General features: G+C 68.2%; 49 protein-coding genes, 1 tRNA gene and 1 riboswitch (1 of these 51 running past the window's edge). Of the genes, 17 read left to right on the plus strand and 33 right to left on the minus strand.

The genetic code is table 11. From position 1 onward, the window contains the following. Positions 1–76: transfer RNA gene (locus AC07OC_RS00955), tRNA-Asn, on the minus strand. Between the two features lie 125 nt (positions 77–201). Next, entirely contained in the window at positions 202–624 is a 423-nt protein-coding gene (locus tag AC07OC_RS00960; RefSeq protein ID WP_218340967.1) for a YbaN family protein, read from the minus strand. A 101-nt stretch (positions 625–725) separates the two neighbouring features. On the opposite strand from AC07OC_RS00960, the gene def reads away from it, so the two are divergent. After that, positions 726–1,265, plus strand: coding sequence for a peptide deformylase (gene def / locus AC07OC_RS00965; protein ID WP_218294564.1), 540 nt, complete (start codon positions 726–728; stop codon positions 1,263–1,265). 27 nt (positions 1,266–1,292) lie between these two features. Here the strand turns inward: def and AC07OC_RS00970 are convergent, their stop codons facing one another. The 3 genes from AC07OC_RS00970 to map form a co-directional block, all read right to left on the minus strand. Continuing rightward, the gene (locus tag AC07OC_RS00970; protein ID WP_218294565.1) at positions 1,293–1,730 is read right to left on the minus strand and encodes a universal stress protein; all 438 of its coding nucleotides are present in this window, start codon (positions 1,728–1,730) and stop codon (positions 1,293–1,295) included. 320 nt (positions 1,731–2,050) lie between these two features. Further along, positions 2,051–4,642, minus strand: coding sequence for a [protein-PII] uridylyltransferase (locus AC07OC_RS00975; RefSeq protein ID WP_218294566.1), 2,592 nt, complete (start codon positions 4,640–4,642; stop codon positions 2,051–2,053). Positions 4,643–4,741: 99 nt separating this feature from the next. Beyond that, positions 4,742–5,557, minus strand: a complete 816-nt coding sequence (gene map / locus AC07OC_RS00980) for a type I methionyl aminopeptidase (RefSeq protein ID WP_218294567.1) — start codon at positions 5,555–5,557, stop codon at positions 4,742–4,744. Between the two features lie 159 nt (positions 5,558–5,716). Between map and purL the strand changes: the two genes are divergently transcribed. Then, positions 5,717–9,724 carry a phosphoribosylformylglycinamidine synthase gene (gene purL, locus AC07OC_RS00985; protein ID WP_218340968.1) on the plus strand — a complete coding sequence of 1,336 codons (4,008 nt, stop codon included), beginning with the start codon at positions 5,717–5,719 and terminating at the stop codon, positions 9,722–9,724. A 203-nt stretch (positions 9,725–9,927) separates the two neighbouring features. Here purL and AC07OC_RS00990 read toward each other — a convergent pair whose 3' ends face one another. Continuing rightward, entirely contained in the window at positions 9,928–10,617 is a 690-nt protein-coding gene (locus AC07OC_RS00990) for a class I SAM-dependent methyltransferase (RefSeq protein WP_218294569.1), read from the minus strand. Positions 10,618–10,865: 248 nt separating this feature from the next. Here AC07OC_RS00990 and AC07OC_RS00995 point away from each other — a divergent pair, with 248 nt between their 5' ends. Beyond that, positions 10,866–11,855: a DUF808 domain-containing protein gene (locus tag AC07OC_RS00995; protein WP_218340969.1), complete on the plus strand. Its 990-nt coding sequence runs from the start codon at positions 10,866–10,868 to the stop codon at positions 11,853–11,855. Between the two features lie 136 nt (positions 11,856–11,991). Next, on the plus strand, positions 11,992–12,582 hold the full coding sequence (locus AC07OC_RS01000; protein ID WP_218294571.1) for an OmpW/AlkL family protein: 591 nt from the start codon (positions 11,992–11,994) through the stop codon (positions 12,580–12,582). Between the two features lie 102 nt (positions 12,583–12,684). Here AC07OC_RS01000 and AC07OC_RS01005 read toward each other — a convergent pair whose 3' ends face one another. Both AC07OC_RS01005 and AC07OC_RS01010 read right to left on the minus strand, forming a co-directional pair. Then, entirely contained in the window at positions 12,685–13,317 is a 633-nt protein-coding gene (locus AC07OC_RS01005; protein ID WP_218340970.1) for a LysE family translocator, read from the minus strand. Further along, complete coding sequence (locus tag AC07OC_RS01010) at positions 13,314–13,562, minus strand: DUF1272 domain-containing protein (protein ID WP_218340971.1); 249 nt, start codon at positions 13,560–13,562, stop codon at positions 13,314–13,316. The genes AC07OC_RS01005 and AC07OC_RS01010 overlap by 4 nt, the downstream gene beginning before the upstream one ends. 327 nt (positions 13,563–13,889) lie before the next feature. Between AC07OC_RS01010 and egtD the strand changes: the two genes are divergently transcribed. Together egtD and egtB are read left to right on the plus strand one after the other, a co-directional pair. Next, positions 13,890–14,810 carry an L-histidine N(alpha)-methyltransferase gene (gene egtD / locus AC07OC_RS01015; RefSeq protein ID WP_218340972.1) on the plus strand — a complete coding sequence of 307 codons (921 nt, stop codon included), beginning with the start codon at positions 13,890–13,892 and terminating at the stop codon, positions 14,808–14,810. 8 nt (positions 14,811–14,818) lie between these two features. Next, entirely contained in the window at positions 14,819–16,054 is a 1,236-nt protein-coding gene (gene egtB / locus AC07OC_RS01020; RefSeq protein ID WP_218340973.1) for an ergothioneine biosynthesis protein EgtB, read from the plus strand. Between the two features lie 27 nt (positions 16,055–16,081). Here the strand turns inward: egtB and AC07OC_RS01025 are convergent, their stop codons facing one another. From AC07OC_RS01025 to AC07OC_RS01040, 4 genes are all read right to left on the minus strand, one after another. Further along, the gene (locus AC07OC_RS01025) at positions 16,082–16,531 is read right to left on the minus strand and encodes an energy transducer TonB (RefSeq protein ID WP_218294576.1); all 450 of its coding nucleotides are present in this window, start codon (positions 16,529–16,531) and stop codon (positions 16,082–16,084) included. Between the two features lie 85 nt (positions 16,532–16,616). After that, the gene (locus AC07OC_RS01030) at positions 16,617–17,900 is read right to left on the minus strand and encodes an O-acetylhomoserine aminocarboxypropyltransferase/cysteine synthase family protein (RefSeq protein ID WP_218340974.1); all 1,284 of its coding nucleotides are present in this window, start codon (positions 17,898–17,900) and stop codon (positions 16,617–16,619) included. A 168-nt stretch (positions 17,901–18,068) separates the two neighbouring features. Next, entirely contained in the window at positions 18,069–20,762 is a 2,694-nt protein-coding gene (locus AC07OC_RS01035) for a cation-translocating P-type ATPase (RefSeq protein WP_218340975.1), read from the minus strand. A 55-nt stretch (positions 20,763–20,817) separates the two neighbouring features. Then, the gene (locus AC07OC_RS01040) at positions 20,818–22,821 is read right to left on the minus strand and encodes a peptidase U32 family protein (protein ID WP_218340976.1); all 2,004 of its coding nucleotides are present in this window, start codon (positions 22,819–22,821) and stop codon (positions 20,818–20,820) included. Between the two features lie 206 nt (positions 22,822–23,027). Here AC07OC_RS01040 and AC07OC_RS01045 point away from each other — a divergent pair, with 206 nt between their 5' ends. The 5 genes from AC07OC_RS01045 (at position 23,028) to AC07OC_RS01065 (ending at position 28,030) form a co-directional block, all read left to right on the plus strand. Continuing rightward, positions 23,028–23,702, plus strand: coding sequence for a hypothetical protein (locus tag AC07OC_RS01045; protein ID WP_218294580.1), 675 nt, complete (start codon positions 23,028–23,030; stop codon positions 23,700–23,702). Between the two features lie 207 nt (positions 23,703–23,909). Then, positions 23,910–25,082 (plus strand): branched-chain amino acid ABC transporter substrate-binding protein, encoded by a 1,173-nt coding sequence (locus tag AC07OC_RS01050; RefSeq protein ID WP_370627839.1) that lies wholly within the window; start codon positions 23,910–23,912, stop codon positions 25,080–25,082. 161 nt (positions 25,083–25,243) lie between these two features. After that, positions 25,244–25,498, plus strand: a complete 255-nt coding sequence (locus tag AC07OC_RS01055; protein ID WP_218340977.1) for a hypothetical protein — start codon at positions 25,244–25,246, stop codon at positions 25,496–25,498. A 59-nt stretch (positions 25,499–25,557) separates the two neighbouring features. Further along, positions 25,558–26,973: a tRNA adenosine(34) deaminase TadA gene (tadA, locus tag AC07OC_RS01060; RefSeq protein ID WP_255591445.1), complete on the plus strand. Its 1,416-nt coding sequence runs from the start codon at positions 25,558–25,560 to the stop codon at positions 26,971–26,973. 58 nt (positions 26,974–27,031) lie between these two features. Beyond that, positions 27,032–28,030 (plus strand): LD-carboxypeptidase, encoded by a 999-nt coding sequence (locus tag AC07OC_RS01065; RefSeq protein WP_218340978.1) that lies wholly within the window; start codon positions 27,032–27,034, stop codon positions 28,028–28,030. A gap of 112 nt (positions 28,031–28,142) precedes the next feature. On the opposite strand, the gene AC07OC_RS01070 is transcribed toward AC07OC_RS01065, so the two are convergent. After that, positions 28,143–28,511, minus strand: a complete 369-nt coding sequence (locus AC07OC_RS01070) for a hypothetical protein (RefSeq protein WP_255591446.1) — start codon at positions 28,509–28,511, stop codon at positions 28,143–28,145. Positions 28,512–28,858: 347 nt separating this feature from the next. Here AC07OC_RS01070 and AC07OC_RS01075 point away from each other — a divergent pair, with 347 nt between their 5' ends. The 3 genes from AC07OC_RS01075 to AC07OC_RS01085 all read left to right on the plus strand — a co-directional run bounded on the left by AC07OC_RS01075 (position 28,859) and on the right by AC07OC_RS01085 (position 33,526). Beyond that, positions 28,859–29,788 carry an adenylate/guanylate cyclase domain-containing protein gene (locus AC07OC_RS01075; RefSeq protein ID WP_218294584.1) on the plus strand — a complete coding sequence of 310 codons (930 nt, stop codon included), beginning with the start codon at positions 28,859–28,861 and terminating at the stop codon, positions 29,786–29,788. Between the two features lie 118 nt (positions 29,789–29,906). Next, positions 29,907–32,489 (plus strand): penicillin acylase family protein, encoded by a 2,583-nt coding sequence (locus AC07OC_RS01080; protein ID WP_218340979.1) that lies wholly within the window; start codon positions 29,907–29,909, stop codon positions 32,487–32,489. 23 nt (positions 32,490–32,512) lie between these two features. Continuing rightward, positions 32,513–33,526: an asparaginase gene (locus AC07OC_RS01085; protein WP_494600322.1), complete on the plus strand. Its 1,014-nt coding sequence runs from the start codon at positions 32,513–32,515 to the stop codon at positions 33,524–33,526. A 77-nt stretch (positions 33,527–33,603) separates the two neighbouring features. On the opposite strand, the gene AC07OC_RS01090 is transcribed toward AC07OC_RS01085, so the two are convergent. After that, positions 33,604–34,245, minus strand: a complete 642-nt coding sequence (locus AC07OC_RS01090) for a hypothetical protein (protein ID WP_218340981.1) — start codon at positions 34,243–34,245, stop codon at positions 33,604–33,606. Between the two features lie 228 nt (positions 34,246–34,473). On the opposite strand from AC07OC_RS01090, the gene AC07OC_RS01095 reads away from it, so the two are divergent. Continuing rightward, positions 34,474–35,205: a hypothetical protein gene (locus AC07OC_RS01095; protein ID WP_218340982.1), complete on the plus strand. Its 732-nt coding sequence runs from the start codon at positions 34,474–34,476 to the stop codon at positions 35,203–35,205. A gap of 239 nt (positions 35,206–35,444) precedes the next feature. Here AC07OC_RS01095 and AC07OC_RS01100 read toward each other — a convergent pair whose 3' ends face one another. From AC07OC_RS01100 to AC07OC_RS01120, 5 genes are all read right to left on the minus strand, one after another. Further along, positions 35,445–36,719 carry an acyl-CoA dehydrogenase family protein gene (locus tag AC07OC_RS01100; RefSeq protein ID WP_218294589.1) on the minus strand — a complete coding sequence of 425 codons (1,275 nt, stop codon included), beginning with the start codon at positions 36,717–36,719 and terminating at the stop codon, positions 35,445–35,447. A gap of 33 nt (positions 36,720–36,752) precedes the next feature. Continuing rightward, entirely contained in the window at positions 36,753–37,838 is a 1,086-nt protein-coding gene (locus tag AC07OC_RS01105; protein ID WP_218340983.1) for a phosphotransferase, read from the minus strand. Between the two features lie 23 nt (positions 37,839–37,861). Then, on the minus strand, positions 37,862–38,581 hold the full coding sequence (locus AC07OC_RS01110; protein WP_218294591.1) for a Crp/Fnr family transcriptional regulator: 720 nt from the start codon (positions 38,579–38,581) through the stop codon (positions 37,862–37,864). Between the two features lie 193 nt (positions 38,582–38,774). Further along, the gene (locus AC07OC_RS01115; RefSeq protein ID WP_218340984.1) at positions 38,775–39,554 is read right to left on the minus strand and encodes an oxepin-CoA hydrolase, alternative type; all 780 of its coding nucleotides are present in this window, start codon (positions 39,552–39,554) and stop codon (positions 38,775–38,777) included. A gap of 132 nt (positions 39,555–39,686) precedes the next feature. Continuing rightward, a complete protein-coding gene (locus tag AC07OC_RS01120; RefSeq protein ID WP_218294593.1) occupies positions 39,687–41,207 on the minus strand; it encodes a 3-hydroxyacyl-CoA dehydrogenase in 1,521 nt (506 codons plus the stop codon). Positions 41,208–41,279: 72 nt separating this feature from the next. On the opposite strand from AC07OC_RS01120, the gene AC07OC_RS01125 reads away from it, so the two are divergent. Then, entirely contained in the window at positions 41,280–43,481 is a 2,202-nt protein-coding gene (locus AC07OC_RS01125) for a hypothetical protein (protein ID WP_370627840.1), read from the plus strand. 39 nt (positions 43,482–43,520) lie between these two features. Here AC07OC_RS01125 and thiE read toward each other — a convergent pair whose 3' ends face one another. The 4 genes from thiE to AC07OC_RS01145 all read right to left on the minus strand — a co-directional run bounded on the left by thiE (position 43,521) and on the right by AC07OC_RS01145 (position 46,630). After that, on the minus strand, positions 43,521–44,423 hold the full coding sequence (gene thiE, locus AC07OC_RS01130) for a thiamine phosphate synthase (RefSeq protein WP_218341167.1): 903 nt from the start codon (positions 44,421–44,423) through the stop codon (positions 43,521–43,523). Continuing rightward, a complete protein-coding gene (locus tag AC07OC_RS01135) occupies positions 44,416–45,228 on the minus strand; it encodes a thiazole synthase (protein ID WP_218294595.1) in 813 nt (270 codons plus the stop codon). Before AC07OC_RS01135 ends, thiE begins: the two co-directional genes overlap by 8 nt. An 83-nt stretch (positions 45,229–45,311) precedes the next feature. Then, a complete protein-coding gene (gene thiS, locus AC07OC_RS01140; protein ID WP_057272784.1) occupies positions 45,312–45,509 on the minus strand; it encodes a sulfur carrier protein ThiS in 198 nt (65 codons plus the stop codon). After that, a complete protein-coding gene (locus AC07OC_RS01145) occupies positions 45,506–46,630 on the minus strand; it encodes an FAD-dependent oxidoreductase (RefSeq protein WP_218294596.1) in 1,125 nt (374 codons plus the stop codon). The genes thiS and AC07OC_RS01145 overlap by 4 nt, the downstream gene beginning before the upstream one ends. Positions 46,631–46,916: 286 nt before the next feature. Here AC07OC_RS01145 and thiD point away from each other — a divergent pair, with 286 nt between their 5' ends. Beyond that, entirely contained in the window at positions 46,917–47,765 is an 849-nt protein-coding gene (thiD, locus tag AC07OC_RS01150; RefSeq protein ID WP_218340986.1) for a bifunctional hydroxymethylpyrimidine kinase/phosphomethylpyrimidine kinase, read from the plus strand. A 68-nt stretch (positions 47,766–47,833) separates the two neighbouring features. On the opposite strand, the gene AC07OC_RS01155 is transcribed toward thiD, so the two are convergent. The 10 genes from AC07OC_RS01155 to AC07OC_RS01200 form a co-directional block, all read right to left on the minus strand. After that, positions 47,834–49,114, minus strand: coding sequence for a purine-cytosine permease family protein (locus tag AC07OC_RS01155; protein WP_218340987.1), 1,281 nt, complete (start codon positions 49,112–49,114; stop codon positions 47,834–47,836). Between the two features lie 72 nt (positions 49,115–49,186). Continuing rightward, positions 49,187–49,291: riboswitch (TPP riboswitch) on the minus strand. A 36-nt stretch (positions 49,292–49,327) separates the two neighbouring features. After that, complete coding sequence (locus AC07OC_RS01160) at positions 49,328–50,209, minus strand: helix-turn-helix domain-containing protein (RefSeq protein ID WP_218340988.1); 882 nt, start codon at positions 50,207–50,209, stop codon at positions 49,328–49,330. Positions 50,210–50,221: 12 nt separating this feature from the next. Continuing rightward, positions 50,222–50,581, minus strand: a complete 360-nt coding sequence (locus AC07OC_RS01165) for a nuclear transport factor 2 family protein (RefSeq protein WP_218340989.1) — start codon at positions 50,579–50,581, stop codon at positions 50,222–50,224. Positions 50,582–50,709: 128 nt separating this feature from the next. Next, on the minus strand, positions 50,710–51,765 hold the full coding sequence (locus AC07OC_RS01170) for an NAD(P)/FAD-dependent oxidoreductase (RefSeq protein WP_218340990.1): 1,056 nt from the start codon (positions 51,763–51,765) through the stop codon (positions 50,710–50,712). A 124-nt stretch (positions 51,766–51,889) separates the two neighbouring features. Continuing rightward, positions 51,890–52,219, minus strand: a complete 330-nt coding sequence (gene fdxA, locus AC07OC_RS01175; protein ID WP_055393870.1) for a ferredoxin FdxA — start codon at positions 52,217–52,219, stop codon at positions 51,890–51,892. A 113-nt stretch (positions 52,220–52,332) separates the two neighbouring features. Beyond that, entirely contained in the window at positions 52,333–53,700 is a 1,368-nt protein-coding gene (locus AC07OC_RS01180) for a sulfate adenylyltransferase subunit 1 (protein WP_494600323.1), read from the minus strand. Next, positions 53,700–54,668 (minus strand): sulfate adenylyltransferase subunit CysD, encoded by a 969-nt coding sequence (gene cysD / locus AC07OC_RS01185; protein ID WP_218294603.1) that lies wholly within the window; start codon positions 54,666–54,668, stop codon positions 53,700–53,702. Before cysD ends, AC07OC_RS01180 begins: the two co-directional genes overlap by 1 nt. A gap of 169 nt (positions 54,669–54,837) precedes the next feature. Next, entirely contained in the window at positions 54,838–55,461 is a 624-nt protein-coding gene (locus tag AC07OC_RS01190) for a phosphoadenosine phosphosulfate reductase domain-containing protein (protein WP_218340993.1), read from the minus strand. Between the two features lie 44 nt (positions 55,462–55,505). Continuing rightward, positions 55,506–55,895 carry a DUF934 domain-containing protein gene (locus AC07OC_RS01195; protein WP_218294605.1) on the minus strand — a complete coding sequence of 130 codons (390 nt, stop codon included), beginning with the start codon at positions 55,893–55,895 and terminating at the stop codon, positions 55,506–55,508. A gap of 29 nt (positions 55,896–55,924) precedes the next feature. Further along, positions 55,925–56,108, minus strand: the final stretch of a protein-coding gene (locus tag AC07OC_RS01200; RefSeq protein ID WP_218340994.1) for a nitrite/sulfite reductase. 1,604 nt of this gene lie beyond the right edge of the window; 184 of the gene's 1,788 nt are visible here — the last part of the coding sequence; its start codon lies off the right edge, out of view; its stop codon occupies positions 55,925–55,927.

A 56,108-nucleotide genomic window follows, 5' to 3' on the forward strand; every position in this document is an offset into this window, starting at 1 on the left:
TGGCTCCTCGACCTGGGCTCGAACCAGGGACCTACGGATTAACAGTCCGGCGCTCTACCGACTGAGCTATCGAGGAACAAGACTTAGATTATATACATAAAAAATGGGCTCCAGCCGCTTCGCGGATGTGCCCGACGATTTGCACGGTGCCCCGGCCGGGAGTGCGGGGCGCATGCCTGGCTGTAGATGCTGCCCATTCGCTCACTGCGGCTCGGGCCTGCGCCACAGCCAGGCCAGCACGCACGCCATGCAGGTGATGGCGAGCACGGCGATCCAGGTGCGCGTGCCCGTCGCAAACAGCACGATCCCACTCAGCACCATGAGGCACGTGGCGCTCCATTTGGCGCGCCGGCTCACGCAGCCTCCCTGGGCCCAGTTGCGCAAGAGCGGGCCGAACAGGCGGTGGTTCCAGAGCCAGCGGTACAGCCGGGGCGAACTGCGGGCCGCAGCCCATGCCGCCATGAGAATGAACACCGTGGTGGGCAGCCCGGGAACGATGACGCCGATGATGCCCATCACCAGGCACGCCACGGCAAAGACCAGCAGCAGCCAGCGGGCGGGCCATGGCAAGGGGCGCAGGGGCGGGGCCGTGTCGGTGGAGGCCTGGTCTGGAGGAGAGTCCATGCCGGTATTGTGAATGGGCGCGCCGCTGCGCGGCGCGCCGACACGCGCTATGCTGCCGCAGGCTGGCGCGCGCCAGCCGCTTTCGCAGAAATTTCACACCGATGACCATCCACACCATCCTGAAGATGGGCGATCCGCGCCTGCTGCGCGTTGCCCAGCCCGTGACTGCATTCGATACAGACGATCTTCATCTTCTGGTGCGGGACATGTTCGACACCATGCGCTCCGTCAATGGGGCGGGGCTTGCCGCGCCGCAGATTGGCGTGGATCTGCAACTCGTGATCTTTGGCTCCGGCGAACGCAATCCGCGCTACCCCGAGCGTCCGGTGATTCCTCCCACCGTCCTGCTCAATCCCGTCATCACGCCGCTGGGCGATGAAGAAGAGGAGGACTGGGAAGGCTGCCTTTCCGTGCCGGGGCTGCGCGGCAAGGTCCCCCGGTGGGCGCGCATCCGCTACACGGGGTTCGATCCTTACGGCGACCGCATAGACCGCACGGTGGACGGCTTTCATGCCCGTGTGGTGCAGCACGAGTGCGACCACCTCGTTGGCAAGCTGTACCCGATGCGGGTGCGCGATTTCACGCAGTTCGGCTTCACGGAAGTGCTCTTCCCCGATATCAGCGCCGCCGAGGACGACTGACGGACGGAACCAGCGCCCGCTTTGGGGTCAACGGTGCACGAGCACCGGGATCTTGCTGTGCGTGAGGACCTTGAGGGTCTCGCTTCCCAGCAGGATGCCCTGGAGGCCGCGGCGGCCATGCGAGGCCATCAGGATCAGGTCGCAGCCCTGCGCGTGCGCGGCGTCGATGATGGCTTCGTACGGATGGTCGCTGATGCTGGTCAGGGTGTCGCAGGGCACGCTGTACTGTGCCGCGGTCTCCCGGATGTAGTTCAGGACCTCCTCGGCCCTCGCCCGGGCCTGGTCTTCCTGGCTCTTGCGCGTGTGTTCCAGCATGGCGGTGTGGTACGCAAGTGCATGGAATTCGGGCAGGGCATAAAAGCCGGTGACCTTGGCGTGGGCTTCGCGGGCAAAGCGCATGCCGCGCAGGATGGCCGCTTCCGACAGCGCCGTACCGTCGGAGGGCATCAGGATGTGCTTGTACATGCTGGCTCCTTGGGGGCTGCGTGGGCAGTCCCGGCAGGGCGCCGGGTCGCCTGCCCGGGTGCGGTGGCGCAACGCGGCTGGCAGGCACCGTGGGCGCCATGAACGCGCCACATGCATGTGGCTGTTATAGGCTCAAGATGGGCGCAAGGCAAGCGCCAGCCTTGGCGCACTTCAGCATTCGGCAACAGGGGAAAATGCGCCCTGGCGCTTGCTTGGCATGCGATGGATGCTATCAATGGGATAGCATCTTGGCGCGCAGCCTTCTCGTGAGGATCCACCGCCTGCCCGGAGGCCGGAGACGGGATGCGGTAGGCCGCTAGTCAATCAGCCAGCTCGCGCAGCAGTTCGGTCTCGATCTCGATCTGGCGTGCATTGTTCTGCAGTTCGGGGCCCTGGACGAGGAAGGTGTCTTCGACACGTTCGCCCAGGGTGCTGACCTTGGCCAACTGCACGCTCAGGTGGTGCTGCGCCAGGATGCGCGCCACCAGGTACAGCAGGCCCGCACGGTCGCTGGCGGAGATGGCCAGCAGCCAGCGCTGCGCCTTTTCGTCGGGGCGCAGCGTGACGCGCGGGGCGACCGGAAAGCTCTTCACGCGGCGCGACACCCGCCGGCGCGTGGGTTCGGGCAGCGGCCCGCCCGCCTCGATCACGCGCACCAGGTCGCTTTCGACCATATGGGTCAGTTCGCGGTAGTGCCCCGCCTGCGACGAGGCCACCACCTGGAAGGTGTCGAGCGCATAGCCGTTGTTCGCGGTGTGCACGCGCGCATCCAGGATGCTGAAGCCCGCGCGGTCGAAGTAGCCGCAGATGCGCGCGAACAGGTCCGCCTGGTCGGCGGCATACACCATCACCTGCAGGCCATCGCCCGCCAGCGACTGGCGCGCGCGCACCACGGGCCTGGCCGTGCCCACATGGCGCGACAGGTGGCGCGTGTGCCAGGCGATGTCCGCCGCTTCGTGGCGCATGAAGTAGCTCACATCCAGCGTGGCCCACAGGGCCTTGTGGGCCTCGAAGGGCAGGGCGCTCAGGGCCAGCAGCACCAGCGCCTCGCGCTTGCGCGCTTCGATCTCGGCGGCGGCATCCGGCGCCCGGCCACCCAGGGTGCGCAGCGTGGCGCGGTACAGGTCTTCGAGGAGCTTGCCTTTCCAGGCGTTCCAGACCTTGGGGCTGGTGCCACGGATATCGGCCACCGTGAGCAGGTACAGCGCGGTCAGGTAGCGTTCGTTGCCCACGCGCTGGGCGAATGCCGCGATCACGTCCGGGTCGGAGAGGTCTTCCTTCTGGGCGATCCGGCTCATCGACAGGTGTTCGCTGACCAGGAACTCGATGAGCCTGGCGTCTTCGCGGTCCACGCCATGCTGGCGGCAGAAGCGCCGCACCTCGACGGCGCCGATCTGCGAATGGTCGCCGCCGCGGCCCTTGCCGATGTCGTGGAACAGCGCCGCGACGTACAGGATCCACGGCTTGTCCCACCCGCCCGCGAGCTGCGAGCAGAACGGGTATTCGTGCGCGTGCTCGGCCATGAAGAAACGGCGCACGTTGCGCAGCACCATGAGGATGTGCTGGTCGACCGTGTACACATGGAACAGGTCGTGCTGCATCTGCCCCACGATGCCCCGGAAGACCCACAGGTAGCGCCCGAGCACCGAGGTCTGGTTCATGAGGCGCATGGCATGCGTGATGCCCGAGGGCTGCTGCAGGATGCGCATGAAGTTGGCGCGATTGACCGGGTCGCGGCGGAACGCGCCGTCCATCACCCCGCGTGCGTTGTACAGCGCGCGCAGCGTGCGCGCCGACAGGTCCTTGAGCCCCACGGTGGTCTGGTAGAGCAGGAAGGTTTCCAGGATGGCGTGCGGGTCGCGCTCGTACAGGTCGTCGCTGGCCACCTCGATCAGGCCGGCCTTCTCGAAGAAGCGCTCGTTGATGGGGCGCGGCTCGTGGGTCGAGGGGTTCAGGCGTTCCTCAATGTTCAGCAGCAGGATCTGGCTGAGCTGCGACACGGCCTTGGCCGCCCAGTAGTAGCGCCGCATCAGGCTTTCGCTGGCGCGCATGGGCAGGCGCGAGCCGTCGGGCGCCTGCGAGCGGTAGCCGAAGGACTCGGCCACGGCGGTCTGCAGGTCGAACACCAGGCGGTCCTCATGCCGCCCGGCGGCTGCATGCAGGCGCGCGCGGATGAGGCAGAGCACGGCCTCGTTGCGCTCGATCTGGCGCACCTCGAAGGCGGTGGCCATGCCGCTGGCGGCCAGTTCCTTCCAGTTGCGGCCCAGGCCCGCGGCCTGCGCCACCCACAGGATCATCTGCAGGTCGCGCAGCCCGCCGGGCGACTCCTTGCAGTTGGGCTCCAGCGAGTAGGGCGTGTTCTCGTACTTGTTGTGGCGCTGGCGCATCTCCAGCGTCTTGGCCACCAGAAAGGCCTGCGGGTTCATCTGCAGGCGGTACTGGCGCTGGAATTCGGCGAACAGCGCCGCGTTGCCGCACACCAGGCGCGATTCGAGCAACGAGGTCTGCACGGTGACATCGCCCGCGCTTTCGGCCAGGCATTCGGCCACGGTGCGTACGCTGGAGCCGATCTCCAGGCCCGCATCCCAGCAGCTGCCGATGAAGCCCTCCAGCCGCGTGCGCAGCTCGCTGCCGGCCTCGGGGGCGCTTCCATCGGGCATCAGCAGCAGGACGTCGACATCCGAATAGGGGAAAAGCTGGTCGCGCCCGAAGCCGCCCACGGCCACCAGCGCCATGTCCGCTGGGAGCTGCGCCCGCTGCCACAGCGTGTGCAGCAGGGCGCCGGCCAGCGTGGAGAGCTTGCGCAGCAGCACGCGGATGCCACGCGTGGAGGCGCCCGTGGCCTGCAGGGCGGCGAGCAGGGCGGCTTTGTCGCTGCGGTAGGCGTCCCGCAGGGCATGGAGTTCGGTCATGGTCGTGGTGCGCGCGGATAAGGTGCCATGAAAAAAGCCATGCAAGAGTTGTGCGAGCCAGTGTGAATGCCGGTCGCGCAGGCGTTGCCGGGCCGGCCGTCAGGTGGCCGTGGCCGTCACGAAGGCGGGCAGCGCGGGCGAGCCGGCCGACAGGGTCATCACCTCATAGCCCGTCTCGGTCACCAGCACGGTGTGTTCCCACTGCGCCGACAGGCTGTGGTCCTTGGTCACGATGGTCCAGCCGTCGTTGCCGAACTCCTTCACCTCGCGGCGGCCGGCGTTGATCATGGGCTCGATCGTGAAGACCATGCCGGGCACCAGTTCTTCCAGCGTGCCGGGGCGGCCGTAGTGCAGCACCTGGGGTTCTTCGTGGAACTTCTGGCCGATGCCGTGGCCGCAGAACTCGCGCACGATGGAGAAACCCTGGCCTTCGGCGAATTTCTGGATGGCGTGGCCCACGTCGCCCAGGTGGGCGCCAGGCTTCACCTGCAGGATGCCGTGCCACATGGCGTCGAAGGTGATCGCGCACAGGCGCTTGGCGGCAATGGAGCACTCGCCGATCTGGTACATGCGGCTGTTGTCGCCGTACCAGCCGTCCTTGGTGATCACGGTCACGTCCACGTTGACGATGTCGCCCTTCTTGAGCGGCTTGTCGTTGGGGATGCCGTGGCACACCACATGGTTGACCGAGGTGCACAGCGAGGCGGGGTAGGGCGGGTAGCCGGGCGGCTGGTAGCCCACGGTGGCCGAGATGGTGCCCTGCTGGGCCATGCATTCGGCACCCAGGCGGTCGATTTCCTTGGTGGTGATGCCGGGCTTGATGTGGGGGGCGATGTAGTCCAGCACTTCGGAGGCCAGGCGGCACGCGAGGCGCATGCCGGCAATGTCTTCTGCGCTTTTGATGGTGATGCTCATGGCGTAATTATCCCATCGCCCCCCGCCGGCTGCTTGGAGGCGGGCGGCGGCCCTGGTCCGCCCGGTAAAATGCCGGGCTGTCCACCCGCATGCCCAGGCCAGAGCCCGGGCCCGGGTCGGCGCCTCGACCGTACCCCTCACACCCAACAGGCCGCTACCGTGACCTTGCACATGACCACGCTGGCGGGCGGCAACGCCCTCAGCACCTTCCGCGCCCAGCAACTCCAACCCGCCCTGGAGGCCATCCACCCCAAGATCAGCGGCATTGCAGCGCGCTTCGTGCACCTTGTCGCCACCGACGCGCCCCCCACGCCCGCCGACCATGAGCGCCTGGCCGCCCTGCTGACCTATGGCGACCCCTATGCGGGCCCCGCCGAGGGCACCGCCATCATCGTCACCCCCCGCCTGGGCACGCTGTCGCCCTGGGCGTCCAAGGCGACCGACATCGCCCGCAACTGCGGCATCGCCATCCGCCGCGTGGAGCGCATCACCGAATACCGCATCAGCCTCAAGGCCGGCCTGCTGGGCAAGGCGCCCGAGCTGACGGCCGAGCAACTGGCCCAGGTGGCCGCCCTGCTGCACGACCGCATGACCGAGTCCGTGGTGGCCGACCGCGCCGCCGCCGCCGCGCTGTTCACCGAGCTGCAGCCCGCCGCCATGGAGCATGTCAACGTGCTCGGCGGTGGCCGCGGTGCGCTGGAGGCGGCCAACACCCGTTTCGGCCTGGCCCTGGCCGAGGACGAGATCGACTACCTGGTCAACGCCTTCACGGGCCTCGCGCGCAACCCCACCGACGTGGAGCTGATGATGTTCGCGCAGGCCAACAGCGAGCACTGCCGCCACAAGATCTTCAACGCCCAGTTCACCATCGACGGCGTGGCGCAGGAAAAATCGCTGTTCGGCATGATTCGCAACACCCACCAGCTGGCGCCCCAGCACACGGTGATCGCGTATTCGGACAACGCCTCGGTCATGGAAGGCGGCGAGGTCGAGCGGTTCGTGGCCAAAATGGCCTCTACCGCTGATTCAGCGGGCGCTACCAGCTATCAAAAAAGTAGCGCCACCCAGCACGTGCTGATGAAGGTGGAAACGCACAACCACCCCACCGCCATCTCTCCCTTCCCGGGCGCATCCACCGGGGCGGGCGGCGAGATCCGCGACGAAGGCGCCACCGGCCGGGGCTCCAAGCCCAAGGCCGGCCTCACGGGGTTCACCGTGTCCAAGCTCTGGGGCAGCACGGTCGGCAAGCCCGAGCACATCGCCAGCCCGCTGCAGATCATGGTGGAAGGGCCCCTGGGCGGCGCGGCGTTCAACAACGAATTCGGCCGTCCCAACCTGGCGGGCTACTTCCGCGAGTACGAGCAGGAAGTCGCTGGCGTGCAGCGCGGCTACCACAAGCCCATCATGATCGCCGGCGGCGTGGGCGTGATCGACGCGGGCCTGACGACAAAGATCGAGTTCCCCGCTGGCTCGCTGCTCATCCAGCTGGGCGGCCCCGGCATGCGCATCGGCATGGGCGGCAGTGCCGCCAGCTCCATGGCCAGTGGCACCAACGCCGCCGAACTGGACTTCGACTCCGTGCAGCGCGGCAACCCCGAGATCGAGCGCCGCGCCCAGGAGGTCATCAACCACTGCTGGGCGCAGGGCGCCGCCAACCCCATCCTCGCCATCCACGACGTGGGTGCGGGCGGCCTCTCGAACGCCTTCCCCGAGCTCACGAACGACGCCGGCCGTGGCGCTCGCTTCGACCTGCGCGCCGTGCCGCTCGAAGAATCGGGCATGGCGCCCAAGGAAATCTGGAGCAACGAAAGCCAGGAGCGCTACGTGCTGGCCATCGCGCCCGAGTCGCTGCCGCTGTTCAAGGCGTTCTGCGAGCGCGAGCGCTGCCCCTTCGCCGTGATCGGCACGGCCACCGAGGAACGCCAGCTGGTGCTGCAGGACACCGCCGTGGAGGCGGGCGACCAGAAGCTGCCGGTGGACATGCCCATGAACGTGCTGCTGGGCAAGCCGCCCAAGATGCACCGCGACGTGGCCACGGTGCAGCGCCAGTTCGCGCCCATCGACCTGACCGGCGTCCCGCTGCAAAAGGCCGTGATCGACGTGCTGGCCCATCCCACGGTGGCGTCCAAGCGTTTTCTCATCACCATCGGCGACCGCACCGTGGGCGGCCTGTCGCACCGCGACCAGATGGTCGGCCCCTGGCAGGTGCCGGTGGCGGACTGCGCGGTGACGCTGGCCGACTACAAGGGCTTTGCGGGCGAGGCGATGAGCATGGGCGAGCGCACGCCGCTGGCCGCGATCAACGCACCCGCATCGGGCCGCATGGCCGTGGCCGAGGCCATCACCAACCTGCTGGCCGCGCCCATCGAGCTGCCGCGTGTGAAGCTGTCCGCCAACTGGATGGCCGCGTGTGGCGAGCCCGGCGAAGACGCTGCCTTGTACGAGACCGTGAAGGCCGTGGGCATGGAGCTGTGCCCGGCGCTGGGCGTGTCCATCCCCGTGGGCAAGGACAGCCTGTCGATGCGCACGCAGTGGAACGACGGCAGCGACAAGAAAAAGGTCACGTCCCCCGTGAGCCTGATCGTGAGCGCGTTCGCGTCGCTCTCCGACGTGCGCGGCACGCTCACGCCCCAGCTTAATGCCACCGAGGATGACACCACCCTGGTGCTGATCGATCTGGGCAAGGGCCAGAACCGCATGGGCGGCAGCATCCTGGGCCAGACGCTGGAACAAAGCGGCGACGTGGTGCCCGACGTGGACGATCCGCAGGACCTGGTGAACCTGGTCAACGCCGTGAACGCGCTGCGCGCCAAGGGCCATGTCCTGGCCTACCACGACCGCAGCGACGGCGGCCTGCTGGCGGCGGCGGCCGAGATGGCCTTTGCGGGCCATGTGGGCGTGGCGCTCAATGTGGACATGCTCGTGACCGAAGGCGACGGCATCAGCGACAGCCGCATGGAGACCGGGGATGCCAAGAACTGGGCGCAGCAGGTCAGCGCGCGCCGCGAGGAGCTCACGCTCAAGGCCCTGTTCAACGAAGAACTGGGCGTGCTGCTGCAGGTGCGCACCGCAGAGCGCAACGATGTGATGCAGGTGCTGCGCGAGCACGGCCTGTCCAGATTCAGCCACTTTGTCGGCAAGACGCGTCCGCAATCGTCGGGCATCGACGCCGGCAAGGGCGAGCTGCAGGTCTGGCGCGATGCCAAGGCCGTGTTCAGCGCCAAGCTCACCGACCTGCACCAGGTGTGGGATGCCGTGAGCTGGAAAATCTGCCAGCAGCGCGACAACCCCGCGACCGCGGACTCCGAGCACGCCGCCGCGGGCGCGGCCGCCGACCCCGGGATGCATGTGCACCTCACGTTCGACGCGGCCGACAACGTGGCGGCGCCGTTCCTGAACCTGGCCAAACCCCGGGTCGCGATCCTGCGCGAGCAGGGCGTCAATTCGCACATCGAGATGGCCTACACCTTCACCGAGGCCGGCTTCGAGGCCTACGACGTGCACATGACCGACCTGCAGACCGGCCGCGTCAAGCTCGAAGACTTCAAGGGCGTGGTCGCCTGCGGCGGCTTCAGCTACGGCGACACGCTGGGGGCCGGCATCGGCTGGGCGCGCAGCATCACCTTCAACCCCGTGCTGGCCGAGCAGTTCCAGGGCTTCTTCGGCCGCACCGACACCTTTGGCCTCGGGGTGTGCAACGGATGCCAGATGTTTGCCGAACTGGCGGACATCATCCCGGGTGCGCAGGACTGGCCACGCTTCACCACCAACCAGAGCGAGCGCTTCGAGGCCCGCCTGTCGATGGTGGAGGTGCTGGAGTCTCCCAGCCTGTTTTTCGCGGGCATGGCGGGCAGCCGCCTGCCGATCGCCGTGGCGCACGGCGAGGGCTATGCCAACTTCAAGTACCGCGGCAACGCCGGCGCGGCCATCGCCGCGATGCGTTTCGTGGACAACCACGGCGCGCCCACCGAGCAATACCCGTTCAACCCGAACGGCAGCACGGGTGGCATGACCGGCGTGACCACGGCGGACGGCCGTTTCACGGCCATCATGCCGCACCCCGAGCGCGTGTTCCGCAACGTGCAGATGAGCTGGACCTCGGGCGACCGCAGCGAACTCAGTCCCTGGATGCGCATCTGGCGCAATGCCCGCAAGTGGGTGGGGTGACGTAGCACATCCTGCGGAGTCGCTTCGCGCCTTCCCCCTTCTCTCAATGGCTTGCCATGCGGGAAGGGGGCAGCCGGTGCACGCCCGCAAAGTGCCGCATACGCAGCTTGGCGGCCCTTGCACGGCTGCACGGGCGTTTGGGCTGCGCGGGCCCGGCGGGCTGCTGGCGGCGCTGTCGCGCCGGGCTGCCCGGCAAGTCCTGCTCAGGCCACTGCAGGGGCGCGCTGATACACCAGCAGCCGCCCTTTGTACGCCGGAACATCGGCCAGCGCGGGGTGGTCCAGGCGCTCTTCCACCACGTCAAAACGCAGCGCGGCCATCTGCTTGCTGAAGGCGGAGCGGTTGCCGCGGTTGGGGTCCACGATCCAGATCTGCGCGCTTTCGGCCGCATGGCGGTCGAGGAAGTTGGCCAGGCTGCCTCGTGCGTCGCGCTCGTACAGGACGTCGCTGCCCATGATGAGGTCGAACCGGCCTTGCACATCGGCGCAGGTGTCGGTCAAGTCGGCTCCCCATTGCCCGGTGCGGTACTTGAGCGGCGACATGCCGTTGAGCCGCACGTTCTCCAGCAGGAAGGCCGATGCCAGGGGGTGGCAGTCGCTGGCGGTCACGTCCACGCCGCGCCGGTGGCACACCAGGCTGGCCAGGGCCAGGCCGCAGCCGATCTCCAGCACGCGCTCGCCGCTTCGCAGGGGGCGGCTGGCCATGCGGTGCGCCAGCTGGGCCCCCGATGGCCACAGCAGGCCGAACAGCGGCCAGGCGGCGGAAGAGATGCCCAGCGCTTCGGCGGCACCCTCCGGGTCGGAAAACTGCTGCTTGTCCAGGAGCGAGCGGATGATCAGGTCTGCCGCGCCGGTGATGGCGATGTCTTCTTGCTTGGTCAGGTAGCCGGGCATGGCATGGGCGTGAAGCCCGTGCAGGGGGACAAGCCCCGGGGACCCCAAAGTGGTGGGTGAGGGCGCGAGTATGCGCCTTGCGCGCCACAGCCCCCGTGGCGGGCCGCGAGGAGGGCACGGCGACGGCCTGCGCAAAAGGCTCCCGGGGCCGGGGGGCGGGCGCAAACGAAGACCGTGCGTTGCTATAGTCCAGCCCACGCGCGGCGGCACGCATGCCGCCTTTTCCATTGCTATCTCAAGGACTTCCCATGGCCTCTGGCAGCCTGCTTGCCCTGTTGGACGACATCGCCACCATCCTCGACGACGTGGCCCTGATGACCAAGGTGGCCGCCAAGAAGAGCGCGGCCATGGCGGACGACGTCTCGGTCATGACGAAGGTGGCCGCGCAGAAGACGGCCGGCGTGCTGGGCGACGACCTGGCCCTCAATGCCCAGCAGGTCACGGGGGTGCGCGCCGAGCGCGAGATTCCGGTGGTGTGGGCCGTGGCCAAGGGGTCGTTCATCAACAAGGTGATCCTGGTGCCCGCGGCCTTGCTGATCAGCGCGTTCGCGCCCTGGGCCGTGACGCCGCTGCTCATGATTGGCGGTGCCTTCCTGTGCTTTGAAGGCTTTGAAAAAGTCGCCCACAAGCTGCTGCACGCCCCCCACGAAGACGCCGCCGAGCATGAAAGCCATGTGCTGGCCAATGCCAACCCCGCGGTGGACCTGGTGGCGTTCGAGAAGGACAAGATCAAGGGCGCGGTGCGCACCGACTTCATCCTGTCGGCAGAGATCATCGCCATCACGCTGGGGACCGTGGCGTCGGCGCCGTTTGTGCAGCAGGTCACCGTGCTGTCGGGCATCGCGGTCATCATGACCATCGGCGTATATGGCCTGGTGGCCGGCATCGTCAAGCTCGACGACCTGGGCCTGTGGCTGAACGGCAAGGCCAGCGCCGTGGCCAGGGCGGTGGGCTCGGGCATCCTGCGGGCCGCGCCGTGGCTCATGAAGGGCCTGTCCGTGGCGGGCACCGCCGCCATGTTCCTCGTGGGCGGCGGCATCCTGGTGCATGGAGTGCCCGCGCTGCACCATGCGGTGGATGCCGCTGGCGAGGCCGCCGCGCAATGGCCGGTGGGCGCCCTCTGGCATGTGCTGGTGCCCAACCTGCTCAACGCGGTGGTCGGCATCGTGGCGGGAGGCTTGGTGCTCGCAGCCGTCACGCTGGTGCAGCGCCTGCGCGGGAAATCCGCCGCGCATTGACAAGGGCAGGCCGTTTTTCTTGATGTATGTCTAAGGGTTAATACGAGGGGCTTGAGATAGGGCAAGGCCGGTCGAGGGGCATGGCGGTTCAATGGATGCACGGGGGTCGTCCCCGTCCAACCGATGTGAAATCACCATGAAAAAGAACCTGCTGGCAGTAGCCGCCCTCTGCGCCCTGGCTTCCGGCGCCGCCCTGGCGCAACAGGCTGAAGGACCCTGGATGGTCCGCGCGCGCGCCGTGCACCTGGACAGTGCCAACAAGGACAGCACGCCCCTGGGCCTGACCATCAACGACAAGACCATCCCCGAAGTCGATGTCACGTACTTCTTCAACAAGAACATCGCGGCCGAACTGATCCTGACCGTGCCGCAAAAGCACACGCTGAGCGCCTCCGGCACGGCCATCGGCTCGCTCAAGCACCTGCCGCCCACGCTGCTGCTGCAATACCACTTCGATGCACCCGGCTTCAAGCCCTATGTGGGCGCGGGCCTGAACTACACGCGCTTTTCCGGCGTGAAGCTGCCCGCCGGCGTGGACATTGACCGCAACAGCTTCGGCCCCGCGCTGCAGGTGGGCGTGGACATTCCGCTGCAGAAGAATCTGTACCTCAACTTCGACCTGAAGAAGGTCTTCATCAAGACCGACGTGACGGCAGGCGGCGCCAAGCTGGGCACCTTCAAGGCAGACCCCGTGCTGGTGGGCGTGGGCCTGGGCTGGAGGTTCTAGCCAGGCTCCCCCTGAGGGGGACGCCTGCGGTGGACCGGCAAAGCCGGATCCACGGTGGCGCTCGCGTTGACGGTGCGCCAGTTTTCATCGGCTATGACGGATCTACGTCCGTCGGTAGAAGGCCAGCGATCCGGCCAGGGCCAGCAGCGCGCCGCCGCAGCAGCGGTCCAGCCACAGCACCGCGCGGCGGTGCAGCAGCTTGACGGCGCGCGCCCCGATGGCGGCGTAGGCCAGCATCACGGCGAAGTCCAGGCCCGCGAACACGGCTGCAATGGCGGCGTACTGCGGCCATTGTGGTGCGCTGGCATCGATGAATTGCGGCATCAGCGCCGAGCAGAACAGGTATCCCTTGGGGTTGGTCACCGCGACCAGGAAAGAGCGCGTGAAGATGCCGCGCGGCGTGGCCGCAGGCCCGGCGGCCGCGCCGTCCGCTGCGGCCAGGTCCAGCCCCCCCTGCGAGCGCAGCAGCCGCAAACCCAGCCAGGCCAGGTAGGCCGCGCCCAGCCATTTCACCACCGAAAACCAGAACTCGGACGCCGCCAGCAGCGCGCCCAGACCCAGCGCCACGGCACCGACCAGCACAAGATCCGACGCCACGGCGCCCAGCATGCCGGGCAGCGACCGGCGCACGCCATAGCGCGATCCGTTGGCCAGCGCCAGCAGCACCGTGGGGCCGGGCGTGGCGATGGCCACCAGGGCCACCAGCGAGAAGACCAGCAGGGTCGCGAGCGTCATGCCATCACCCCGCAGCCCTGGGGCTTGAGCACCCGCTCGGTGGATGCGGGGTATTTCGCCAGCCTGGAGGCGGGTCGGCGCGGGCGCTGCACGAGGTCGCCCCCGCAGTTGGGGCACACGTGGCCCAGCCGGGCGCCGGCGCAGTCGCTGCAGAACGTGCACTCGAAGGTGCAGATGCGCGCGTTGGTGGCATCGGGCGGCAGGTCCTTGTCGCAGCATTCGCAGTTGGGGCGCATCTGAAGCATGGCAGGGTCCTTGTGAGAAGTCCGTGGGAAGGGCGAGCGTATGCCGGGCGCGCGCCGTTCACAAGGTACAGATGGACCCGTGCCGGGCAGTACACCCCGTCCGCGGCGGCCCCTGGCGGCTGCGCCGCCGGCTTCCGCACCCGAAGGCCCGCCCGCGCCATGGGGATTTGGCCTACACACGGCGCCATCGGCTCGGCTCACAATGGCGGACGCGGTGGGGCTTCGCGCCCTTGCCTGGGTACGTGGCAGCCTGGCGGGCATTGGGCTCCCGGGACGGCCCCGTCGGACAGAACCAGCGGCATTGCCGCGCAAGACGTTTCAAGACCCATGCCTTTGCCCAGCCCCAACGACGACATCACGCGTGGCCTGAACCAGCGGCCCGCGAGCATTTCCCCCAAGTATTTCTACGACCAGCACGGCTCGCAGCTGTTCGAGGAAATCACCCGCCTGCCCGAGTACTACCCCACGCGCACCGAAACCGCCCTCATGCAGCAGCATGCGGCCGACATCGCGCAGGCCGTGGGCACGGGGCGCACGCTGGTGGAGCTGGGGGCTGGCAACTGCCAGAAGGCGCGCACGCTGTGCCGGCTGGTGCAGCCCGCGTGCTTCGTCGGCGTGGATATCTCGGCGGACTTCCTGCAGGCGGCGGTGCGGGGCCTGCGCGACGATTTTCCGGGGCTGGACGCGCGGGCCGTGGGCGGCGACATGACCCAGGGCGTGGCCCTGCCCGAGGACATTCCGCGCACGGGACGGCTGGTGTTCTACCCGGGCTCGTCCATCGGCAACTTCGACCCGCCGCACGCGCTGGATTTGCTGGCCCACATGCGCGAGCTGATCGACGATGACGGTGGCCTGCTCATCGGCATCGACCTGCCCAAGGACGTGGAGGTGCTGGAAGCGGCCTACGACGACGCCGCCGGCGTGACCGCCGCCTTCAACCGCAATGTGCTGCGGCATGTGAATCGATTGATCGGCAGCGATTTCGATGTGGACCAGTGGCGGCACCGGGCGTTCTTCAACCCGGGCGAGTCGCGCATCGAGATGCACCTGGAAGCGATGGCTGACTCCGAGGTGCGCTGGCCCGGTGGCGGGCGCAGGTTCGACCAGGGCGAGCGCATCCACACCGAAAACAGCTACAAGTACCCGCTGCACGTGTTCACCGACATGCTGGCGCGCGCAGGCTTCTCGCAGGCCCAGGCGTGGACGGACGACCGTGGCTGGTTTGCCGTGGTGCACGCCAGACCCTGAGGGCCTGTATGACCAATATGGATTTTTGCTCCCCGCTCGCCGTGCTGCTGTCGCGCTACGGGGCCGTGCGGGATCACACCGTGGCCTTGGTGGCGCCGCTGTCGGCCGAGGACTGCGGCGCGCAGTCCATGCCCGATGCCAGCCCGGCCAAATGGCACTTGGCGCACACCACCTGGTTCTTCGAGACCTTTGTGCTCGAGCCGAACGAGCCGGGCTTCGCGCCCTTCGAGCCCGCGTTCCGCGTGCTGTTCAACTCCTACTACAACGGCGTGGGCGCCAAGCACCCGCGCCCGCAGCGGGGGCTGCTGACGCGCCCGCCGCTGGACGAGGTGCTGGCCTACCGCGCCGATGTGGACCGGCGGATGGCGCGCCTGGTGCCCGCCGTGCTGCAGAACGCCGCGCTGTGTGCGCTGATCGAGCTGGGCCTGCAGCACGAGCAGCAGCACCAGGAACTGCTGGTGACGGACATCAAGCACCTGCTGTCGTGCAACCCTGTGCATCCCGCCTATGGCGCCGCCGTGGTGCCCGTCGGCGACCAGGCGCTCGTACCGGCGGCCAGGCCCCTGGGCTGGCGGCATCTGGAAGGCGGGCTGGTGGAGGTGGGCCATGGCGGAGACGGCTTCGCCTTCGACAACGAAAGCCCTCGCCACCGCGCCTACCTGGCGCCGTACGCACTGGCCTCGCGGCTGGTGACCAACGCGGAATGGATGGCCTTCGTGGAAGGTGGGGGCTACGACAACCCCGCCCACTGGCTGGCCGAAGGCTGGGACTGGCGCGTGGCCCAGGGGCTTCGGCACCCCTTGTACTGGCACCGGCGGGACGACGGCGCCTGGCACGAGTTCACCCTGGCGGGTCTGCGGCCCGTGCAGAGCGCGATGCCGGTTGTGCACCTGTCGTACTACGAAGTGGACGCCTATGCGCGCTGGGTGGGCGCACGCCTGCCCACGGAAGCCGAATGGGAGCATGCCGCGCAGACCGCAGGGACAACTGGCGCGCATGGCCTGGAGCAGCTGTTCGGCGCGGCCTGGCAATGGACGCAGTCGAGCTACGCCGCCTACCCAGGCTTTCGCACGGCCGACGGCGCCGTGGGCGAGTACAACGGCAAGTTCATGGTCAACCAGTACGTGCTGCGCGGCAGCTCCTGCGCCACGCCGCCCGGGCATGCGCGCAGCACCTACCGCAACTTCTTCCCGGCCACGGCCCGCTGGCAGTACACGGGTGTGCGGCTGGCTCGTGACGCATGAGCGGCTTTGCGGCGGTATCTGGCGCGCTCAGGGTTCCATGCGGAAGGTGTGCTGCAGCACCAGGCGGGCGGGCTCCCCATTGCGCAGCAGCGGCGCAAATTTCCAGCGGCGCACCGCATCGATCGCCGGCTTGTGCAGCGCATCCTCCCCCGTTCCTGACAGCACGCGCGCGGTGCCGACCAGCCCGCTGGGCATGATCTCGAACGACACCGTCACATCGCCGCGCGCTTTGAGCGAGGTGTCATTCAGGAGGAAGGACGGGTAGCGCGGCAGCGGTGCCTCCAGCAGCGTCAAAGGCGCATCCAGCGGAGGCGAAACCTGCTTTTGCAGCAGTTGCTCGTCCTCCTTCTGGCGGAAGCTGGTGACGTGGGATTCGGTCACATCCACTCCGCGCGGCGGGATGGATGATGTGGAGCTGCAGCCGGCCAGAATCAGCAGGCCGAGAGTGACCGGGGCAAGAGGGGATAGGCGGGACATGGCGATCTTGAATCAGGGAGCGCCCCGCGATTCGCGGGGCAGGTCCTCCAGTATCCCGCAACTGGCGTCGGCTGTTGCCGTACGCTCAAACAGCCTCGAGTGCCTGCACCAGGTCGGCCTGCAGATCATCGACGTGCTCGATGCCCACCGACAGCCGCACCATGCTCTCGCTCACCCCCGCCTTGGCCAGCTCTTCGGGGTTGAGCTGGCGGTGCGTGGTCGATGCGGGGTGCGTGGCCAGCGATTTTGCGTCGCCGATGTTCACCAGGCGGGTGAAGAGCTGCAGCGCGTCGAGGAAGCGTGCACCGGCAGCCCGCGGGTCCGCATCGGTGCTCTTGAGCCCGAAGCTCAGGATGCCGGATGCCTTGCCGCCGGATTGCCGCTGCACCAGCGCGTGGTCCGGGTGGTCTGGCAGGCCCGCGTAGCGCACCCATTCCACCTTGGGGTGGCTTTGCAGGTACTTCGCCAGCGCCAGCGTGTTCTCGCAGATGCGGTCCATGCGCAGGGCCAGGGTTTCGATGCCTTGCAGGATCAGGAAGGCGCTTTGCGGCGACAGCGCCGCGCCCGTGTTGCGCAGCGGCACCACACGCGCGCGGCCGATGAAGGCGGCGGGGCCCAGCGCCTCGGTGTAGACCACGCCGTGGTAGCTCACATCGGGCTCGTTCAGGCGCGGGAAGCGGGCCTTGTGCTCGGCCCACGGGAACTTGCCGCTGTCCACGATGGCGCCGCCCACGCTGTTGCCGTGGCCGCCCAGGTACTTGGTGAGCGAATGCACCACGATGTCGGCGCCGTGCTCGATGGGGCGCAGCAGGTAGGGGCTGGGCACGGTGTTGTCCACGATCAGCGGCACGCCGTGGTCATGCGCCACCTTGGCGATGGCTGCGATGTCGGTCACGTTGCCCAGCGGGTTGCCGATGGACTCGATGAAGATCGCCTTGGTGCGCGCGTCGATGTGCTGCGCGAAGCTGGCCGGGTCGCGCGGGTCGGCAAAGCGGGTGGTGATGCCCTGCTGCGGCAGGGTGTGGGCAAACAGGTTGTAGGTGCCGCCATACAGCGTGCTGGCCGACACAATGTTGTCGCCTGTCTCGGCAATGGTCTGGATGGCATAGGTGATGGCCGCCATGCCCGAGGCCACGGCCAGCGCGGCGATGCCGCCTTCGAGCGCCGCGACGCGCTTTTCGAGCACGTCGGTGGTGGGGTTCATGATGCGGGTGTAGATGTTGCCCGGCACCTTCAAATCGAACAGGTCGGCGCCATGCTGGGCGCTGTCAAACGCGTAGGCCACCGTCTGGTAGATGGGCACGGCCACGGCCTTGGTGGTGGGGTCGGGGCTGTAGCCAGCGTGTACGGCCAGGGTCTCGATTCTCATGAAGGCTGTCTCTTTCGTTGAAGGGAAGGGAGTGGCACCACCGGGCTCCACGCATGGCTGGGCGTTGCCGATGTGCCGATGGCGCGGGCCATTCTGGCACTGCTGGCCCGTGGCGTCATCGAATCGTTGGCTATGTGCTTATGACGTTCTTGTGCGCCGTGGGCTCTTTCAGTCAGAAGGCTCGTCCATGGCGCTGTCCATGGGCTCTGGGGTGGTGCGCCGGGCCTGCTGGCTGCGGCGCCAGGCCTTCTCGATTTCCACCACTACCAGTACCACCAGCGCGGCGCCAACGCACACAGCCAGCTCGCCCAGGCTCAGCGGCTCGGTGCGGAAGATGGGGTTGAGCCAGGGCACGTAGATGGTGGCCATCTGCAGCGCAAAGGTGAGCAGCACGGCGTAGAGCAGCGGGCGGTTGCTCAGCAGGCCCAGGCGCCAGATGGGTTCGGATTCGGAGCGGATGGCGATGACATGCGCCATCTGCGCGAGCGTGAGCACGGTGAACACCATGGTCTGCCAGTGCGCGTGGCCGGTGTGCAGGGCCCAGGCCTGCACCGCCAGGCACAGCCCGCCGATGAGCAGGCCCACGCCCAATATGTGCTGCCACATGCCATGGGCAAACAGGCTTTCGCGCGGCGCGCGGGGCGGGCGCTGCATGATGCCGCGCTCGGCCGGTTCGGCCGCCAGCGCCAGGCCGGGCAGGCCGTCTGTGACCAGGTTGACCCACAGGATGTGGATGGGCAGCAACGGAATGGGCAGCAGCAACAGCGGCGCGAGGAAGATGGTCCAGATCTCGCCCGAGTTGCCCGTCATCGCGTAGCGCACGAACTTGCGGATGTTGTCGTAGATGCGGCGGCCTTCGCGCACGGCCGCGACGATGGTGGCGAAGTTGTCGTCCAGCAGCACCAGGCTCGAGGCCTCGCGCGCCACGTCGGTGCCGCCCTGGCCCATGGCCACGCCGATGTCGGCGCGCTTGAGCGCCGGGGCATCGTTTACGCCATCGCCCGTCATGGCCACAAAGTGGCCCTGGGCCTGCAGCGCCTCGACGATGCGGATCTTCTGCGCCGGGTCCACGCGGGCGTACACCTGCACCTGCTCCACCTTCGCCCGCAGCGCGGCGTCGTCGAGCGTGGCCAGGTCGGCGCCGGTAAGCACCGGGGCATCGCTACGCTTCACAATGCCCAGGCGGTGCGCAATGGCGCGCGCAGTGGCGGGGTGGTCGCCCGTGATCATCACCGGCGTGATGCCCGCGCTGATGCAGTCGCGGACCGCGGCCTGGGCCTCGGCGCGCGGCGGGTCGATGAGGGCGATCAGGCCCAGCAGCTCCAGCTGGTTTTCCACCGCGTCGATGTCGTTGGTGTCGGGCAGGCGGGCGTGGCTGCGGCGCGCCAGGGCCAGCACCCGCAGGCCCTGTGCGGCAAGCTGCTGGGCGGCGGCGAGGACCTTGGCGGTGTCCAGTGCGGCAGCGCCGTCGGGCGTCCAGTGGGCGGTGCACCGGGGCAAGACCGACTCCGGCGCACCCTTGGTGTAGGCCACGTAGCCGTCCGCCACGCGGTGGAAGGTGGTCATGCGCTTGCGGTCGGAGTCGAACGGCTGCTCCTGCACGCGAGGGAACTCGATGTCGAGCAGGGCCTTGTCCATCCCGCCGGAGCGGGCTGCCAGCACCAGTGCGGTTTCGGTGGGGTCCCCCAGCCACTGCGTGCCTGGGGCGTCGCCATCGCTTCGCGCCTGTAGCGTGGCGTCGTTGCACAGCGCGGCGGCGCGCAAGGCCTCGGCATGGGCGGGGCCGGGCAGGGGGTCGCCGGGCACCCAGCGCACACCGTGGGCCAGCAGCAGCTCGGCATGCATGCGGTTTTGCGTCAGGGTGCCGGTCTTGTCCGAGCAGATGGTGGTGACCGAGCCCAGGGTCTCCACCGATGGCAGGCGCCGCACCAGCGCATGCACGGCCACCATGCGGCGCGCGCCCAGAGCCAGCAGCACCGTGACCACGGCAGGCAGGGCCTCGGGGATGGCGGCCACGGCCAGACTGATGGCGGTGAGGGCCATCAGCAGCGGCGCCTCGCCGCGCAGCACACCCACCACAAAGATCACGAGGCAGATGCCCAGCACCGCCAGCGCCAGCCGTTTGCCAAAGGCTGCGAGGCGCAACTGCAGCGGCGTGCTGCGGTCGCCGGTGTCGAGCAGCGTGGCCACCTTGCCCAGCTCGGTGTGCATGCCGGTGGCCACCACCAGGCCACGCGCCCGGCCGTGGGTGGCGGTCGTGCCCTTGAAGGCCATGTTGGTGCGGTCGCCCAGCGCGCCCACGTTCTCGGCCGCCAGGGCTTCGGTCTGCTTGGCCACGGTGACGGACTCGCCCGTGAGGGCGGATTCATCCACCTGCAGCTGCGCAATCTCGATCAGCCGCAGATCGGCCGGGATCTGGTTGCCCGCCTCCAGCAGCACGATGTCACCCGGCACCAGCGCCCTGGCGGGCACCACCTGCACGGCTCCGCTGCGCAGCACCGTGGCGTGCGCCGCCGCCAGCTGGCGCAGCGCGGCCATGGCCTGGTCGGCGCGCCAGGCCTGCACAAAGCCGATGACGGCGTTGAGCACCACGATGACGAGGATGACCAGCGTGTCGGTGACCTCGCCCACCAGGCCCGAGATGACGGCCGCACCCAGCAGCACCAGCACCATGAAGTCCTTGAACTGGTCGGCCAGCAGGCGCCACCAGGGGCGGTCTTGCCCTGCCGCCAGTTCGTTGGCTCCGTGGATGGCGCTGCGGCGCAGGGCTTCGTCGGCGTGCAGGCCTGCGTCAGGGTTGACGCCATGGGCCTGGGCCACGGCCTCGGTGGGGTGCAGGTGCGGGGCGGTGGATGGGGACATGCGGCGATCGGTGAGACGGGCCGCACGCCCGCGCAAGGACTTCTTCGGCCTTGCCTTAGTGCGCGACTTGCGGCCGGGCTTTGTAGAACTGGAGCGGGGCTTCCGGCACCTGGTTCAGCACCTGGCGCTTGATCTTGCCCACCACGTGCATTTCACAGGGCTTGCAGTCAAAGCGCAAGGTCAGCTTTTCCTTGCCGTTGATCAACATCAAGGGTTCGGCCTTGATGGTGCCCTGCACACCCGTCACGCCCTTGGCCTGCTTGGGGCAGAGGCTCATGCTGAAGCGCACGCAGTGCTTGGTGATCATGAGGCTGACTTCGCCTTCTTCCTCGTGCGCCTCGTAGGCCGCATCGATCACCTTGACGCCGTGGCGCACGTAAAAATCGTGCGCCTTGTGGTTGAACACGTTGCCCAGAAAGCTCAGCGTGTCCTCGGGGTAGGGCGCTGGCGGCTCGATGGGCGTGGCGCGCTGCAGGCGCTCGAAGTTGCGCGCGCGGTTTGCTTCCAGGTCGGCCAGCGCATCGCGGCGCAGCGCGTTGAGCACCGAGGCGGGCACGAACCAGGGCTCAGTCAGTTGCAGCGCAATGTCGTGAACCGCGAAGATGGTGGCGCCGAAGCGGCCCAGTTGCTCGCGCAGGCTGGCTTCGGCCTTGGCGGCATCGGTGGCAGGCTGGTGCGGCTGCTGCACATCAGTATAGCCCACGTTGCCATCCTCGTCGGTCAGCATCAGGCTGAAGCCGCAAGGCGTTTCGCTCAGGTGCGCCCACAGGCCGATGCGGCGGTCGCTGGACTTTTTCTCCAGCGTGCGCACCCAGTCCATGTCGCGGTTGCGGTTGACCTCGGTGCCCTTGCGCAGGTCCTTGAAGCCTTCTATCGGGTCCTTGGGGTACACGCGCCACTGGCCCACGCTGCGCGCGGACACGGGCTCGGCCACGTTGATGGCCATGCCCACCAGCTCCTTGTGCAGGTCGTAGTAGCACAGGCCGTCGCCGTTGTGCAGCACGGTGGCGGGGTCGCTCACCTCCAGTTCCACGAAGTCGGGGCCTACCTTGCTCACCCAGCCGATGGCCTGGCCCGGGTTCTTGGGGGTATCGAACGCGCCGATGTCTTCCTTGCGGCCGGTCACGAAGTAGTCGGTGAACTCGCGGTTGAAGTTCTGCAGCGGGTCGGGCGTGAAGGTGAAGGTGGTCCGCCCGCTCGATGACCGGCCCAGTGGCCGACCTTGCGCCTCGCGCTCTTCCAGGATCTCGTCGATCAGCGTGCGGTAGTGGGCGGTGATGTTCTTCACATAGCCCATGTCCTTGTAGCGCCCTTCGATCTTGAAGCTGCGCACGCCGGCGTCGATGAGCGCGCGCAGGTTGTCGCTCTGGTTGTTGTCCTTCATGGAGAGCACGTGCTTGTCGTGCGCGATGAAGCGGCCCTGCGCGTCGGTCACTTGGTAGGGCAGGCGGCAGGCCTGGCTGCAGTCGCCCCGGTTGGCGCTGCGGCCGGTCTGCGCATGGCTGATGTTGCACTGGCCGCTGTAGGCCACGCACAGCGCGCCGTGGATGAAGAACTCGATGTTGGCGCGGCCTGGGGCATCCACCGGCCCCAGCGCCTTGTGCACGGCGGCGATCTGCTGCACCGTGAGCTCGCGCGCCAGCACGATCTGCGAGAGGCCCGCGTCCTGCAGAAAGCGCGCTTTTTCGGGCGTGCGGATGTCGGTCTGGGTGCTGGCGTGCAGCTGGATGGGCGGCAGGTCGATTTCGAGCAGGCCCATGTCCTGGATGATGAGTGCATCGGCCCCGGCCTCGTACACCTGCCAGGCCATTTTGCGCGCGGCCTCCAGTTCGTCGTCGCGCAGGATGGTGTTGAGCGTGATGAAGATGCGGCTGTTGAAGCGGTGCGCGTGCTTCACCAGGCGCTCGATGTCGCGGATGTCGTTGCCCGCGCTGGCGCGTGCGCCAAAGGCCGGGCCGCCGATGTAGACGGCGTCGGCGCCGTGGTTGACGGCTTCGATGCCGATGTCGGCATCGCGCGCGGGCGAGAGCAGTTCGAGCTGGTGGGGCAGGAGGGACATGGGGCGTGATTATTTCAGTTTCGCCATGCCGTGGAGCATCCCTCGGGTATCGAGCACGGGGGCACGGACCTGCGTGACCGGGCGTTGTAGCGCTTCGGTCTGGTACAAAGGGCGCGGCGGGCTGCACTTGCGCCGCGCCTGTGTCCGCTGACCCACTTCCCTCCAATCCCGCCGGCGCAGCCGGTCAACGAGTGAAAAGGACTGTGATGAGTACCTCCCGCAAGAAGAAGCCCACCCAGCTGAAACTGTCTATCAACGACCTCGACTTCTACTACCTGCCAACGCGGATCAGCCTGCCTGGCGTGCGACACAGCGACCTGCACTGCACCATCGATTGCTCGTGGTTCTTCTCGAATGGCGGCGCCCACATGGGATTTGTACTGGACTGCGAAGGCGGGCAGGGCAGCTACAACCCCCATTGCGGCCCGATTTACCGCCATGGCGAGAACCTTTGGTCGGAAGGCAGAGGATTCATCTTTTTCTCGGACGGCACCATCATGGCCGAGCGATGGAATGGCACAGCCATGCCGGGACTGGTGACGGTGGCGAACACATCGGGCGCTACGTACAACCCGGTCACGCATCCAGTGATCACGGTCCACATTCAGGCGGGATACAGGGTCGGTGCATTTGCAGACAGGATGCGCATGGTGATCCACCAGGGCATCACGGTCGACGGCCCAGTCCTTTTTGAGGGAGAAGTGTCAGGAGCCGGATGGGGCTGGGACTGGACGGGGACACACAAGGCAGCCATCGCTGGCATCGGCCCCCACTTCGTTACCCCCAACGACACGGGCTGCGTGGAGGAGCGTGTCCCGCGCGATGCGCCCAATGCCGCTCTTCCATTCACGAACTTCAAGTTGCGACTGGCGCCCGGCTGAGCGCCCGCCCCTGGCTGGAGGCGGAGCGGGTCCAGTCTGCCAGGAGGTGGCGCTGGTCGCGGCATTAGCCGATTTAATGCCCCACCAAATTGCTATGTCTGCATAGCAATTGCCTGAAAAAGGGAGTGAGGGTGGCTAGGATGCGGTCCAGGCCGCCCCAAAATGGTGCGTCCGATCTCGCCCCTGCCACTCCTGGAGACTTTTACCGTGCTTCGTGCTTCCCGTCTGCGTCGTCCCCTCTCTTTCCCCCTGTCCCTGGTGCAGTTTGCCGCTGTGTCCGCGTGTGTCGCCGCTGCTGGCGCCGCCGCAGCGCAGGAGGTGCAAACCGTCAAGATCGCCCACGCGGGTCCGGTGTCGGGCGGCATCGCCCACATCGGCAAGGACACCGAGAACGGCGTGCGCCTGGCGGTGGACGACCTGAACGCCCAGAACCTGGTCATCGGCGGCAAGAAGATCAAGTTCGAGCTGGCGGCCGAAGACGATGCCGGCGACCCGCGCCAGGCCACGGCCGTGGCGCAAAAGCTGTGCGACCAGAAGGTGGCGGGCGTGGTCGGCCACCTGCAGTCGGGCACGTCCATTCCTGCGGCGGCCGTCTATGACAAGTGCGGCGTGCCCCACATCACCGCCGCCGCCACCAACCCGGACCTGACCAAGCCCGGCTACAAGACCACCTACCGCCTGATCGCCAACGACAACGCGTTGGGCGCGGCGCTGGCACTGTTCTCGGCCGACCACTTGAAGCTCAAGAGCGTGGCCATCATCGACGACCGCACCGCGTATGGCCAGGGCGTGGCCTCGGTGTTCAAGGCCACCGCCCTGCAAAAGGGCCTGAAGGTGGTGGGCGAGGAATTCACCAACGACAAGGCCACCGACTTCATGGCCATCCTCACGGCCATCAAGAACAAGAAGCCCGACGCGATCTTCTACGGCGGCCTGGACGCGCAGGCCGGCCCCATGCTGCGCCAGATGGAGCAGCTGGGCCTGGGCAACGTGAAGTTCTTCGGCGGCGATGCGCTGTGCACCGAGAAGCTGCCCGAGCTGTCGGGCAAGAGCCCTGCGCTCAAGAACGTGACCTGCGCCACGGGCGGCGCCTCGGTCGACAAGATGCAGGGCGGGGCGGACTGGAAGAAGCGCTACGACGCCAAGTTCCCCGGCCAGTTCCAGATCTACAGCCCGTACGCCTACGACGCGGCCATGGTGCTGGCCGATGCGATGAAGCGCGCCAACTCGGTGGACCCCAAGGTGTACATCCCCTTCATCGGCAAGACCGAGTACAAGGGCGTGACCGCCAACATCGCCTTCACGGCCAAGGGCGAGCTGACCACGCCCGCCGTGACGCTGTACACCTACAAGGACGGCAACCGCGTGGCGCTCAACTGAGCACCGCGGGCACGGCCCGCCACCGCTACGGCCGCCCCGCGCGGCCGTTTTTCATGGGGGTGCCCACGGCGGTTTGCCATTACAGTCGGGCCGGTAGCAAGCCGGGCAGGGCGGTCCCGCCGGCTGTGGTCCGGGCACCCCGCCCGCCAAGGAGTCTTTTCATGCGTGCTGTAGTAGGTCTGGCCGGGCTGGTGGTGGCGCTGGCTGTGGTGGGTGTCCTTGCCAGAAAGCAGCTGTCCGCCGTCCGCACGCCCGTGCCGTCGCTGCAGACAGCAGCGCCGGCCGGCGGTGCCCCGGCTTTGGCGGCGCAGCCGGCCACGGTGCGCGACCAGAGCCAGCAGATCCAGCAGCAGGTCAAGCAGCAGATGGAAGGCCTGATGCAGCAGGCGCGGCCCATCCCGGACGATGAGAAATAGGATGAAATGGGCTGCTGGCGCTTATCCTTCAAGCGCTGGTAGCTATTATTTGTATAGCAATGAATCCTGACCAAGACGCGCACTGGATGCGCCTGGCCCTGGCCGAGGCGCAAGTCGCCGTGCGCGCGGGCGAGGTGCCCGTGGGGGCCATCGTGGTCAAGGATGGCCAGGTGATCGCCACCGGCCGCAACGCGCCGGTCGAGGGGCACGACCCCACGGCCCACGCCGAGATCGTGGCCCTGCGCGCGGCGGCGCGGCGGCTGGGCAACTACCGGTTGGACGGCTGCAGCCTGTATGTCACGCTGGAGCCGTGTGCCATGTGCAGCGGTGCCATGCTGCATGCGCGCCTGGCGCGCGTGGTGTACGGCGCCGCAGATCCCAAGACGGGTGCGGCGGGCTCGGTGCTGAACCTGTTTGGCCATGCCGAGCTGAACCACCAGACCCAGGTGCGGGGCGGGGTGCTGGCCGACGAGTGCGGCGGCCTGCTCAGCGGCTTCTTCCGGCAGCGCCGCCATCAACAACGCACCGAGGCACTGGCCCGCCATCCGCTGCGCGACGACGCCCTGCGCACGCCCGATGCCGCCTTCGCGGATCTGCCCGGCTACCCCTGGGCGCCGCACTACCTGAGCGACCTGCCCAGCCTGGCCGGCTTGCGTTTGCACTACCTGGACGAAGGCCCGCAGGACGCGCCGCGCACCTGGCTGTGCCTGCACGGCAACCCGGCCTGGAGCTATCTGTACCGGCGCATGCTGCCCGTGTTCCTCTCGGCCGGGGACCGCGTGGTCGCGCCCGACCTGATCGGCTTTGGCAAGAGCGACAAGCCCAAGAAAGAGTCGGCGCACCAGTTCGAATGGCACCGCCAGGTGCTGCTGGAACTCATCGGGCGGCTGGACCTGCGCAACGTGGTGCTGGTGGTGCAGGACTGGGGCGGCATCCTGGGCCTGACGCTGCCCATGGCCTGCCCCGAGCGGTTTGCGGGCCTGCTGGTGATGAACACCGTGCTGGCCACGGGTGATGCGCCGCTGCCCGCCGGATTCCTCGATTGGCGTGCGATGTGCCGCGACAAGCCGCTGTATGGCGTGGGGCGCCTGCTGGCGCGCGGCAACCCGCACCTGGCCGGGGCGGAGTGCGCCGCCTACGACGCGCCGTTCCCCGACAAGGGCTACCGCGCCGCGCTGCGCGCCTTTCCTGAACGCGTGCCGGCATCGGAGGATGCGCCGGGGGCCGCGCTGTCGCGCCAGGCGCGTGATTTCTGGCAGCAGCGGTGGCAGGGCCGGAGCCTGATGTTCATTGGCGCCAAGGACCCGGTGCTCGGGCCCGCCACCATGCACGATCTGCACCGCCACATTCGCGGCTGCCCCGCGCCCACCGTGCTGGCCGACGCCGGGCACTTCGTGCAGGAGCATGGCGAGCCGATCGCGCGGCAGGCTGTGGAATACTTCTCGTTTCCCGGCGCCGGCCGTGCCACCGGCTGACATGGCGCCAGACGGACTCTCTTTTTGACGGAGCAGGCCCCTTCACGGCCTGAGCGCTTTGCAAGACCATTCACACGATCATCCCGGTCACGACCATTCCCAGTGCAGCCACGACCACGGCCCCAAGCACATCTACATCTATTCGCCGTCGAGCGCCGTGCAGGACAAGGTCGCCTTCAAACGCGGCCTCGCCCGGCTGAAGGCCCTGGGCCATGAGGTCGAGGTGGATGCGGACGCCCTGGCCGTGCACACCCGCTTCGCGGGCGACGACGCCACCCGCCTGGCCGCCATCCACCGTGCCGCGGCCAGCGGCGCCGATGTGGCGCTGATCTCGCGCGGCGGCTACGGGCTGTCGCGCATCCTGCCGGGCATCCGCTACAAGGCGGTGGCCAAGGCGATCGCGGGCGGCACGCGCTTCGTGGGCGTGAGCGACTTCACCGCCTTCCAGACCGCGCTGCTGGCCAAGACGGGCGCCACGTCATGGGCCGGCCCTTCGCTGGGCGCCGACTTTGGCGTGGCCGGCGAGCCCGACGACATCATGGAGGCCTGCTTCGACGATTTGCTGACCGGCCATGGCGAAGGCACGGGCTGGCGCATGAACAATGAAAAGCCCGGCGCCGCCACGGGCAAGCCGGCCGTCCCCAATGTCTACGTGAAAAGCGCCACGCTGTGGGGCGGCAACCTGGCGGTGCTGGCTTCGCTGGTGGGCACGCCGTACCTGCCGGCCATCAAGGGTGGCGTGCTGTTCCTGGAAGACGTGCACGAGCACCCCTACCGCATCGAGCGCATGCTCACCCAGCTGCTGCACGCCGGCGTGCTGGCCCAGCAGAAGGCCGTGGTGCTGGGGCAGTTCACCAACTTCAAGCTCGCGCCGCACGACAAGGGCTACAAGCTGCAGTCGGTGGTGGACTGGCTGCGCACGCAGATCAAGGCGCCCGTGCTCACGAACCTGCCCTTCGGCCATGTGGCGACCAAGGTGCTGCTGCCCGTGGGGAGCACGGTATCGCTGTCGGTGGAAGGGCGGGATGCGCTGATCTACTGGGGACACCAGCACTGATTCGGTGCTGCCTTCAATCGCCTGCCTCTGGATTCCTGCCCGCTGGGCCCAGGGGATGCCGGGCGGCATGGCACCTGCCAGCGGCGGGTGTCCGCCCGGGCTGGGGCTCGGGTCAGGCGTTGCCGGGAGGGGGCTGGGCCGGGCGCAGTGCACGTGGCAACTGGCCCTGGAACAGGGGGGTGACCTGGTCGATCACGCCCCGCGCGCCGGTTTCGCCGCGCAAGGGCACGAGCGTGCTGAAGAGATCGATGCGCAGGTACCACAACGCTTCGATGTCGCCGGCGTAGCGCAGGCGCATGTTCATGCGCGCCACCTCGCAACCGCTCATGCCCGCCAGGCTTTGCAGCATGGCCCGGCGTACCTCCTCCAGCCCGTGGTCGCGCACCCAGGCCGTCGATGACGGCTTGTCACGGCCCAGAAGGTCGTGAAGGTTGTTGCGGAGATTGGGCTTGTTCCAGCGCATGGAGGGAGGCGGACGCATTTTTTGTAACAGGGTCGGCCAAATTAAGCGGGAGCGAGGCGCCACGCAAGGGGCGCGCTACTGTTTTTGCGTAAAGACAACAGACGCACCTTGTTTGTTGCGAACTTTTACGTGTTTGTTGATTTTTTTGGGATGGCCGGCAAATCGCGGGTGGCAACCGCCGCCATGTGCCGCCGGGCCCACGAAATTCACTTTGCCTGGGGCACCCCCGCAGCGCCGTCAGGTCCCGGGTGGCGCCATCGGACGCCTGGCGGCGCCAGGCAACGATTCTTGACGCTTTCATGGGTGCGCCGCCAGGGCGCTTGCACTAAACTGATTCACATGATGTTACCAATAGGCCGGTGTCCATGAGCGTGCTGTCGACGATGGTCTTTGCGGACATCTCGGGCAGCACCGCCTTGTATGAAGCGCTGGGCAACGAGCGCGCCACCGAGGCGGTGACCCAGGTCACGCAATGGATCAGCGACACCATCCAGACGCACGGGGGGCGGGTGGTCAAGAAGCTGGGCGACGGGGTGCTGGGCGTTTTTGGCGATGCCGCCAGCGCCGTATCCGCCATGGCGGCCATGCTGCGCGAGCACAAGGCCCGCCAGGAGCGCTGGCCCCAGCCCTTGCGCATGGAGGTGCGCGTTGGCGTGGCCAGCGGCGAAGTGGTGGATGTGGATGGCGACTGCTATGGCGATGCCGTCAACGTCGCCTCCCGGCTGTGCGAGCGGGCCGGCCCGGCCGAGATCTGGGCCACCGAGACCACCGTGCTGCTGGCGGGGGCCGCGCCGGATGTCTGGTACCGCAAGCTGGGCATGATGGACATTCGCGGCAAGGCCGAGCTGCTGATGCTCTACCACGTGGAGTGGCGCGAGGACGAGGCGCCCGACTCCCTCACCATGCAGGCTTCCCTTGTCAGCAACTTTGCGCCGGCAGACTCGATCCTGGGGCACATCCAGTTCTCGTGGCACGGCGTGGACCGCACCTTCACCTCGTCCGACGCCCCCGTCCTGGTGGGGCGGGCGCTGCACGCCCAGCTGTGCGTCGACGATCCGCGCGTCTCGCGCCTGCATGCGCGCATCGACTGGCGCAACAGCGGCTTCGTCCTGACGGACATGAGCAGCTTTGGAACCTGGGTGCGGTTCGAGGGCAGCGATTCGCCCGTGCGGCTGCGGCGCGATGCCTGCATCCTGCATGGCACCGGGCACATCGCGCTGGGCGTTTCCTTCACGGAGCCCAGTGCGCCGACCATGAGCTTCCACGTGGCCGGAGGCAGCGTGCGCCTGCGCTGACGGGCTGCGCGAGGGACTTCCGCCATGGGGCTGCCCGGGCGCCGGGCACCTCCTTCGGGCCGGTCGCGGCCCGGGCGATACGGACACACGACACACCCAACAACAGGAGACAACAAAGATGGCATGGATGAAGCGGACGGCCCTGGGGCTGGTGGCGGCGGCGCTGCTGGCAGGCGCGGGCGCGGCGGTGTATGTGCAGCGGAGCTTTGCGAAACTCGACGGCGAACTGGGCGTGGCGGGGCTGGGCAGCGCGGTGCAGGTGCGGCGCGATGGGGCCGACGTGGCCCACATCCAGGCGCGCACGCCACAGGACGCCTGGTTCGCGATGGGGTATGTGCACGCGCAGGAGCGCACCTGGCAACTGGAGTTCAACCGCCGGGTCATGCATGGCCAGCTGTCGGAGGTCTTCGGCCCCGCGACGCTCGAAACCGACAAGCTGATGCGCGCTCTGGACATCATGGGCGCGGCCCGGCGCCAGTACGCAGGCCTGCCGCCCTATGCCAAGGAGGCCTTGCAGGCCTACAGCAAGGGCATCCACGCGTTCCACCTGAAACGGCCCCAGGCCCTGCCCCCCGAATTCCATGTGCTCGGCGTCCAGCCCGGCGGCGCGGCGGGCGCGGTGTGGGAGCCCGAGGACAGCGTGGGCTGGGCGCTGATGATGGCACTGGACCTGGGCGGCAACTGGGGAACGGAATTCGCGCGCCTGTCGGTCGCGCGGACGCTGGACACCGACCGCCTGTGGCAATTGATGCCACCCTATCCGGGCGAGAAGCCGGCCGCATCGGCCGACCTCGCCGCGCTGTACCGGCAGCTTGGGGTGTACCGCGCGGCTGGCGCGGGCTCCACGGCGGCCGGGCCGGGCGGTGCCGGCGGGCTGGCGGCGGCCAGCGGGGCAGCCAGCCGCAAGGACGAAGGCCTGCTGTCGCGGCAGATCAGCACCGGCATGCTGGCCTGGGCCGATGAATTGACGCGCAACGCGGGCACCAATGAAGGCAAGGGCAGCAACAACTGGGTGCTGGCGGGAACCCGCACCGTCAGCGGCAAGCCGCTGCTGGCCAACGACCCGCACCTGGGGCTGTCGGCCCCGGCCATCTGGTACTTCGCCGGCATGCAGGCGCCCGCCGGCACCGCGTCGGACGGCACGCCCATCGCCGCCATCGATGCCGTGGGGGCCACCTTGCCCGGCCTGCCATTCGTGGTGCTGGGGCGCACCGACCGCGTGGCCTGGGGCTTCACCAACACGGGGCCGGACGTGCAGGACCTGTACCTGGAGCAGATCAACCCGGCCGATGCGGCGCAGTACCGCACGCCAGAAGGCTGGGCGCCCTTCACGGTGCGCAGCGAAACCATCCGCGTCAAGGGCGGGGCCGACGTGCAACTGGCGCTGCGCAGCACCCGCCATGGGCCGGTGCTGAGCGACGTGCAGAAGTCGCACGCCGAGGTGCTGGACCTGGGCAAGTACGTGCTCGCGCTGCGCTGGAGCGCGCTGGACGCTGACAACCAGACCGTGCTGGCGGGCTTGAAGACCAACCAGGCCAAGAGCGTGGACGAACTCTTCGAGGGGCTGGCGCACTACCACTCGCCCATGCAGAGCGTGGTGGCCGCCGACGACCAGGGCCACATCCGCTTCAAGGCGGCGGGGCGCGTGCCGCTGCGCGATGCCGCCAACGACATCCGCGGCGTGGCCCCGTCCCCCGGCTGGGATGCGCGCTACGACTGGAAGGGCTGGCTGCCCTACGAACAAACCCCGCAGGACGATGGCAAAGGCAGCGCAGATGGCGCCCAAGGCGCCAGGGGCTGGATCGCCACGGCCAACCAGCGCGTGACGGCGCCGGACTACCCGCACTTCCTCACGCAGGACTGGGCCTTGCCCTACCGCTACGAGCGCATCGCGCAGCTCATCGAGGCCACCGAAAAACACGACGCGGCCAGCATGCAGGCCATCCACCGCGATGTGACCTCGCTGGCCACGCGCCGCCTGCTGCCCCACCTGCAACAGGCGCAGTCCGCACACGCGCTGGCGGCCGCCGCCCAGAAAGAGCTGCAAGGCTTTGACGGCGTGATGGACGCGGGCAAGGCCGCGCCGCTGATCTTCGTGGCCTGGACGGACGAACTCGCGCGCGGCCTCATCATTCCGCGCATCGGTGAAGACCGCTTCACCGCGACCTATGGCAAGCGCGACTACCGCGCGGCGCTCGAAGGCATCCTGGAGCGCAACGACACCTGGTGGTGCCAGCCCGCATCGTGTGCCGGGCAATCTGCCGCTGCCCTGGGCCGCGCGCTCGACCGCCTGCAGGCAGCCTATGGGGCGGACCCGGCCCGGTGGCGCTGGGGCACGGCGCACCCCGCGCTCAGCGTGCACCGGCCCTTTGGCAACGTGCCCGCGCTGGCGCGTTTCTTCGATGTGAGCGTGCCTTCGCATGGCGATGCGTACACCGTGAACGTGGGGCAGTACAACGCGGGCGAGGCCACGGGCCCGTATGTGAACCGCCATGCGGCCTCGCTGCGCGCGGTGTATGACCTGGCTGACCTGGAGCAGTCGCGCTTCATCTACCAGACGGGCCAGAGCGGCCTCGTGTTCTCGCCGCGCTACCGCGACATGAGCACCACGTGGGCCGAGACCGGCTACCGCGCGCTGCAGCGCCAGCCCGCGCGCTGGGTGCACGCGCTGACGCTGACCCCCGCAACCCCCGCGCAGTGACGCGCGCCGCGAGGAGCCACGCCATGGGTTTTGTTCCGTTGATCGAAGTCACCCGGGGCGGCCTGGCCGAGTGCCAGCACTGGGGCGCCGTGGCCGTGGCCCACCGCGAAGGCCGGGTGCTGGCGCGGGTGGGCGACCCGTACACGGTCACCTTCACGCGCTCCACCATCAAGGCATTCCAGGCGCTGCCCTTCATGCAGGCGGGTGGCGCACGGGCGCTTGGCTGGGGGCCGGGCGAACTGGCGCTGCTGTGCGCCAGCCACAACGGCGAACCCATGCATGTGGAGCAGGTGGACCGCATGCTGGGCAGCGTGGACCAGGACTACCGCGCGTTGCGCTGCGGCTGCCACCGGCCTCTGTTTGCCGAGCTGGGGCTCGGTTCGTTGCCCGAAGGTTTTGTGCCCGACGAGCGCCACAACAACTGCAGCGGCAAACACGCCGGTTTTGTCGCGCACTGCGTGCGACAGGGGTTGCCGCTGGACGGCCACCTGGACCCGGCCCATCCGCTGCAGGTGGCGATCCGGGAGCATGTCGCGAAGGCAGTGGGGCTCGCACCCCATCAGCTGGCCATGGGCATCGACGGCTGCTCCGCCCCCAACTACGCCATGCCCCTGGCACACCTGGCGCGGGGTTATGCGCGGCTGGCGGGCGGCGCGCCGGATACCGATCTGCATGAGAGCCTGACCGCGCTGGCCGATGCCATGGTCGCGCGGCCCGAGCTGGGCTCGGGCACCGGACGGCACGACCTGGACTTCATGCGCGCAGGGCAGGGCGACTGGGTGTCCAAGACCGGGGCCGACGGCGTGCAGGTGGTGGGCAGCCGCAACCGGGGCGAAGCCTTCGCGCTCAAGGTCATGGACGGCAACATGGTGGCGCAGGTGGCGGCGGCGGTGGAGGTGATGGACCAGCTCGGCTGGCTCGACACCCGCCAGCGCGAAGCGCTGGCCCCGCGCCGGTCCGCGCGCATCGCCAACGCCAAGGGGCTGCAGGTGGGCGAGCGGAAGGCGGTGTTCAGGCTGGAGCCGGCCGGCGGCTGAAGACCGGGCACGGGGCAAAGCCGGGCCTCCGCGCGGCGCCTGTTCAACGGGTTTTGATAAAAAGTGCCTCCAGCGCACTACTGGTAAGCGCTGGCAGCTACAAAAATAGTAGCAAACGGCTCCGTATCCGGCAGCACATAGATCACGCCGCGCGACTGGCCGAAAAGCGGCGCGATGAACTGGTTGTAGAACGCCTCGGGCGCATTCACGCAGCCGTAGCTGATGCGCTTGTCCTGCGCGCCCTGGCTGGCCAGGCGCTGGTGGCGGCGCTCGGCGGCGCTCACGCTGCGCACCCGGTGCAGCGACACGGCGGCGTCGTAGTCGATCCAGACGATGTCGTCGCCCTTGAGGTTGCGCCCGGGCTCGGTGACGAAGCGGCCCGCGGGCGTGGTGCGCTCTTCGGGGCGGATCTGCGACAGCGGCCGCTGGCCGATGTCGGGGGCGGACCGGTCGCCCAGCGCCGCACCCAGCAGCACTGGCGCGCTGCCCAACCATTGCCCCCGGGCCGAGAACACATGGATGCGGGCGGCGGGCTTGTCGATCACGGCAAAAGGCAGGCCCTGGTGGTCGGCGGTGTCGGTGGCCCAGCGCACCAACCGGCGCGCCGTGGGCGAGGCATCCTTGGGCAATTCCGCAGCGCCGACGGGCAGGGTGGCCAGCACACAAGAAGCAGCCAGGGCGGTCAGCGCGAACCGGCGGTTCGCAGTCACAAAAAACATGTCTTCATCCAAAAAAGCGTGCTCATACGCACCGCCGCCGACACTGGCGCGCTGGAGGCCCGTGCACCCGTGGATCTGGCTTCGCCAGTCCACCGGGTGCGTCCCCGTCGGGGGAAGGCGCCATCGGGCGGCTCAGGGTGCTTCCGCCAGGGGGCTTCCTTCCCCCGCCAATGCCCTCAATAATGCCTGCACCCGCGACTCTTGCGAAGCTCCTGCTTCGTCCCTGCAATGTTCGACCGCCTCCGCAAAGCATTCAGCGCATCCGGCAGTTCCGCGTCCACCCCGGGCCGGCCGGTGACCAACCGCGACGTATCCCGCTGGGCGGCCGGCCAGCGGCTGGCGATCGTGGCGCATGCGACCGACGGGCATTTCGACCTGGGCGGCGATATCCACGGCCACCCCTGGCGGCTGGAATGCGGCGCGCCCACGCGCGACTATGTGCAGGGCCTGGAGCTGCGCGGCCGCGCCGACGTGGGCGCCGACCCGGATGCCGCGGTGATGGTGATCAACCGGCCCTTGCAGGAGGTGCTGGAGGGCACCGTCTACGACGCCATCACGGACACATTGCAGACCGCCGTGAGCAGCAGCCTGCCCGAGGAAATGCGCTGGCTTTCGATGTACGAGGAAATGTCCTGGCCCGGCCTGCCCGCGTCGTTCCGCGAGCATTTCACCGTGGTGTCCGAGCGCATCGAGCTGGCCCAGCGCTGGATCCATGCGCCCGTGGTCTCGCAGCTGCTCAACGCGGTGGAAGGCGAGGGCGGCGCCGAGCGGGCGAAATCGCCGCTGGTGCTGATGCTGGCGCGGGGCCGCGTCTATCTGCGCATGGAACACACGCAGCGCAGCCTGGCCGAGATCGCGCATGCCAAGCAGCTGCTGCTGGTGGCGGGGCAGGCCGCGCTGCAGAACCTGCCGCCCATGTCGGTGGCAGGGCCGGACGACGAGCCGGGCATTGCCGGGTAGCGTTGCAAGCGCCCACCAAACGAAAACGGGGCCAGTGGCCCCGTTGTTCATGGTGCTGCATGCACCCACCCCGCAAAACTGGCGCGCTCCAGGCGAGTGCACCGTGGAACTGGTGTCGCCAGGCCACCGGGTGTGTCCCCCTCCCGCGTGCTACGCGAGCGAGGGGCTGAGTGCCGCGGCTCCCCGCATGCCTGCGCACGCTGGGATGGCAGCAAAGAGCTGTCGCCTCGGGCGGAGCTTCATCCTCCGCGCGTGATGGGCACGCCCGCGTCGCGGCCGTAGGTGCCGTACTTGCCCAGCTCCCACTTGGCGATCGCGTTGCGGTGCACCTCGTCGGGGCCGTCGGCAAAGCGCAGCGTGCGCGCATTGGCATAGGCATAGGCCAGCGGGAAGTCATCGCACATGCCGCCACCGCCGTGCACCTGCATGGCCCAGTCGATCACCTGGCAGGCCATGCTGGGCGCCACCACCTTGATCATCGCGATCTCGGTCTTGGCGACCTTGTTGCCGGCCACGTCCATGAGCCAGGCGGCCTTGAGCGTGAGCAGGCGCGCCATGTCGATCTTGCAGCGGGCCTCGGCGATGCGCTCCTGCGTCACGGTCTGCTGGGCCACGGTCTTGCCGAAGGCCGTGCGCGACGAGGCGCGCTTGCACATCAGCTCCAGCGCACGCTCGGCCAGCCCGATGAGGCGCATGCAGTGGTGGATGCGCCCGGGGCCCAGGCGGCCCTGGGCGATCTCGAAGCCACGGCCCTCGCCCAGCAGGATGTTGGAGACGGGCACACGCACGTTCTCGAAGGTCATCTCGACGTGGCCATGGGGCGCGTCGTCGTAGCCAAACACATTGAGCGGGCGAATGACGGTGATGCCCTTGGCGTCCGCCGGCACGAGCACCATGCTCTGCTGCGAATGGCGGGGGGCATCGGGGTCGGTCTTGCCCATGGTGACGAACACCGCGCAGCGTGGATCGGCCGCGCCGGAGATCCACCACTTGCGGCCGTTGATGACGTATTCGTCGCCCTGGCGCTCGATGCGCGTTTCGATGTTGGTGGCGTCGCTGGATGCCACGGCCGGCTCGGTCATGGCAAAGGCCGAGCGGATCTTGCCCTCGAGCAGCGGCTTGAGCCAGCGGGCCTTGTTGGCGTCGTCGCCGTAGCGCGCGATGGTCTCCATGTTGCCGGTGTCGGGCGCCGAGCAGTTGAACACCTCGCTGGCCCATGGCACGCGGCCCATGATCTCGGCCAGCGGGGCGTATTCCTGGTTGGTCAGGCCCGCGCCGTCGTATCCGGAGGCCGCCGCGCTGTCCACCGGCAGGAACAGGTTCCACAGGCCTGCCGCCTGGGCCTTGGGCTTGAGGTCCTCGATGGTCTTGAGCGCGCTCCAGCGCTTGCCCGCCGCCGTGTTGGCCGCCAGCTCGGCGGAGTAGGTGGCTTCGTTCGGATAGACGTGGTCATCCATGAACTGGAGCAGCCTGGCCTGCAGTTCCTTGGTTTTGGGCGAGTAGTCAAAGTCCATGGGTTTCTTCTCCGTTGGTAATCGTGGGGCGCCTCATCCTCGCTGCGCGAACGACCAGGCCAGCTCGGCCATCGGCCGTGCCGTGTCGCCCGAGGCCTTGGCCTGCGCGCTGGAGGCGGTGCCCGCCTCCACCCGCTTGGCGATGCCCTGCAGGATGGCGGCGATGCGGAACATGTTGTAGGCGAGGTAGAAGTTCCAGTCGGCGCGCAGCGCCTCGGGCGTGGCGATGCCGGTGCGCTCGCAGTAGCGGCGGATGTAGCTGTCTTCGCCGGGAATGCCCAGGGCCGCGAGGTCCTGTCCCGCGATGCCCCGGCCCATGGCGGCGGGGATGTGCCAGCTCATGCAGTGGTAGCTGAAGTCGGCCAGCGGGTGGCCCAGCGTGGACAGCTCCCAGTCGAGCACGGCGATCACGCGGGGCTCGGTGGGGTGGAACATGAGGTTGTCCAGCCGGTAGTCGCCGTGCACGATGGACACGTGGCCTTCATCGCGCGCGCTCGCCGGCATGTGGGCGGGCAGCCACTCCATGAGCCGGTCCATCTCGGGAATGGGCTGGGTGATGGAGGCCACGTACTGCTTGCTCCAGCGGCCGATCTGGCGGTCGAAATAGTTGCCCGGCTTGCCATAGCCGGCCAGGCCCCGGTCGGCGAACTTCACGGTGTGCAGCGCAGAGATCACGCGGTTCATCTCGTCGTAGATGGCGCCGCGCTCGGCGGGCGACATGCCGGGCAGCGACTGGTCCCACAGCACGCGGCCCTGCATGCACTCCATCACGTAGAAGGCGCGGCCGATGACCGACTCGTCCTCGCACAGCACGTGCATGCGGGGCACGGGCACGTCGGTGCCATGCAGGCCGCTCATCACCGCGAATTCGCGCTCGATGGCGTGGGCCGATGGCAGCAGCCTGGCCACGGGGCCGGGCTTGGAGCGCATCACGTAGTGGGCGCCGGGGGTGATGAGCTTGTAGGTGGGGTTGGACTGCCCACCCTTGAACATCTCCACCGTCAGGGGGCCGGCAAAGCCTTCCATGTTCTGCGTGAGCCAGGCTGTCAGCGCGCCGATGTCGAACGCGTGCTGGTCGGAGACGGGACGGGTGCCAACGAAATGGTCAAAGTTGCTCATGGACGGGGCGAGGGTTCGGTCAGTCAGTTGTCGGTTTCAGCAATGCGCATGAGGGCGTCGCGATCGCGCACCACCAGGCCGCCCGGCTCGATGCGGATGGCGTCCTCGCGCTCCATGGCCTTGAGCTCCTGGTTCACCCGCTGGCGCGATGCGCCCAGCAGTTGCGCCAGTTCTTCCTGCGCCAGCTGCAGGCCGATACGCATCTCGCTGCCGTCCGACAGGCTGGGAATGCCGTAGCTGCGCACCAGGTGCACGAGCTGCTTGGCCAGCCGCGCGCGCAGCGGCAGGGTGTTGAGGTCTTCCACCAGGCCGTAGAGCTGGCGGATGCGCCGCGCATGCAGGCGCAGCATGGCTTCGTAGAACTCGGTATGCGCCGCGAGGATCTTCCTGAAGTCGGCCTTGGCCACGCACAGGATCGTGGTGTCGCCGTGCGCATAGGCATCGTGCGTGCGCCGGTCCCCGTCGAAGATCGCCACGTCGCCGAACCAGATGCCCGGCTCCACATAGGTCAGCGTGATCTGCTTGCCCGAGATGGAGGTGGAGCTCACCCGCACCGCGCCGCGCGCGCACGCAATCCACTCCTCGGGCGGGTCGCCGCGCGCGGCGATGAGGCCGCCGTCCTTGAAGCGTTTGACGTATGCACATCGCAGGATGTCGTGGCGTAGTGAAGGTGAGAGGGAAGAAAACCAGCGACCTGAGTTGATCGCTTCACGTTCTTCGATAGTAAGAATCGGGTCGTCCATGGTCTGTCTTTTGTGTGACTGGAAACAGGCCCATTGTCGCGTCAGGGACCTTCGCGCAGCGTCAGGGTTGTCACCTGCGTGTCTGCAGCAGGCCCGCCATGCAAAAGCCCCTGGGTGCTTGGCGGCATCCCAGGGGCTTCATCGTGGATGGTGGTGGCCGTCGGCGTGCGGTCACCGCCGGCAGCGTGCGGGGCTATTCGTAGCGGGGCACACGCTTTTCAAGGAACGCGGTGATGCCCACGCCGCCGTTGGCATGGTGCAGGTTGGTCACGAAATGATTGCGCTCCTGGCCCAGGTGGTGGGTGAGGCTTGCATGGGGTGCTTCATTGATCAGCTCCTTGATGCTGGCCAGCGCATTCGGCGCACGCGCATTGAGCTGCTCGGCCAGGGCGAGCGCGGCATCGAGTGCGCCCCCAGTTTCGGCAAGGCGGTTGACCACGCCCAGCGCGTGCAGGCGCTCGGCGCCAATCCGGTCACCACACATCAGGATCTCCGTGGCCACCTGGCGGGGCAGGGCATGCACCAGGCTCCAGCTCGCGCCGCCGTCCGGGGACAGGGCCACGTTGCTGTAGGCCATCACGAACACGGCATTGCGCGCGGACACGATGAAGTCGCAGGCCAGCGCCAGCGAGAAGCCGGCACCGGCGGCGGCCCCCTCCACCGCGGCGATCACGGGCTTGGGATAGGTGCGGATGGTCTCGATCCAGTTGTGCAGCCCCTCGATGCTCTGGGCCTGCACCTCCGGGTCCTGCTGGCGGTTGGCCAGCAGGCGCTGCAGGTTGCCTCCCGAACAGAACATGCCGTCCGCGCCCGTGATGACCACGCTGCGGATGTCGGGGCTGCTTTCGGCCACGCCCAGCGCCTCCACGCCCGCCGCGTACATCGCAGGGTCGATGGCATTGCGCCGTTCGGGATTGCGAAGGGTCAGGATCAGGGTCTGGCCCTGGCTGGTGCTCTGGAGTTCTGCGGGCATGTGCGTGGGTTACCTTGTGAAGGGCTGCGGACGGTTCACGTGGGGGTGTGCAGTCGGTCTGGAAGCAGGGCCCGTGCGGTGCGCGCGGCCGGCGCCAGCGGCCGCCGCGCCCCGCAAGGAGTCTTCATTCATTCATTCCTCCACATGCGTGAGGCTCAGGCCGATCGCGCCGCGCCGGCGCAGCCAGGGGCTGGGGCGGTAGCGGGTGTCGCCATAGACGGTCTGCATGTTGAACAGCACTTCCAGGATGTTGGTGGGACCCCAGCGGTCGCCCATGGCCAAAGGCCCCAGCGGATAGCCCAGGCCCAGCGTGACGGCGGTTTCTAGGTCCTTGGGAGAGCAGATGCCTTGCTGGCAGATGTCGCTGGCGATGTTCACGATGGTGGCCACCACGCGCTGCGTGACGAAGCCGCCGCTGTCGCGGATCACGCTCACCGCCTTGCCGTCGCGGGCGAACAGCGCATGCGCCGCGTTGCGGATGTCCACGCGCGTGGCCGGGTTGGTCGCCAGCACGCGGCGCCTGGTGGCGGCATCGTCGATCAGCATGTCGATGCCGATGGTGCGGGCCGGGTCCAGGCGCTCGACCACGGCGACGGTGGTCACGTCAAAGCCCAGCGGCGCGACGAGCGTGATGGCCTGGGGCGAGGGCGATGGGCCGGTTTCGATGGTGGCGCCCAGGTCCTTCAGCAGCTGGTACAGCTCGGCGCGCCGTGCCGCGCGGGGCGACACCCATACCGGGGGAAGGTCGGTCACCACCGGGGGCGGTGCCTCTGCGGGGATTTGCGCCACGCCCTCCACGTAGCGGTAAAAACCTTCTCCCACCTTCTTGCCCACCACGCCGCCGGCCAGGCGCTGCGCGGTGATCACGCTGGGGCGAAAACGCGGCTCGTCGTAGTACTGGCGGTAGATGGATTCCATCACCGGGTGCGACACGTCCAGCGCGGTGAGGTCCATCAGCTCGAACGGGCCGAGCTTGAAACCCACCTGATCGCGCAGGATGCGGTCGATGGTGGCGAAGTCGGCCACGCCTTCGCCCACGATGCGCAGGGCCTCCGTGCCGAAGCCGCGCCCCGCGTGGTTCACGATGAAACCCGGGGTGTCCTGCGCCTGAACGGGGGTGTGGCCCATCTCTTTGGCATAGGCCGCCAGGGCGGTGCAAATCGCGGGGTCGGTCTTGAGGCCCGCGATGACCTCGACAACCTTCATCAACGGCACCGGATTGAAGAAGTGAAAACCCGCCAGCCGCTGCGGGCGCTGGAGCGCCGCCCCAATCGCGGTCACGGACAGGGACGAGGTGTTGGTGGCCAGCACGGCATCGCTGCGCACCACGGACTCCAGTTCGGCAAACAGCTTCTGCTTCACATCCAGCCGCTCGACGATGGCTTCGATCACCAGGTCACACGCGGCCAGATCGGCCACTGCCTGCACCGGGTGCAGCCGCGCAGCGAGGGCCGTGGCTTGATCGGCATCAATGCGCCCTTTGGCGACCAGCTTGCTCCATTGGTCTTGGAGCGCCGCCTGGGCGGCCTGGGCGGCGCCTGGGGTTGCGTCGAGCAGAAAAACCTGGCTGCCGGCCTGCGCGGCGATCTGTGCAATGCCCCGACCCATGGCGCCGGTGCCCACGATTGCGATGTTGGGAAACTGAATTTTCATAGCGCCATTATGGCTGTGGCGTTGCGTGGGACTTATGTGCAAGAATGGGCTGCGCCAAAAACAGAATTTATTGTGAAAATCCGTAACACCATTTTTGGGACCGGTCTGTGGGTGGTTGCTGCGGGCGCCTCGGCACTTTCGCTGGGAGGCAGCAGAGGCACGGTGGTGTTGGGTGCACCGGTGGATCTGTCGTTCGATGTGCAGCCCGATCCAGGCACGGACGTGGCCTCTTCCTGTGTGACGGCGCAGCTGAAGGCGGGGGATACGCCGGTTGGCGATGCCAGGGTGCGTGTCGTGCCCCTGCCCGACATGCGCGGGCGTTCACCGGCCGTGCGGGTGCAGGCGGCCATCGCGGTGGATGAGCCTGTGTTGCTGGTCACCTTGTCGGCGGGATGCACGGGCAAGGTCACGCGCACCTACACTTTTCTTGCGGAACTTCCCGTCACGATGGCCCGGTCGGCGGCGCCGATCGATGTCGCGCGGCTGCCTTCTTTCCCCGAAGGTGGCACGGAGGCCCCCGGTGCGTCCCCGGGCGCGGCGGGCCAGCGAGCGGCCAGGCCGGCAGCACCCGCGGCGGCACCTTCTGCACCATCGCCTTCCGCGATCCGGCCCGCCACGGCACCGCCTCCTGCCGGCGCGGCGGAGCCCGTTTCCCGCAGTGCGCCCGCACGGCAGCCAGCGCGCGGCACGGCACGGCCCCCGGCCAGCGCCGCGTTGCCCCCGGCCAAGGGCACGGCGCAGGTGGCAAGGCCTGCGGACCAGGCCCGGCTCGTGGTCGAGCCGCTCGATATCTGGGTGGACCGGCCGGTGGCATTGCGTTCATCGCCCGGGCTGCTGGCCCTTCCTTCGGAGCAAGCCTCCGCGCAGCGCACCGAGGCCGCCGCCGTGTGGAAGGCGCTGAATGCCCAGCCGGATGATGCCCGCCAGGACAGCGGCCGGCTCAAGGCGCTGGAGAACGATGTGGCCACGCTGCGTGCGCAGGCGGCCCGCGACCGGGCTAGCGCGGCGCAGTTGCAGCAGCAGCTGGAACTGGCCGAGAACGACAGATTCCCGGCCACGGTGGTGTATGTGCTGGGCGGCTTGCTGTTGCTGGCATTGCTGCTCGCGGCGTGGACATGGACGCGCTTGCGCAGCGCCTCCGACAAGGCGGTGCGCGCGTGGCGCGATTCCGTGGCGGCGCTGGGCGGGCGCGATGCAATGGCCGCGCACGAAGCCGCCCTGGGCCTTGCGCCCCATCCGGGCGATGCCTGGCTGTCGTCCGGCGAGTCCCCGGCTTCCGAAGCGGCGGCAGTGGCTTCCACCGCAACCGCGGCGCCCGGGCCCGCCTTCGTGGCCACCGCCCCCGTGCCGAGTGCGCCCGCGCCGCTGCCGGCCAGCCCGCGCCCCGCTGCAGCGCCGCCCCAGCCCGTGCTGCACATCGTCAGCCCCGAAGAGCTCTTCGACATTCAGCAGCAGGCCGAGTTCTTCATTTCGGTGGGGGAGCACCAGCAGGCCATCGAGGTGCTCAAGAAGCACATCGCCGAGCGGGGCGATACCTCGCCCCTGGCGTATCTGGAGCTTCTGCGGCTTTATCACACGCTGAGCCGGGTGGAGGAGTTCTCGCAACTGCGCGCCCAGTTCATGCGCTCGTTCAATGCGCAGGTGCCCGAATTTACCGGCTTCCACCGCACCGGCCGCATGCTCTATCACTACACCGATGCGCTGGCGGAGATCGAGGCCGAATGGACCTCTCCGTCCGTGCTCGGGCTGCTGGAGAAATTGCTGTTCCGGCAGGACGGCGCGGTGTCGGTGGAGCCGTTTGATCTGGCGGCCTACGACGACCTGCTGCTGCTGCTGGCCATCGCGCAGACCACCCCGGCAAGCGCCCGGGGCGCGCCTGCGCCCCGCAAGCGCACCACGCCACTGGCCGAGCCGCGTGTCGACGCGCAGGTGCTGGCAGCGCCGCCCGTGGCGCCGGCAAGCACAGCGGGGGGCGGCCTGCCGCTGGATTCGCTGTCCGCGAGCCTGGAGTTCGATCTGGGCGAAATGCCTTCGGCCACAGGATGGCCGCCGCAGGAACTGGCGGCCATCGCGCCTTCCATGCCCGACGCTGACACCCGGGGTGCGCCGCTGGACCTCGATCTCTCGGAGCCGCCCCACCTGACGCTCAGCGATTTGCCGCCCGTGCCCGCGACCGCGCCACCGTCCTCGGGCCAGGCGGTGGGCTTCGGCATGGACAACGACCTGGTGGAGCTGCGGCTGGAGCTGGAGCAGAAGAAGGCCGACCGCAGCTAGGCCGCGGCGGCGCGCCCTCCGGCCCCCGCGGGCCTGGCCTTACTCCACCATCCCGCGCATGAGCTGCGCGGCCGCGGCTTCGGGGTCGGAGGCATTGACGATGGCCCGCACGACGGCGATGGACCCCACGCCCGTGGCGCGCACCTGGGCAAACTGCTCCGCCCCGATGCCGCCAATGGCCACCTGGGGGTAGTGGCGCAGCAGGCGCGCATAGGCACCCAGCCGGCCCACGCCCTGTGGCGCGGTGGCCATCTTCTTGAGGGTGGTGGGAAACACGGCACCCATGGCAATGTAGCTGGGCCCCACGGCATCTGCGCGCACCATTTCCGCGTAGCCATGGGTGCTGACCCCCAGGCGCAGGCCCGAAGCGCGCAGCGCCCGAAGCTCGTCGGGGGCCAGTGCATCCAGGTCTTCCTGGCCCAGGTGGATGCCGTAGGCGCCCGCCTGGATGGCCACGCGCCAATGGTCATTGATGAACAGCAGGGCGCCCGTGCCCTCGACCGCCTGCACGGCGGCGTGGACCTCCTGCGCAATCGCGTGCTCGTCAGCGGATTTGAAGCGCAGTTGCACCGTGGGCACGCCCGCGCGGGCCATGCGGCCCACCCAGCCGGCATCCGGCAGCACGGCGTACAGGCCCAGCCTTTCCGGGCAAGGGGCGAACGCATCGGCGCGCGGCCGGGGCACCAGGCCAAAGTCCTGTGGCTCGTCGGGCCACTGGGCTGGCTGGAAGGCGCCCGTGCGCAGGCTCTGCGCCAGCCAGGCCTGGGCCAGGCATTCCGCGTCGTGGGCAATGAAGCCCAGCGTGCTGCAGGCCTGCAGGGCTGCCAGGTAGGCGGGTTCCTGCCGCGTGGGCTCCGGGACAGGCTCGGCGCCAAAGCCCGCGAAGGTGGGGGCGTGGTGCGCAAGAAGGGCCTGCACCATGGCGCTGGTGTCGTCACGCATGTTGTTCATGGTGCCAGAAGGGGGTGCCGAGCACGGGGGTGCTGGGCTGGGCGGCCTCTTGCGCCGCCATGGCACCGGCCTTGCGCGCGGCACGCCCGGCATTCACGGCGTCGGCGAACGCGCCCGCCATGGCCACCGGGTCCTGCGCCAGGGCCACGGCGGTGTTCAGCAGCACGCCGTCATAGCCCCATTCCATCACCTGGCAGGCATGCGACGGCAGGCCCAGGCCCGCATCCACGAGCATGGGCACGTCGAGGCGCTCGCGCAGCGTCTGCAGTGCATAGGGGTTCACGGGGCCACGCCCGGTGCCGATGGGCGCTGCCCAGGGCATGACGGCCTGGCAGCCCACATCGACGAGCCGCTGGCACAGCACCAGGTCTTCCGTGCAGTACGGCAGCACCTGAAAACCTTCCTTGATGAGGTGTTCCGCCACGCCCACCAGGTTCAGCGTGTCGGGCTGCAGCGTGTAGTCGTCGCCGATCAGCTCCAGCTTGATCCACGGTGTGTTGAACACCTCGCGCGCCATCTGCGCGGTGGTGATGGCCTCTTGCGCGCTGTGGCAGCCGGCGGTGTTGGGCAGCACGGGCACGTTGAGCTTGCGCAGCAGCTCCCAGAAGCTGCTGCCGCTTTCGGCCGGGTTGCTGCCCTGGCGGCGCAATGACGCGGTGACCATGGCGGGCTGCGCGCGCAGCACGGCGGCTTCGAGCACCGCAGGGGATGGGTAGCGCGAGGTGCCCAGCAGCAGGCGGCTGGCGAACTGCTGGCCGTACAGCACCAGGGGGTCTTGGGGCGTCGAGGTGGTCATGTATTTACTATCTTTTTAATAGCTGCTCGCGCCTTGTGGGAAAGCGCCAAGGGCCAATTTGTCTCAAGAAAGAAGGTCGGGGGTCAGCCCCCCGTCACGGGCGAGATGATTTCCACGCGGTCGCCGGGCTGCAGGGCCTGCGCGGCGTAGCGGGTGTTGGGCACAAAGTGGGTGTTCACGGCCACCGCAAACGGAGGGCGTGCCGCGATGGCGGCCACGGCATCGGCCACGGTGGCCCCTTCGGGCAGTTCATGCGGGATCTGGTTGATGGAGATGTTCATGCGAAGGCAGCGGCCGCGCTGGACTGGGAGGCGGGTTTCAGGTCCAGCGCGAGGTCAAAACGTTGCGAAAGCTGCGATTGTCCCGCGTTCAGCACTTCCAGCGTCACATCCAGCATCGCCGGCGCGATCATGAAGCCGTGGCGGTACAGGCCATTGATCTCCAGCACGCCCCGGCGCGGCTGGCGGATGGCGGGCAGGTTGTCGGGCAGCGTGGGGCGGCACTGCGTGGCCAGCTCCAGGATGCGGCCTTCCGCGAAGCCGGGGTGCACGGCGTAGGCGGCGGAGAGCAGTTCCAGCGTCGATCGCACGCTGGCGGGCGAGACGTCGTCCGATTCGATCTCGGTCGCGCCGATCACGAACAGATGGTCTTGTTTGGGCGCGATGTAGATCGGGTAGCGCGGGTGCACCAGCCGCGTGGGGCGCTGCAGCGTGACATCCGGTGCGTGGATGCGCACCACCTCGCCCCGCACACCCCGCAACGCGGGCCATTGGGCCCTGGCACCGAGGCCGCGGCAGTCCAGCACCCAGTCGGGCTGGCCGGGGGCGCCGGGCGCAAAGGCCTCGGGCGACCGGGGCGCGTGCCAGTGCGCGCGCACGGACAGCCGCTGCATTTCCACCACCAGGGCAGCCAGCAGCTGCCGGTTGTCGAGCTGGCCTTCACCGGGCAGGTACAGGCCCTGCGCAAAGCGCTGTGCCAGCGTGGGCTCTGCCTGGGCCAGCGCGGCGCCGTCGAGCTTTTGCAGGGCGGGCAGCTCGGGCACCGTGTGCTGGTTGGCCTCCAGCTGGCGCGTGAGCCGCTGGGCTTCGGCCGCGTCCTGCCGGTGCCACACGATGAGCGTGCCGGCCTGCTGGAAGAACACGGGCTCGGCCAGCGCCGCCAGCAGCTGCGGCCAGCGGGTGAGGGCATGGTGGCCCATGCGCACCACGCCGGGCTCGGTGATGGCCGATTCGGCCAGCGGCGCCAGCATGGCGGCGGCCACGGTCGCGGCCGAATGCTCGGCGGCCGGGCTGCCCGCGTCATAGATGTCCACACGGTGCCCCTGGCGGGCCAGCTCCACCGCCAGCAATCGGCCCATGAGGCCCGCGCCCAGAATGGCAAAAGAAGAGGGTTGAAGTGGCATAAGTCCGTCTGTCTGTCTGTGTGTTGGCTGGCAACCATGGACAAAACGGGGGCAGGGCCGCTCTTGGAAACTCCCCACGCCAGCATGACCTGGATCGGGTAGCGGGGCCAGTACGCGCCGCGCGGTGCGCAGTGTTCTGTGGTGCCCCAGGGTATTTCTCAGTCGCGCACCCAAGAACCTGTTCAGTTCTCGGCCGCGGGACACCCCTGTTTCGTCCGGAAAAATCAATTACAGCACAACCCGCGGCAGCTCTTTTTGCGCTAACGCATAGGCCATAATTTTTGCCATGACTTCATTGATTCCCCCGACCTCCGCAGCACGCCGCTATGTGCGCGTGCTTTCCATCGCCGGTTCCGACAGCGGCGGCGGGGCGGGCATCCAGGCCGACCTCAAGACCTTCAGCGCCCTGGGCTGCTACGGCATGACGGCCATCACCGCCATCACGGCCCAGAACACCTGCGGCGTCACGGGCATCCACGGCATTCCGCCCGAGATGCTCAAGGCCCAGATCGACGCCGTGGTGCAGGACATCGGCGTGGACGCGGTCAAGATCGGCATGCTGCATTCGCCCGAAGTGGTGCGCGTGGTGGCCGATGCCATCCGCACCTACCAGCTGCCGCACGTGGTGCTCGACCCGGTGATGGTGGCCACCAGCGGCGACCGGCTCATCGCCGCGGAAACCGTGAACGTGCTGGTGCAGGAGCTGTTTCCGCTGGCCGAGGTGATCACCCCCAACCTGGACGAGGCCGGCTGGCTGCTGGGGCGCACGATCGAGGGCGTGGATGCGCTGGCAGCTGCGGTGGACGGGCTGCTGGCCCTGGGCGCCCCGGCGGCGCTGCTCAAGGGCGGCCACCTGCCCGGAGACTGGGTGGTGGATGTCCTGGCCACACGCGGCGGCGTGCGGCAGCGGCTGGAGTCCGCACGCATTGCCACGCACAACGGGCATGGCACGGGCTGCACCCTGTCATCGGCCATCGCGGCACACCTGGCGCGGGGCCTGCCCTTGCAGCAGGCGGTGGAGCGCGCGCGCGCCTACATTCTGGGCGCCATCGCGGCAGGGGCCGATGTGACCACCGGCCGTGGCCATGGCCCGCTCAACCACGGCCATGCGCCCGTGGCGCAGCTGGTGCTTTAAAGGTTTGATTGTTTTTGGCCTCTGGCGCTTATCCAGTAAGCGCTATATGCTCACAATTCAATAGCGGTTCAACGCACCCGTGGCCGTGTGGCCCAGGCCAGCACAAAACTGAACGCCAACGCCGGCAGCGCCGAGCCCGCGCCCGGCACCACCTGCGGGGCCAGGTGGTAGACGGCAATCCCCACCAGCCAGATCGCCACCGGGGCCGCATTCACCCGGCGTGCCGCAGCGAGCAGCGCGGGTGCGTTGGCGCCAAAGGCCAGCCGCCCCAGGATCACGCCAAACAGCGGCACGAACACCGAGCTGAGCAGCAGCAAAAATGGCTCCAGGCTGTGCATGGGCAGCACCAGCGCGAGGCCGGTACACACCACAGCCATGGCCAGGCCCCACTTGCGCACGCCCCAGCGTGGCAGCAGGCTGTGGGCCGACACCGCGCCCGAATACGTGTCGCCATAGGCGTTGTCCACCTCGTCGATCAGGATCAGCGACAGCGCGATCAGCCCGCCCTGGGCCAGCAACAGGGCCTGCACCAGATCCTTGCTGGGCAGCGTCAGCGCCACCAGCACACCGAGCGTGTAGCACCACATGTTGGCCAGCGCATAGCCGAGCCACGTGCCGCGCAATGCGGAGCCGCCGTTCTTGCCGTGGCGCGCATAGTCGGCCACCAGCGGCAGCCACGAGATGGGCATGGCGATCACCAGGTCCAGCGCGGGCAGCACGCCCATGCCGCCTTCGCCCTTGCGCGTCCACAGCGCTTCAAAACCCTGGGCCTGCGCCAGCGACAGGAACTGCCACGACAGCCACAGCAGCGACAGCACCACCAGCGGCAGCGCCACGCGCGCGATCACCTTGCGCACCAGCTGCACCATCGATCCGCTGATGAGCAGCATCACCACGCCGCCCCACAGCAGCGTGGCCAGCACGGGCCAATGCGCGCCGGCCATGGTGCCGGACTGCTGGCCGATGGCCACCGTGGCGTCGCGCATCACCACCAGCTCGAACGTGCCCCAGCCGACCAGCTGCACGATGTTCAGGATGATCGGCAGGCTGGCGAACGTGCGGCCGTAGACGGCATGCATCAGCCCGGCGCTGGCCAGGCCGCTGTCGCAGCCCAGCTTGGCCACCCAGCCCAGCAGGCCCGCGCCCACGATGGAGCCGCAGACGATGGCGATCAGCGCCTCTTGCGTGCCCAGCGCGGGCATCAGGTAGGCGCCCACCTGCATGACCAGCAGGCCCACGCCCAGGCTGAACCAGAGCGAGGCGTGGTCGTGCCACTGGAAGACGCGGCGGTCGGGGGAGACGGGGGCCAGCGCTTCGTTGGTGGCGGGCGCGGCGGGGGATGAGGACATGGCAGGCTCCGTGGCAGTACAGAGCAGGGGCGGCCCGCCAGCGCGCCCCAAAGTCATTTCATTCTGGGCTGTGCCGAGGCGGACGTGCTTCCCTGCGCGAGGATGATCTCAATCAGGTTCAAAGGGACTCTCTCAGTCGGTTCCGGTGGCCCGGTCCCGACACCCCTAGCGTGGGCGTTCCAGAAGGAACGCGGGGCCATTGTAGTGGGGCGCTCAGGGCGCGGGGTGGGCGATGGGGATCGCGTAGTGCATCACCGAGTCGCCGGACGTCGGGTGGTACTGGGCACCGTAGATTTCCAGATCCGGCCCCAGGGTGTGCGATGGGCCCGCCGACAGCAGCCAGCTCGAGTAGATGTAGTTCACCGTCGCATCGACATTCTGCGCAGGGCCCCGGTGGGTGAAGCGCGCATAGGTCGATGCGGGGATTTCCATGGCCACCATGCCCGATGGCAAGGCGCCGGGGCCCTTCACCTCGATGCAGGCCAGGTAGCGCAGCGCTTCCGTGTGGGGCCCCGCCGGTGCCACGACGCCATAGCAGACCCCGGGCACGGTGTTCGCAATCTCTCCCAGCCGGGGCAGGAATTTCGCCCACAGGGGCGGCAGCTTCTGGCCCAGGTTGTTCTTTTCGGAATCGATGCCGTAGTAGTCCGTGGGCAGCCCGACCAGCTGCATGGCGGGCTGCTCCTTTATGTCGGGTGCCAGGGAGATGTTGTGGTGAATGTGCGCGAGGTAGCTTTCGTCAAACCGGATCTTGCGCACGAACAGCGAGCGGTTGCCCATCTTGCGGTACTGCGACGGCGTGAGCCGAAAGCAATCCCGGAACGCGCGCGTGAAGCTTTCCTGCGTCTCGTACCCGGACGCCAGCGCAATGTCGAGCACGCTCAGCCGCGTGCTGGTCAACTGCTCCAGCGCCCGCGAGAACCGGCGCGAGCGGATGTAGGTCTTCAGGGTTTCGTTGGTCAGCGCCTTGAAGATCCGCTGGAAGTGCCACTGGCTCATCCCCGCGGCCCGCGCCACCTCGGAAAGCTGGATGTCGGATTCGAGATGGGCCTCGATGAAATCGATGCCCTCCTGGATTTGCCGCAGATAAAGCACGTTGGCGTCCGTTCACGGGGTTTCAAAGAAACCGGTCATGGCCACGAGCCGGTTCTGATCGTTGTACCGGCCGTAGCTCACGCCTTCCCCGATCACCTGTCCGCTGCCATCCACCATGTTCCATTTGGCGATGCTCTGCTGGTTGTGGCTGGCGAAATAGTGGGTCACGAAATGCCCGCCGGGGACCTGACTGTGAAAGTTGTCCATGTAGGCCGTCAATTGGTCCCAGCCCTGGGCGGTGGCCAGTGGGTCGTTGTAGGTGCAGGCGGGGTCGAGGGACTGGGCAAAAAGGGCTGTGCGATCCGCGGCCGAGTCGGTCTTCCACGACGCGGTGTAGGTGTCCCAGATGGATTGAAGGGGTTGTTGGCTCATGGTGTGCTCCTGATGGTGTTGACGGGAGACGCCATCGTGCCGGGCGCTTGCGCGCCTTTTGGACATTTTGTGCTTATTTGTGGGCGCGCCGTTCGGGCACGGCATGGTGGTGCCCTGATCCGCCTGGACTACGTGCTGGCGGCAGGCGCAGAGGCCGGCGCCACACCCAGCAGCTGGTGCAGCCGTGGGCTCGTGGTGGTGTATTGCAGCGCCACCTTGCCGCCCTTGAGCGCCTCGGCCGCGCCAAAGGCTGCGAGCGTCGCTTCATGAAAACCGCACAGGATCAGCTTGCGCTTGCCGGGGTAGGTGTTGATGTCGCCCACGGCGTAGACGCCGGGCACGCTGGTGCGGAAGGCCTCAGTGTCCACCAGCAGCTGTTTGCGGTCCATGGCCAGGCCCCAGTCGGCAATGGGCCCGAGGCGGGGCGAAATGCCCAGCACGGCAACCAGCAGGTCCAGCGCCAGGGCGCGGGTGCTGCCATCGGCGTCCACCACCTGCAAGGCGGTCAGCTGGTCGCCAGCGGTTTCAATGCCGGTGATCTGTGCAGCCTCGACGTGGATGCGGCCCGCATCGCGCAGTTGCTGCAGGCGCTGCAACAGGGCATCCGGGGCCTGGAACACATCGCGGCGGTGCAGCAGGCTGACGCGGGCGGCCTGGCCTTGTTCGGCCAGTTCCACGGCGCGGGCCACGGCGGGCTCGTCGCCGCCGTGCACGACCACATGGCGCCCGGCCACGTGGGCCGTGGAGGGCAGGTTCTGGTAGTGGACCTGGGTGCCCACAAAGCGCTCGATGCCGTCCACCTTGAGCGTGCGCGGCACAAAGGCGCCCACGCCTGCGGCAATGAACACGCTGCCGGCCAGCAGCTGCGCACCTTGCGAGGTTTCGACCAGCAGGCGCCCATCGGCCTGCACGGTGAGTGCGGAGACCAGCGTGCCCAGGTGCCACTGGGTCTTGAACGGCGCAATCTGCTGAAGCAGCAAACCGGCCAGCTCGCGCCCGGTGCACACCGGGATGCCCGGGATGTCGTAGATGGGTTTGTCGCCGTACAGCTCGACGCACTGGCCACCCGCATGGGGCAGGGCGTCGATCAGGTGGGCGGTGATGCCTTGCAGGCCCAGCTGGAAGACCTGGAACAGGCCCACGGGACCCGCACCGATGACGACGGCGTCGGTTTCTTGAATCATGCTCAAGCCACGCGCGCAGCGCCCGAAACTGGCGCTGCCAAAGACCTGTGCCACCGTGGAACTGGCTTTGCCAGGCCACTGGTGGCGTCCCCCTTGAGGGATGGCGCGAAGCGACTCAGGGGGGTCACTTGACCAGTTCGTTGACCTTGCCCGGCTTGCCGTTCCACTCGTCGGCGTCGGGCAGCGCGGGCTTGCGCTTGGTGATGCTCTTCCAGCCGTCGGCGAAGGCCAGGTCGGCATTGAGCTTGATGAAGGCGATCTGGTCGGCCGGCAGGTCTTCTTCGGCAAAGATGGCGTTGGCCGGGCACTCAGGGATGCAGACGGCGCAGTCGATGCACTCGTCGGGATCGATGACGAGCATGTTCGGGCCTTCGCGGAAGCAGTCCACGGGGCACACGTCCACACAATCGGTGTACTTGCACTTGATGCAGTTTTCGGAGACGACGTGGGTCATGACAAAGGTTGTGTGGGTCGGTGAAAACCCTCAATTTTAGAAGCTTTCACCGACCTTTGGTTACAGGGCCCCTTCCCCGGATGGGGTGACTTGGGGGGTGGCGCTGATCTGGATCAGTTGACCAGCACGGCGCCAGCGGTTTTGTGGCTCGCGGTGTCCACCAGGATCAGCGATCCGAGCACCCGGGCCTTGCCGAAGGCTGCGGCGGGAATCGCCTCCTGCAGCAGCAGGTCCACATGGCCGATGGCGTTGGGGTCGAGCTGCGTGGCGGCTTCCTCGGCCAGCGTGTGGATGTTGAGCTTGTGCACCACGGCCTTGACCTTGGCCTTGACCCAGCGGTGGCCGTGCAGCGCCCAGTACACGCGGCCGGCGACCAGGGGTTCGTCATCCATCCAGGCCACGGTGGTGCGCAGCTCGCGGCTGGCGGGCCATGCGGGCACGCTGGCCGGCGTGTCGAAGTCGTCCTCGGCGGGGGCGGTGGTGGCCGCGGGCGCGGCCAGAATCCAGTCGCCGCGCGAGACGTCCACCTCGCGGTCGAGGATGAAACCGGCGCTGGTGCCAGCGGGCACGTCGGTGGGGCGGCGGGCATGGTCCAGCACCTGGGCCACGGTGGCCAGCTGGCCGCTGGGGAAGATCTGCACCGGCGTGCCGGGGGTGACATTGCCCGAGGCCACACGGCCCCAGAACACGCGGCGGCCTTGGGATGTGTCGGACGAGGACGAGAACTTCTCGACCCACTGCACCGGGAAGGCCAGGGGCAGCGCCGTGTCGGGGGGCGTGTTGGGCAGGGCTTCGAGCACCTGCAGCAGCGTGGGGCCCTCGTAGCCGCACCAGCCCGCGTGGGCGTCCACCACGTTCCAGCCCTTGAGCGCCGACACGGGCACCGTCGCACGCACGGCGATGCCGGCGGCCTGGGCAAACGCCGCCAGCGCGCCCTGGATGTGCTTCCAGGCGAGCGCTGGGTCTTCCACCGCGTCGAGCTTGTTCACGGCGAACACCAGCGAATGCACGCGCAGCAGGTGGGCCAGCAGGCTGTGGCGGCGGGTTTGCGGCAGCAGGGCGAGGTCGGCGTTCTTCCAGTCGAGCTTGGTGGCATCGACCAGCACCACGGCCGCGTCGGCGCTGCTGGCGGCCGTGACCATGTTGCGGGTGTACTGCTCGTGGCCGGGCGCGTCGCCGATGATGAACTTGCGCTCTTCGGTGGCGAAGTAGCGGTAGGCCACGTCGATGGTGATGCCTTGCTCGCGCTCCGCGCTGAGGCCGTCGGTGAGCAGGGCCAGGTCGGTTTCGCCCTGGCGCTGTACGCCGGCAAGGTGGTCCTGCAGCACGGCCTTGCTGTCCACCAGCAGGCGGCCGATCAATGTGCTCTTGCCATCGTCCACCGAGCCGCAGGTGATGAACTTCAGGGCGGAAATGTGGTCATTTTGGCCGCCAGCGCTTGATGCATAAGCGCTAGTAGCTATCGAATTCATAGTGGTCATCAGAAGTACCCGTCTTTCTTGCGCTTTTCCATCGAGGCGTCGCTGGTCTTGTCATCCATGCGCGTCGCGCCGCGCTCGCTCACGTCGGCGGCCAGGGTCTCGATCACGATGTCGGCGGCCGTGGCCGCCGTGCTCTCCACCGGTGCGGTGCAGGTGATGTCGCCCACCGTGCGAAAACGCACGTCGCGCGTCTGCACCGTCTCGCCCTCGCGCGGCGGGGTCAGCTCGGTCACCGGCATCAGGAGGCCCTTGCGGTCCACCACCTGTCGCTTGTGCGTGTAGTAGATGCTGGGCAGCGCGATGCTCTCGCGGTCGATGTACTGCCACACGTCGAGTTCGGTCCAGTTGCTGATGGGGAACACGCGGAAGTGTTCGCCGGGCTGCAGGCGGGTGTTGAACAGGGTCCACAGCTCGGGGCGCTGGGCCTTGGGCTGCCACTGGCCGAAGCTGTCGCGGTGCGAGAAGATGCGCTCCTTGGCGCGGGCCTTTTCCTCGTCGCGGCGGGCGCCGCCGATGAGCGCGTCGAAGCGGAATTCCTCGATCGCTTCGAGCAGCGTGACCGACTGGTGCACGTTGCGCGATTCGCCGGGGTGGGCCAGGCGCACGGTGCCGCGCGCCATCGAGTCCTCGACGCTGCGCACGATGAGTTCGGCGCCCAGCTCCTTGGCGCGGAAGTCGCGGAAGTCCGTGACCTCGGGGAAGTTGTGGCCCGTGTCGATCATGAGCAGCGGGTAGGGAATGCCGCCGCCGCTGGCCTTGGTGCCAAACGCTTTTTCGGCGCACTTGAGCATGACCAGCGAATCCTTGCCGCCCGAGAACAGCAGGGTGGGGCGCTCGAAGGCGGCGGCGACCTCGCGCAGGATGAAGATGGTTTCCTCTTCCAGGGCGTCGAGGTGCGAATTGTTCAGGTGGTGGCTCATGTTGTTGGTCTTTTTCTCAAGCAGCGCTGAGTCGGTGCGTGCGTTCATGGTCGGGTGCTCTCGGTCATCAGTTCAAAGGCTGCGGCGCATGCCACTGGCGCACTCGAGACAAGTGCACCCGTGGAACCGGCTTTGCCGGGCCACCGGGCGCGTCCCCCTCCCGCGCAGCGAGTGAGGGGGAAGACGCGAAGCGGCTCAGGGGGAGTCATTTTCAAGGTCAATGCGCGATGTGCAGGCCGCACTCGCGGTTCTCTTCGCCCTTGGTCGGGTCCACATAATCGAAGTTGTTGGGCAGGCCGTGCTGGACGCAGTATTCGTGCAGATCCTTGGACGACCAGTGCAGCAGCGGCGCCACCTTGATCAGGCCGTCGGGGTTGATGCTCACCGGGTCCATCTGTGCGCGCACGGCGGTGTCGGTGGCGCGCAGCGCGGTGAACCAGACCTTGGGCGCGGTCTCGCGCAAGGCGCGGGCGAAGGGCTCGAGCTTCACTTCTTCGGTGAACGCGGCGTGGCGGGGGTCGTCCAGGGCAGGCGTTGCGCCCTCCACGGCCTCGCGGTGCGCGCGCGAGCGGCGCGGCAGGTAGATCTTGAGGTTCAGGCCCAGCTGCTGGGTCACCTCGTCGGCAAAGCGGTAGGTGGCTTCGGTGTTGTAGCCGTTGTCCATCCAGACCACCGGCACATCGGGGTTCACTGCGGACACCATGTGCAGGATCACCGCCTCGAACGGGCGGAAGTTGGTGGTGACGATGGGGCTCTGGCCCAGGCCCAGTGCCCAGGCGACGAGGCCTTCGGCGTTGCGGCCCAGGTCGGCATTGACGCGTGCGAGATCGAATTGGCTCATGGTGGGGTGCTCGTGGGTGTGCGTACCAGCGCTGCGGGTCTGGCTCAGGCGGCAGCCTTGTCGGCAAAGAGAGGCTGCGGGTGCACCGCGTCGCCCTGGTAGAAGCCGGGGAACATCTCGAACTGGCGCTGCGCATCGGCCGGGTCCACGCCATCGCGCAGCACGGCCGACGAAAAGCCCGTGCGCTGCATCTGCACCAGCTGGTCGATCAGCACGTCGCCCGTGGCGCGGATGTCGCCCGCAAAGCCGCGGCGGCGGCGCAGCAAGAAGGCCTGGCTGAACGCGCGGCCATCGGTGAAGCTGGGGAAATGCAGGTCCACGCGCTCGACGCCGTCGAGCGGCAGGGCCAGTGCATCGGCATCGTTGGCCAGCGCCACGGCGCGGGCATCGCCCTCTGCGGGCGGCTGGTGGTCTTGGGAGGCAAGAATTTTCATGGGTCTTATCAGGGCGTGGCGGCTGGCGATCAGGCCGTGGCCAGCTCTTCCTTGGCGGGGTGGCGGGCAGTCTTGGCGGCTTCCTTGAAGGGGTCCAGGCCGGTGCGGCGCACGGTATTCTGAAAGCTCTCGCCGCTTTCGCGCAGGCTGCGGTAGGTGGTGAGCACGGCTTCGATCACGTCGGGCACTTCGGCGGCCGAGAACGAAGGGCCG

Source organism: Acidovorax sp. GW821-FHT10E04 (assembly GCF_059415185.1).

What these genes read in the sequence shown, in the direction of transcription:
- AC07OC_RS00960 (WP_218340967.1), bottom strand. Translation starts at nt 624, where the DNA reads ATGGACTCTCCTCCAGACCAGGCCTCCACCGACACGGCCCCGCCCCTG.
- def (WP_218294564.1), top strand. Translation starts at nt 726, where the DNA reads ATGACCATCCACACCATCCTGAAGATGGGCGATCCGCGCCTGCTGCGC.
- AC07OC_RS00970 (WP_218294565.1), bottom strand. Translation starts at nt 1,730, where the DNA reads ATGTACAAGCACATCCTGATGCCCTCCGACGGTACGGCGCTGTCGGAA.
- AC07OC_RS00975 (WP_218294566.1), bottom strand. Translation starts at nt 4,642, where the DNA reads ATGACCGAACTCCATGCCCTGCGGGACGCCTACCGCAGCGACAAAGCC.
- map (WP_218294567.1), bottom strand. Translation starts at nt 5,557, where the DNA reads ATGAGCATCACCATCAAAAGCGCAGAAGACATTGCCGGCATGCGCCTC.
- AC07OC_RS00990 (WP_218294569.1), bottom strand. Translation starts at nt 10,617, where the DNA reads ATGCCCGGCTACCTGACCAAGCAAGAAGACATCGCCATCACCGGCGCG.
- AC07OC_RS00995 (WP_218340969.1), top strand. Translation starts at nt 10,866, where the DNA reads ATGGCCTCTGGCAGCCTGCTTGCCCTGTTGGACGACATCGCCACCATC.
- AC07OC_RS01000 (WP_218294571.1), top strand. Translation starts at nt 11,992, where the DNA reads ATGAAAAAGAACCTGCTGGCAGTAGCCGCCCTCTGCGCCCTGGCTTCC.
- AC07OC_RS01005 (WP_218340970.1), bottom strand. Translation starts at nt 13,317, where the DNA reads ATGACGCTCGCGACCCTGCTGGTCTTCTCGCTGGTGGCCCTGGTGGCC.
- AC07OC_RS01010 (WP_218340971.1), bottom strand. Translation starts at nt 13,562, where the DNA reads ATGCTTCAGATGCGCCCCAACTGCGAATGCTGCGACAAGGACCTGCCG.
- egtD (WP_218340972.1), top strand. Translation starts at nt 13,890, where the DNA reads ATGCCTTTGCCCAGCCCCAACGACGACATCACGCGTGGCCTGAACCAG.
- egtB (WP_218340973.1), top strand. Translation starts at nt 14,819, where the DNA reads ATGACCAATATGGATTTTTGCTCCCCGCTCGCCGTGCTGCTGTCGCGC.
- AC07OC_RS01025 (WP_218294576.1), bottom strand. Translation starts at nt 16,531, where the DNA reads ATGTCCCGCCTATCCCCTCTTGCCCCGGTCACTCTCGGCCTGCTGATT.
- AC07OC_RS01030 (WP_218340974.1), bottom strand. Translation starts at nt 17,900, where the DNA reads ATGAGAATCGAGACCCTGGCCGTACACGCTGGCTACAGCCCCGACCCC.
- AC07OC_RS01035 (WP_218340975.1), bottom strand. Translation starts at nt 20,762, where the DNA reads ATGTCCCCATCCACCGCCCCGCACCTGCACCCCACCGAGGCCGTGGCC.
- AC07OC_RS01040 (WP_218340976.1), bottom strand. Translation starts at nt 22,821, where the DNA reads ATGTCCCTCCTGCCCCACCAGCTCGAACTGCTCTCGCCCGCGCGCGAT.
- AC07OC_RS01045 (WP_218294580.1), top strand. Translation starts at nt 23,028, where the DNA reads ATGAGTACCTCCCGCAAGAAGAAGCCCACCCAGCTGAAACTGTCTATC.
- AC07OC_RS01055 (WP_218340977.1), top strand. Translation starts at nt 25,244, where the DNA reads ATGCGTGCTGTAGTAGGTCTGGCCGGGCTGGTGGTGGCGCTGGCTGTG.
- tadA (WP_255591445.1), top strand. Translation starts at nt 25,558, where the DNA reads ATGAATCCTGACCAAGACGCGCACTGGATGCGCCTGGCCCTGGCCGAG.
- AC07OC_RS01070 (WP_255591446.1), bottom strand. Translation starts at nt 28,511, where the DNA reads ATGCGTCCGCCTCCCTCCATGCGCTGGAACAAGCCCAATCTCCGCAAC.
- AC07OC_RS01075 (WP_218294584.1), top strand. Translation starts at nt 28,859, where the DNA reads ATGAGCGTGCTGTCGACGATGGTCTTTGCGGACATCTCGGGCAGCACC.
- AC07OC_RS01080 (WP_218340979.1), top strand. Translation starts at nt 29,907, where the DNA reads ATGGCATGGATGAAGCGGACGGCCCTGGGGCTGGTGGCGGCGGCGCTG.
- AC07OC_RS01085 (WP_494600322.1), top strand. Translation starts at nt 32,513, where the DNA reads ATGGGTTTTGTTCCGTTGATCGAAGTCACCCGGGGCGGCCTGGCCGAG.
- AC07OC_RS01090 (WP_218340981.1), bottom strand. Translation starts at nt 34,245, where the DNA reads ATGTTTTTTGTGACTGCGAACCGCCGGTTCGCGCTGACCGCCCTGGCT.
- AC07OC_RS01095 (WP_218340982.1), top strand. Translation starts at nt 34,474, where the DNA reads ATGTTCGACCGCCTCCGCAAAGCATTCAGCGCATCCGGCAGTTCCGCG.
- AC07OC_RS01100 (WP_218294589.1), bottom strand. Translation starts at nt 36,719, where the DNA reads ATGGACTTTGACTACTCGCCCAAAACCAAGGAACTGCAGGCCAGGCTG.
- AC07OC_RS01105 (WP_218340983.1), bottom strand. Translation starts at nt 37,838, where the DNA reads ATGAGCAACTTTGACCATTTCGTTGGCACCCGTCCCGTCTCCGACCAG.
- AC07OC_RS01110 (WP_218294591.1), bottom strand. Translation starts at nt 38,581, where the DNA reads ATGGACGACCCGATTCTTACTATCGAAGAACGTGAAGCGATCAACTCA.
- AC07OC_RS01115 (WP_218340984.1), bottom strand. Translation starts at nt 39,554, where the DNA reads ATGCCCGCAGAACTCCAGAGCACCAGCCAGGGCCAGACCCTGATCCTG.
- AC07OC_RS01120 (WP_218294593.1), bottom strand. Translation starts at nt 41,207, where the DNA reads ATGAAAATTCAGTTTCCCAACATCGCAATCGTGGGCACCGGCGCCATG.
- thiE (WP_218341167.1), bottom strand. Translation starts at nt 44,423, where the DNA reads ATGCGTGACGACACCAGCGCCATGGTGCAGGCCCTTCTTGCGCACCAC.
- AC07OC_RS01135 (WP_218294595.1), bottom strand. Translation starts at nt 45,228, where the DNA reads ATGACCACCTCGACGCCCCAAGACCCCCTGGTGCTGTACGGCCAGCAG.
- thiS (WP_057272784.1), bottom strand. Translation starts at nt 45,509, where the DNA reads ATGAACATCTCCATCAACCAGATCCCGCATGAACTGCCCGAAGGGGCC.
- AC07OC_RS01145 (WP_218294596.1), bottom strand. Translation starts at nt 46,630, where the DNA reads ATGCCACTTCAACCCTCTTCTTTTGCCATTCTGGGCGCGGGCCTCATG.
- thiD (WP_218340986.1), top strand. Translation starts at nt 46,917, where the DNA reads ATGACTTCATTGATTCCCCCGACCTCCGCAGCACGCCGCTATGTGCGC.
- AC07OC_RS01155 (WP_218340987.1), bottom strand. Translation starts at nt 49,114, where the DNA reads ATGTCCTCATCCCCCGCCGCGCCCGCCACCAACGAAGCGCTGGCCCCC.
- AC07OC_RS01165 (WP_218340989.1), bottom strand. Translation starts at nt 50,581, where the DNA reads ATGAGCCAACAACCCCTTCAATCCATCTGGGACACCTACACCGCGTCG.
- AC07OC_RS01170 (WP_218340990.1), bottom strand. Translation starts at nt 51,765, where the DNA reads ATGATTCAAGAAACCGACGCCGTCGTCATCGGTGCGGGTCCCGTGGGC.
- fdxA (WP_055393870.1), bottom strand. Translation starts at nt 52,219, where the DNA reads ATGACCCACGTCGTCTCCGAAAACTGCATCAAGTGCAAGTACACCGAT.
- AC07OC_RS01180 (WP_494600323.1), bottom strand. Translation starts at nt 53,700, where the DNA reads ATGACCACTATGAATTCGATAGCTACTAGCGCTTATGCATCAAGCGCT.
- cysD (WP_218294603.1), bottom strand. Translation starts at nt 54,668, where the DNA reads ATGAACGCACGCACCGACTCAGCGCTGCTTGAGAAAAAGACCAACAAC.
- AC07OC_RS01190 (WP_218340993.1), bottom strand. Translation starts at nt 55,461, where the DNA reads ATGAGCCAATTCGATCTCGCACGCGTCAATGCCGACCTGGGCCGCAAC.
- AC07OC_RS01195 (WP_218294605.1), bottom strand. Translation starts at nt 55,895, where the DNA reads ATGAAAATTCTTGCCTCCCAAGACCACCAGCCGCCCGCAGAGGGCGAT.